The sequence below is a fragment of the Burkholderia sp. MSMB1589WGS genome (assembly GCF_001636105.1).
Taxonomy (GTDB): Bacteria; Pseudomonadota; Gammaproteobacteria; order Burkholderiales; family Burkholderiaceae; genus Burkholderia; species Burkholderia humptydooensis.
Genome location: NZ_LNJT01000007.1, coordinates 1130971 through 1187283, shown reverse-complemented (window position 1 = coordinate 1187283; position 56313 = coordinate 1130971). Strand labels below are relative to the sequence as shown.

52 protein-coding genes (2 of these 52 cut by a window edge) are annotated in these 56313 nt (G+C 68.3%); 29 read left to right on the top strand and 23 right to left on the bottom strand.

Annotation, left to right across the window (positions count from 1 at the left end; genetic code table 11):
- The 5 genes from WT16_RS13450 to WT16_RS13430 form a co-directional block, all read left to right on the top strand.
- Window positions 1-277: the 3' portion of a GspH/FimT family protein gene (locus WT16_RS13450; protein WP_063533503.1), read on the top strand. Its footprint begins 284 nt before the window's first position; the window shows 277 of its 561 coding nt (coding positions 285-561); its start codon lies off the left edge, out of view; its stop codon occupies window positions 275-277.
- On the top strand, window positions 274-684 hold the full coding sequence (locus WT16_RS13445; protein ID WP_082874886.1) for a hypothetical protein: 411 nt from the start codon (window positions 274-276) through the stop codon (window positions 682-684). Before WT16_RS13450 ends, WT16_RS13445 begins: the two co-directional genes overlap by 4 nt.
- Complete coding sequence (locus WT16_RS13440) at window positions 681-1466, top strand: type IV pilus assembly protein (protein WP_063533502.1); 786 nt, start codon at window positions 681-683, stop codon at window positions 1464-1466. The genes WT16_RS13445 and WT16_RS13440 overlap by 4 nt, the downstream gene beginning before the upstream one ends.
- A gap of 92 nt (window positions 1467-1558) precedes the next feature.
- Window positions 1559-2062 (top strand): hypothetical protein, encoded by a 504-nt coding sequence (locus WT16_RS13435; RefSeq protein ID WP_171845241.1) that lies wholly within the window; start codon window positions 1559-1561, stop codon window positions 2060-2062.
- A gap of 18 nt (window positions 2063-2080) precedes the next feature.
- Window positions 2081-2533, top strand: coding sequence for a type IV pilin protein (locus tag WT16_RS13430; RefSeq protein WP_059930890.1), 453 nt, complete (start codon window positions 2081-2083; stop codon window positions 2531-2533).
- Between the two features lie 84 nt (window positions 2534-2617).
- Here the strand turns inward: WT16_RS13430 and WT16_RS13425 are convergent, their stop codons facing one another.
- The 3 genes from WT16_RS13425 to WT16_RS13415 all read right to left on the bottom strand — a co-directional run bounded on the left by WT16_RS13425 (window position 2618) and on the right by WT16_RS13415 (window position 3938).
- Complete coding sequence (locus WT16_RS13425; protein WP_006025442.1) at window positions 2618-3025, bottom strand: DUF3318 domain-containing protein; 408 nt, start codon at window positions 3023-3025, stop codon at window positions 2618-2620.
- Window positions 3026-3128: 103 nt separating this feature from the next.
- Window positions 3129-3518 (bottom strand): phage holin family protein, encoded by a 390-nt coding sequence (locus tag WT16_RS13420; RefSeq protein ID WP_059930888.1) that lies wholly within the window; start codon window positions 3516-3518, stop codon window positions 3129-3131.
- A gap of 117 nt (window positions 3519-3635) precedes the next feature.
- Window positions 3636-3938 carry a YqjD family protein gene (locus WT16_RS13415; protein ID WP_006025444.1) on the bottom strand — a complete coding sequence of 101 codons (303 nt, stop codon included), beginning with the start codon at window positions 3936-3938 and terminating at the stop codon, window positions 3636-3638.
- Window positions 3939-4265: 327 nt separating this feature from the next.
- Here WT16_RS13415 and WT16_RS13410 point away from each other — a divergent pair, with 327 nt between their 5' ends.
- Window positions 4266-4904, top strand: a complete 639-nt coding sequence (locus WT16_RS13410) for a peroxiredoxin (protein ID WP_006025445.1) — start codon at window positions 4266-4268, stop codon at window positions 4902-4904.
- Between the two features lie 133 nt (window positions 4905-5037).
- Here WT16_RS13410 and WT16_RS13405 read toward each other — a convergent pair whose 3' ends face one another.
- Window positions 5038-6225, bottom strand: a complete 1188-nt coding sequence (locus tag WT16_RS13405; RefSeq protein WP_009913435.1) for an acyl-CoA dehydrogenase — start codon at window positions 6223-6225, stop codon at window positions 5038-5040.
- 76 nt (window positions 6226-6301) lie between these two features.
- On the opposite strand from WT16_RS13405, the gene WT16_RS13400 reads away from it, so the two are divergent.
- Window positions 6302-7093 (top strand): IclR family transcriptional regulator, encoded by a 792-nt coding sequence (locus WT16_RS13400; RefSeq protein WP_009913434.1) that lies wholly within the window; start codon window positions 6302-6304, stop codon window positions 7091-7093.
- A gap of 145 nt (window positions 7094-7238) precedes the next feature.
- Window positions 7239-7646 (top strand): GFA family protein, encoded by a 408-nt coding sequence (locus tag WT16_RS13395; protein WP_015600669.1) that lies wholly within the window; start codon window positions 7239-7241, stop codon window positions 7644-7646.
- Window positions 7647-7728: 82 nt separating this feature from the next.
- On the opposite strand, the gene WT16_RS13390 is transcribed toward WT16_RS13395, so the two are convergent.
- Window positions 7729-8535, bottom strand: a complete 807-nt coding sequence (locus WT16_RS13390) for an EAL domain-containing protein (protein ID WP_015600803.1) — start codon at window positions 8533-8535, stop codon at window positions 7729-7731.
- A gap of 265 nt (window positions 8536-8800) precedes the next feature.
- Here WT16_RS13390 and WT16_RS13385 point away from each other — a divergent pair, with 265 nt between their 5' ends.
- From WT16_RS13385 to fahA, 6 genes are read left to right on the top strand one after another with little or no spacing between them, the layout of a single operon-like run.
- Window positions 8801-9757 (top strand): MBL fold metallo-hydrolase, encoded by a 957-nt coding sequence (locus WT16_RS13385; RefSeq protein ID WP_006025450.1) that lies wholly within the window; start codon window positions 8801-8803, stop codon window positions 9755-9757.
- A 17-nt stretch (window positions 9758-9774) separates the two neighbouring features.
- Window positions 9775-11436 (top strand): FAD-dependent oxidoreductase, encoded by a 1662-nt coding sequence (locus tag WT16_RS13380; protein ID WP_063533501.1) that lies wholly within the window; start codon window positions 9775-9777, stop codon window positions 11434-11436.
- 37 nt (window positions 11437-11473) lie between these two features.
- Window positions 11474-11704, top strand: a complete 231-nt coding sequence (locus WT16_RS13375; RefSeq protein ID WP_015600091.1) for a DUF2783 domain-containing protein — start codon at window positions 11474-11476, stop codon at window positions 11702-11704.
- Window positions 11701-13056, top strand: coding sequence for an aromatic acid/H+ symport family MFS transporter (locus WT16_RS13370; protein WP_063533500.1), 1356 nt, complete (start codon window positions 11701-11703; stop codon window positions 13054-13056). The genes WT16_RS13375 and WT16_RS13370 overlap by 4 nt, the downstream gene beginning before the upstream one ends.
- A gap of 18 nt (window positions 13057-13074) precedes the next feature.
- Entirely contained in the window at window positions 13075-14409 is a 1335-nt protein-coding gene (hmgA, locus tag WT16_RS13365; protein WP_015601085.1) for a homogentisate 1,2-dioxygenase, read from the top strand.
- A complete protein-coding gene (fahA, locus tag WT16_RS13360; RefSeq protein ID WP_059930880.1) occupies window positions 14406-15713 on the top strand; it encodes a fumarylacetoacetase in 1308 nt (435 codons plus the stop codon). The genes hmgA and fahA overlap by 4 nt, the downstream gene beginning before the upstream one ends.
- 54 nt (window positions 15714-15767) lie before the next feature.
- Here fahA and WT16_RS13355 read toward each other — a convergent pair whose 3' ends face one another.
- The 5 genes from WT16_RS13355 to WT16_RS13335 form a co-directional block, all read right to left on the bottom strand.
- The gene (locus WT16_RS13355) at window positions 15768-16937 is read right to left on the bottom strand and encodes an MFS transporter (RefSeq protein WP_006025456.1); all 1170 of its coding nucleotides are present in this window, start codon (window positions 16935-16937) and stop codon (window positions 15768-15770) included.
- Window positions 16938-17015: 78 nt separating this feature from the next.
- On the bottom strand, window positions 17016-18185 hold the full coding sequence (locus tag WT16_RS13350) for an MFS transporter (protein ID WP_006025457.1): 1170 nt from the start codon (window positions 18183-18185) through the stop codon (window positions 17016-17018).
- A gap of 115 nt (window positions 18186-18300) precedes the next feature.
- Window positions 18301-18960 (bottom strand): 5,6-dimethylbenzimidazole synthase, encoded by a 660-nt coding sequence (bluB, locus tag WT16_RS13345; protein ID WP_059930876.1) that lies wholly within the window; start codon window positions 18958-18960, stop codon window positions 18301-18303.
- A gap of 155 nt (window positions 18961-19115) precedes the next feature.
- Window positions 19116-20120: a 2-hydroxyacid dehydrogenase gene (locus WT16_RS13340; protein WP_015601657.1), complete on the bottom strand. Its 1005-nt coding sequence runs from the start codon at window positions 20118-20120 to the stop codon at window positions 19116-19118.
- Between the two features lie 46 nt (window positions 20121-20166).
- Window positions 20167-21147: a LysR family transcriptional regulator gene (locus tag WT16_RS13335; RefSeq protein ID WP_015601929.1), complete on the bottom strand. Its 981-nt coding sequence runs from the start codon at window positions 21145-21147 to the stop codon at window positions 20167-20169.
- Window positions 21148-21954: 807 nt separating this feature from the next.
- Between WT16_RS13335 and WT16_RS13330 the strand changes: the two genes are divergently transcribed.
- Window positions 21955-23169 (top strand): alanine--glyoxylate aminotransferase family protein, encoded by a 1215-nt coding sequence (locus WT16_RS13330; RefSeq protein ID WP_006025461.1) that lies wholly within the window; start codon window positions 21955-21957, stop codon window positions 23167-23169.
- Between the two features lie 24 nt (window positions 23170-23193).
- Here WT16_RS13330 and WT16_RS13325 read toward each other — a convergent pair whose 3' ends face one another.
- Complete coding sequence (locus WT16_RS13325; protein ID WP_059931128.1) at window positions 23194-24141, bottom strand: AraC family transcriptional regulator; 948 nt, start codon at window positions 24139-24141, stop codon at window positions 23194-23196.
- A gap of 151 nt (window positions 24142-24292) precedes the next feature.
- On the opposite strand from WT16_RS13325, the gene WT16_RS13320 reads away from it, so the two are divergent.
- Window positions 24293-25183, top strand: a complete 891-nt coding sequence (locus WT16_RS13320) for an EamA family transporter (RefSeq protein ID WP_059930874.1) — start codon at window positions 24293-24295, stop codon at window positions 25181-25183.
- 118 nt (window positions 25184-25301) lie between these two features.
- Here WT16_RS13320 and WT16_RS13315 read toward each other — a convergent pair whose 3' ends face one another.
- Window positions 25302-26516: an MFS transporter gene (locus WT16_RS13315; protein ID WP_015602092.1), complete on the bottom strand. Its 1215-nt coding sequence runs from the start codon at window positions 26514-26516 to the stop codon at window positions 25302-25304.
- A 306-nt stretch (window positions 26517-26822) separates the two neighbouring features.
- Between WT16_RS13315 and xdhA the strand changes: the two genes are divergently transcribed.
- The 4 genes from xdhA (at window position 26823) to WT16_RS13295 (ending at window position 32190) form a co-directional block, all read left to right on the top strand.
- Window positions 26823-28340 carry a xanthine dehydrogenase small subunit gene (xdhA, locus tag WT16_RS13310; RefSeq protein ID WP_063533499.1) on the top strand — a complete coding sequence of 506 codons (1518 nt, stop codon included), beginning with the start codon at window positions 26823-26825 and terminating at the stop codon, window positions 28338-28340.
- Between the two features lie 30 nt (window positions 28341-28370).
- Window positions 28371-30794 carry a xanthine dehydrogenase molybdopterin binding subunit gene (gene xdhB, locus WT16_RS13305; RefSeq protein WP_006025466.1) on the top strand — a complete coding sequence of 808 codons (2424 nt, stop codon included), beginning with the start codon at window positions 28371-28373 and terminating at the stop codon, window positions 30792-30794.
- A gap of 87 nt (window positions 30795-30881) precedes the next feature.
- The gene (locus WT16_RS13300) at window positions 30882-31664 is read left to right on the top strand and encodes a substrate-binding domain-containing protein (protein WP_059930870.1); all 783 of its coding nucleotides are present in this window, start codon (window positions 30882-30884) and stop codon (window positions 31662-31664) included.
- Between the two features lie 121 nt (window positions 31665-31785).
- Window positions 31786-32190, top strand: coding sequence for a nuclear transport factor 2 family protein (locus tag WT16_RS13295; RefSeq protein WP_063533498.1), 405 nt, complete (start codon window positions 31786-31788; stop codon window positions 32188-32190).
- A gap of 106 nt (window positions 32191-32296) precedes the next feature.
- On the opposite strand, the gene WT16_RS13290 is transcribed toward WT16_RS13295, so the two are convergent.
- The 3 genes from WT16_RS13290 to WT16_RS13280 all read right to left on the bottom strand — a co-directional run bounded on the left by WT16_RS13290 (window position 32297) and on the right by WT16_RS13280 (window position 35481).
- On the bottom strand, window positions 32297-33244 hold the full coding sequence (locus WT16_RS13290) for a LysR family transcriptional regulator (RefSeq protein ID WP_015600195.1): 948 nt from the start codon (window positions 33242-33244) through the stop codon (window positions 32297-32299).
- Window positions 33245-33317: 73 nt separating this feature from the next.
- Window positions 33318-33956 (bottom strand): 2-hydroxychromene-2-carboxylate isomerase, encoded by a 639-nt coding sequence (locus tag WT16_RS13285; protein ID WP_006025470.1) that lies wholly within the window; start codon window positions 33954-33956, stop codon window positions 33318-33320.
- Between the two features lie 97 nt (window positions 33957-34053).
- On the bottom strand, window positions 34054-35481 hold the full coding sequence (locus tag WT16_RS13280) for a TAXI family TRAP transporter solute-binding subunit (protein WP_063533497.1): 1428 nt from the start codon (window positions 35479-35481) through the stop codon (window positions 34054-34056).
- Window positions 35482-35826: 345 nt separating this feature from the next.
- Between WT16_RS13280 and WT16_RS13270 the strand changes: the two genes are divergently transcribed.
- The 3 genes from WT16_RS13270 (at window position 35827) to WT16_RS13260 (ending at window position 40870) form a co-directional block, all read left to right on the top strand.
- Window positions 35827-36195 (top strand): BON domain-containing protein, encoded by a 369-nt coding sequence (locus tag WT16_RS13270; RefSeq protein ID WP_009913409.1) that lies wholly within the window; start codon window positions 35827-35829, stop codon window positions 36193-36195.
- 119 nt (window positions 36196-36314) lie between these two features.
- Entirely contained in the window at window positions 36315-38414 is a 2100-nt protein-coding gene (locus WT16_RS13265) for a D-(-)-3-hydroxybutyrate oligomer hydrolase (RefSeq protein ID WP_063533495.1), read from the top strand.
- Window positions 38415-39016: 602 nt separating this feature from the next.
- Window positions 39017-40870 (top strand): peptidase S1, encoded by a 1854-nt coding sequence (locus WT16_RS13260; protein WP_063533494.1) that lies wholly within the window; start codon window positions 39017-39019, stop codon window positions 40868-40870.
- Between the two features lie 282 nt (window positions 40871-41152).
- Here the strand turns inward: WT16_RS13260 and WT16_RS13255 are convergent, their stop codons facing one another.
- The 7 genes from WT16_RS13255 to WT16_RS13220 form a co-directional block, all read right to left on the bottom strand.
- On the bottom strand, window positions 41153-41947 hold the full coding sequence (locus WT16_RS13255; RefSeq protein WP_009913406.1) for a sulfite exporter TauE/SafE family protein: 795 nt from the start codon (window positions 41945-41947) through the stop codon (window positions 41153-41155).
- Between the two features lie 141 nt (window positions 41948-42088).
- Window positions 42089-43531, bottom strand: coding sequence for a DHA2 family efflux MFS transporter permease subunit (locus WT16_RS13250; RefSeq protein WP_063533493.1), 1443 nt, complete (start codon window positions 43529-43531; stop codon window positions 42089-42091).
- A 129-nt stretch (window positions 43532-43660) separates the two neighbouring features.
- Window positions 43661-44797: a glycerophosphodiester phosphodiesterase gene (locus tag WT16_RS13245; protein WP_063533492.1), complete on the bottom strand. Its 1137-nt coding sequence runs from the start codon at window positions 44795-44797 to the stop codon at window positions 43661-43663.
- 172 nt (window positions 44798-44969) lie between these two features.
- Window positions 44970-45587 carry a LysE family translocator gene (locus WT16_RS13240; RefSeq protein WP_063533491.1) on the bottom strand — a complete coding sequence of 206 codons (618 nt, stop codon included), beginning with the start codon at window positions 45585-45587 and terminating at the stop codon, window positions 44970-44972.
- Between the two features lie 275 nt (window positions 45588-45862).
- Window positions 45863-46390, bottom strand: coding sequence for a GNAT family N-acetyltransferase (locus tag WT16_RS13230; protein ID WP_006025479.1), 528 nt, complete (start codon window positions 46388-46390; stop codon window positions 45863-45865).
- Window positions 46387-46974 (bottom strand): XRE family transcriptional regulator, encoded by a 588-nt coding sequence (locus tag WT16_RS13225; RefSeq protein ID WP_059930856.1) that lies wholly within the window; start codon window positions 46972-46974, stop codon window positions 46387-46389. The genes WT16_RS13230 and WT16_RS13225 overlap by 4 nt, the downstream gene beginning before the upstream one ends.
- 96 nt (window positions 46975-47070) lie before the next feature.
- On the bottom strand, window positions 47071-48306 hold the full coding sequence (locus tag WT16_RS13220) for an MBL fold metallo-hydrolase (RefSeq protein ID WP_015600571.1): 1236 nt from the start codon (window positions 48304-48306) through the stop codon (window positions 47071-47073).
- Window positions 48307-48590: 284 nt separating this feature from the next.
- On the opposite strand from WT16_RS13220, the gene WT16_RS13215 reads away from it, so the two are divergent.
- The 6 genes from WT16_RS13215 to WT16_RS13190 all read left to right on the top strand — a co-directional run bounded on the left by WT16_RS13215 (window position 48591) and on the right by WT16_RS13190 (window position 55718).
- Window positions 48591-49037 (top strand): helix-turn-helix domain-containing protein, encoded by a 447-nt coding sequence (locus WT16_RS13215; protein ID WP_063533490.1) that lies wholly within the window; start codon window positions 48591-48593, stop codon window positions 49035-49037.
- Between the two features lie 733 nt (window positions 49038-49770).
- Window positions 49771-51369 (top strand): DUF2957 domain-containing protein, encoded by a 1599-nt coding sequence (locus WT16_RS13210; protein WP_009913401.1) that lies wholly within the window; start codon window positions 49771-49773, stop codon window positions 51367-51369.
- 58 nt (window positions 51370-51427) lie between these two features.
- Entirely contained in the window at window positions 51428-52681 is a 1254-nt protein-coding gene (locus tag WT16_RS13205) for a DUF2957 domain-containing protein (protein ID WP_059930849.1), read from the top strand.
- 79 nt (window positions 52682-52760) lie between these two features.
- Window positions 52761-53585, top strand: a complete 825-nt coding sequence (locus tag WT16_RS13200; protein ID WP_006025485.1) for an OmpW family outer membrane protein — start codon at window positions 52761-52763, stop codon at window positions 53583-53585.
- A 117-nt stretch (window positions 53586-53702) separates the two neighbouring features.
- Complete coding sequence (locus WT16_RS13195) at window positions 53703-54218, top strand: hypothetical protein (protein ID WP_063533489.1); 516 nt, start codon at window positions 53703-53705, stop codon at window positions 54216-54218.
- Between the two features lie 471 nt (window positions 54219-54689).
- The gene (locus WT16_RS13190) at window positions 54690-55718 is read left to right on the top strand and encodes a hypothetical protein (RefSeq protein WP_063533488.1); all 1029 of its coding nucleotides are present in this window, start codon (window positions 54690-54692) and stop codon (window positions 55716-55718) included.
- 42 nt (window positions 55719-55760) lie between these two features.
- Here the strand turns inward: WT16_RS13190 and WT16_RS13185 are convergent, their stop codons facing one another.
- Window positions 55761-56313, bottom strand: the 3' portion of a protein-coding gene (locus WT16_RS13185; protein WP_063533859.1) for an NAD(P)-dependent alcohol dehydrogenase. Its footprint extends 455 nt past the window's final position; 553 of the gene's 1008 nt are visible here — the last part of the coding sequence; the start codon falls outside the window, past its right edge; it ends in the stop codon at window positions 55761-55763.

The following is a 56313-nucleotide window of genomic DNA, read 5'->3' as shown; positions in this document are numbered from 1 at the left end:
GTCATGCGGCTGGACCGTCGCCGTCGCGGACGGCGAGCGCGGGACGCGCGTGTTGCGCCGTATCGCGCGTGATGTCCGAGTCGCCGTGACGGGCGCGACCGTCGACGTCATATTCACGCCGCCCGCGGGCCAGGTGATTGGCGGCTTCCGAAGTTTCGAATTTGCGCCGAGCGACGCATCGGGCGCGTGGCATGGCGAGCGCTGGCGCCGTTGCCTGCGGATCGCGGCGGGCGGTCGCGTGCGATTTGCCGAAGGCGGTTGCGGGGGGCCGGCATGACGTGTCCTCGGTCGATGCGCGGGAGCACGCTGCTCGAAGCGGCGATTGCGTGTGCGCTGCTCGCAGTCGCGGCGCTTGGCGTGGTTGCGGCATTGCTCGCGGCGATACGAGGCGAGCGCGACGCCTTGGCACGCGAGCAGGCGATGCTCGTCGCCGATTCGTGGGCGGAGATGGCGCGAGCCGGTGGGCCGTCGGGCATCGATTGGGACGCGTCGATGTCCGGATTGCGCCACGGGAAGCTCGTAGCGACAGCCTCAGGTGCGGGCATTTCGAGCGTACGGGTCGAATGGGAACGGCCGGGGGCGGTCGCCGCGGGGCCGTTGCGTTGCGACGGCGATGTCGCGGCGGCACGCGCTGCCGCCAAGCCATGCACGACACTCGCTTATGCATCGGCGGATCGCCTATGACGCGAGCGACACGCTGGCGCGCACACACGCTGATCGAGGTGATGATCGCGATGGCGCTCGGCTTGATGATCCTGCTTGCCGCGATGTCCCTCTATCGCGTGCAGCGGGCCGCCTATTCGGCTGCGGCCGATGCCGCGCGCTTGCGCGACGCGGCGCAGGCAGCGCTCGCGCTGATCGCGCAGCAGATCCAGATGGCGGGCTTCGTTCCGATCGACGCGCACGATGCGCGGCCGGTATCGGGGCTGTTCGGCTGCGCGGCGGGACGACCCGTCAACGCCGACGGGCACGCTGCATGCGATTCGCTGGCGAGCGGTTCGGACGGCCTCGTCGTCCGCTACGTAGGAGATGGCGTCTCCACGTGGCCGACGGCGGGCGGACAGGCGACGGACTGTCTTGGCCAGGGTGTCGGCGCGGCCGACACGCAGCCGCTGGTCGTCAACCGCTTTTACGCGCGCATCAGCGCGTCGACGGGCGAACCGGAGCTGTACTGCGAAGGCAGCGGCAGACCCGGCATCGCGCAGCCGCTCGTCGAAGGCGTCGAGCGCTTGCGTCTGCGCTACCGGCTGCACGGCACCGCGCGATGGGCCGATGCATCGGCCTTGTCTGCCGACGACTGGGCCAATGTGACCGCTGTTTCCGTTTGCGTGCAAGTACGAGGCATGCGCACGGGGCGCCCGGTGCGTTACGTCGACTGCGAGGGGCGAATGGCGAGCGCGCCGGACACGCGCGCGAGACTTTCGTTGCGACGATATGTTGCGGTCCGTAATCGAGCCGGCACATGACGCGTTCCATAGTCGGGCTGCATGCGGAGCGACCACGGGTGGTCCGGAAACGTTCGACGCCGCGTGATGCGCCGCGGCGGCGCGAGTCGCCGATGCGCGGTTCGCGGGGCGTCGCGCTGCCGGGCGTACTCGCCTTGACGGCTTCGCTCATCGTGATGTCGTTCGCGTGGTTCGAGATCGCGAAGACGGAGGTCCAGCGCATGACGAGCGTCGCGAGCCGATCCATTGCATTTCGCGCAGCGGATGCCGCACTCGAAGCATGCGCGGACGCGCTGGAGAGTAGCGCGGCGCCATTCCCGTCGGCAAGCGGCGGTGGGACGCCGACGCGCGAGCCGAGCGGGTGGCGACAACCGGGCGTATTCGACGGCATCGGCGCATTCAGTCCGTACGCCGGATGGCCGGGCGCGGCGCAGGCGCCAAGCTGCTTGATCGAAGCGTGGAAGTTGCCGGCGCGCCCCGACGTGCGCGCCTACCTCGTGACCGCCCGCGGCGTGGGCGCGACGCACGATACGGTCGAGTGGCTGCAATTGCAGATTGCGATCGAGAGCGGGCGCGTCGAACGCAGGTGGCGCCGGGTCGTGGGAAGACCAGCATAGAAAGAAGAGGAAATAGCGATGTCGTGTACTGAACGCAGCGCGCGCTTGCGAGGCTTTACATTGATCGAAGTGGTCGTTGCGCTCGCGATCGTGGCCGTGCTCGCGGCGTTTGCCGTGCCGTCGTATCGCAGCCATGTCGAACGAGGGAACCGGCTGACCGCGATTGCCGCGCTGTATCGCGCCGCACAGTACGCGGACGCGTTCGGTGAAGCGCCGCCCACCGCATTACCGGAAGGGATGAACCGGGCGCCCGATTCCGGCAAGGTTCTCTACGTGCTGCGGATCACGTTCGACGACGCGCGCGGCGGATACGCACTGGAGGCGAGTCCAGCCGCCGATGGAGCGATGCGCGACGACAAATGCGGCGTCTACGTGCTGCATGCAGACGGCACGCGCGAGAATCGCGTTGCCGAGGGAGGCACGTTCGATGGAGGCGCGCCGGGAACCGATGCGTGCTGGCGAGCCGGCTAGATGTGACGCGTCGAGAGCCGATTGCCCGACGCCGGAAACGGGGCAGCCGGTGCGATCGGATTCGCGGTCCGCGGCTGACGAGCGCTATGGGCGTGTGCTGCGCGGTGCCTCGGCGTCGGATGCGTCGTCGCCGTTCTTTGCCTGCTTCCAGATCTGGTAGGCCTCCCAAACCGCGAAGCCGACGGCGCCCCACTTGAGCGCGGGGCGCGCGCTCGCGCGCAGCAGCGCGCGCACGGGCTTTGCGAGCACGACGGACGCCAGCGAGCTCAACAGCGGATACTGGCTGACGAGCGCGCCGAGCATCGCGTTCACGTTCCTCGCCGACTTGCCGAGCGACCCGCCCGACACCCCGGGCACGAGAAGCTTCAGCCATTTGAAATGCGTGACGGACTGGCGCAGCTCGGCGCCCGCCTGCGCGAGCTCCAGGCGCTCGACGTCGGAGCGCAGGATCAGCAGTTCCTTGCGCAGCGCGCGGTACTGGGCCGCGCTCATGTGCCGCTTCTGCGAAGCGGCGTGGAATCGTTGTTCCGGGGCGGAGTGACTCATGGCGCGTCGACGTGGAGTGGGCGAGAAGAGGGGGAGCGCGGCCGCGCGTTCACGGCTTGCCGCGGAACAGCTCGCGGTCCTTTTCGAGTTCGTTCAGCGTCGCTTCGAACACGACGGGCGCGTTGCGCAGTCCCGAGCGCGCCCTCAGCCAGCAGGCGAACGCGCCGAGCGCGTAGAGCGCGGTGATGGCGGCGAGCGATTGCCAGCGGTAGGTATCCCAGAACGCGATCGCGACGAGCACCGTCAGGCTGATGAGCGCCATCGTCGCGAGCATCATCGCGGCGAGTCCGAGAAAGAGCACGCCCATCAGGCGTTCCTTCTCCTCGGCGAGCTCGATGCCGACGAGTTCGAGCCGGGTCTGCAGCAGAGCGAACACCGAGCCGAGCAGGCGGCGCAGCGGTCCGTGCCCGGACTGGTGCGATGAGGTTTCTGTCGTCATGGAAGAGGCGCTTGCGCGCGGAGAACGGCCGGCGCCGCAACGGGCCGGAGCGCATGGCCCCGGCCGTCGCGCGGAGGCGGGCGGGCCGGGGGCTGTCTCTCGCGGTGGCGTGCCGCGTTACTTGCGATTGATCAGAAGGCCGATCAGCACGCCGACGCCGGCCGCGACGCCGATCGACGTCCACGGATGCTCGTGCACGTAGTCGTCGGTGGCGCGCGCCGCCTTCTTGCCTTTCTCGACCACGACCACCTGAACGTCGGTCGCTTTCTCCTTCGCCTGTTTCAGGCGTGCAAGCGCCTTCTCGCGCAGCTCGGTCGCACGGTCGCCCGTGCTGCTCGCGGCCTGCTTCAGCAGGTCTTCCGCGTCCGCGAGAACAGTTTTGATATCCGACATCAGTTTCTCCTTGTTGACTTCAGACATTGCGACTCCCTTCTTGCCGAGGCGGGTTGTCCTACGGGCATCGTAGCGAAACCCGTGCCTGCGGGCGAGCGCGGCGGCCCGGCGCGCAGGCGGCGCAAGATCGCGCTTGAGTAGCATGGTAAACGACTTGCCGTGACAATAGAGAGCCGATCCGGAACGAAAAAGTTTCCGGGATTGTCAAATCGCGCCCGGCAAAAATGATAAAAAGGCATGAATATCTGACGGAATAATCGTTCGCTCCGGCCGCGGGATCACTTAAGCTAAAAAACTGTCCGGATGCATCGTGTGTCCGGGCACCCAACCCATGCAAGTTCAAGGAGCTGCAACATGAGTCTACGTCTTGGCGACATCGCGCCGGATTTCGAGCAGGATTCGAGCCTTGGCCGCATCAAATTCCATGAATGGCTCGGCAATAGTTGGGGCGTCCTGTTCTCGCATCCGGCTGACTACACGCCCGTCTGCACGACGGAGCTCGGCCTGACCGCGAAGCTCAAGGGCGAATTCGAGAAGCGCAACGTGAAGGTGATCGCGCTGTCGGTCGACAGCGTGGAGTCGCACAAGGGCTGGATCGACGACATCAACGACACGCAGGCGACGAGCGTCGGCTTCCCGATCATCGCCGACGGCGACCGCAAGGTCTCGGAACTCTACGACATGATCCATCCGAACGCGAACGAGACGCTGACCGTGCGCTCGCTGTTCGTGATCGATCCGAACAAGAAGGTGCGCCTCATCATCACCTACCCGGCGAGCACCGGCCGCAACTTCGACGAAGTGCTGCGCGTCATCGATTCGCTGCAGTTGACCGACAATTACAAGGTCGCGACGCCCGGCAACTGGAAGGATGGCGACGACGTCGTGATCGTGCCGTCGCTGCAGGACCCGGAAGAGCTGAAGCAGCGCTTCCCGAAGGGCTTCAAGGCGGTGCGCCCGTACCTGCGCCTGACGCCGCAGCCGAACAAGTAAGCGGCTTGCGCGCCGCGCGTTGACGCGGCTTGAAGGTCATGCAATGACGAAAGCCCCGGCACGGTCGCCGGGGCTTTTTCGTTTGCCGCGCCGCCTGGGCGATGCGGCCGCATCCGCGCGACGTTCGTCAAACTCAGAAGAACGCCTGAATCCCGGTCTGCGCGCGGCCGAGGATCAGCGCGTGAATGTCGTGCGTGCCTTCGTACGTGTTCACCACTTCGAGGTTCACGAGGTGGCGCGCGACGCCGAATTCGTCCGAGATGCCGTTGCCGCCCAGCATGTCGCGGGCGAGGCGGGCGATGTCGAGCGCCTTGCCGCACGAATTGCGCTTCATGATCGACGTGATCTCGACGGCGGCGGTGCCTTCGTCCTTCATCCGGCCGAGCCGCAGCACGCCCTGCAGGCCGAGCGTGATCTCGGTCTGCATGTCCGCGAGCTTCTTCTGGATCAACTGGTTCGCGGCGAGCGGGCGGCCGAACTGCTTGCGGTCGAGCACGTACTGGCGCGCGATGTGCCAGCACGACTCGGCCGCGCCGAGCGCGCCCCACGCGATGCCGTAGCGTGCCGAATTCAGGCACGTGAACGGCCCGCGCAGGCCCTTCACGCCCGGCAGGATGTTTTCGTCGGGGACGAACACTTCGTCGAGCACGATCTCGCCCGTGATCGACGCGCGCAGGCCCACCTTGCCGTGGATCGCCGGCGCCGACAGGCCCTTCCAGCCCTTCTCGAGGATGAAGCCGCGGATCTCGTCGCGGCCGTCCTCGTCGAGCTTCGCCCAGACGACGAATACGTCGGCGATCGGCGAATTCGTGATCCACATCTTCGAGCCGGACAGCGAGTAGCCGCCCGGCACCTTCTGCGCGCGCGTGACCATGCTGCCCGGGTCGGAGCCGTGGTTCGGCTCGGTCAGGCCGAAGCAGCCGATCCATTCGCCCGTTGCGAGCTTCGGCAGGTACTTTTCCTTCTGCGCGTCGGAGCCGAATTCGAAGATGGGCACCATCACGAGCGACGACTGCACCGACATCATCGACCGATAGCCCGAATCGACGCGCTCGACCTCGCGCGCGATGAGCCCGTAGCTCACGTAGTTGAGGCCGGGGCCGCCGTACTGCTCGGGAATCGTCGGCCCGAGCAGGCCGACCTCGCCCATTTCGCGGAAGATCGCCGCATCGGTGGTCTCATGGCGGAACGCCTGCGTCACGCGCGGCGCGAGCTTGCCCTGCGCGTAAGCGTTCGCGGCGTCGCGCACCATGCGCTCGTCGTCGGTGAGCTGCTGGTCGAGCAGCAACGGATCGTCCCAATGGAAGGTTGCGGCAGCCATCTCGTCATCTCCTCACTTGACTGTAGTTCCGCTATGCGGAACAATGTTTTGCAAATTGAACCCAGTGTATCACCGCATGAATTTTCCGACCATCGATGCCGACACGCTCGACGAACGCAAGTTCGTCGTCGCTCTCGCGCGGGGGCTCGATCTGCTGCGCGCGTTCAGGCCCGGCGAGACGATGCTCGGCAACCGCGACTTCGTCGAGCGCACCGGCTTGCCGAAGGCGACCGTCAACCGGCTCGCGTACACGCTTACCGTGCTCGGCTGTCTGCGCTACGACGACGCGCTCGGCAAGTACGCGCTCGATGCGGGCGTGCTATCACTCGGCTACGCGCTGCTCGCGGGCTCGGACACGCTCGCGCTCGCGCGGCCGCACATGCAGGCGCTCGCGCGCGAGATCGGCGCGGCGGTGTCGCTCGGTTGCCGCGACGGGCTCGACATGATCTACCTGGAGACGATCCGCAGCGAGACGGCGCTGACGCTCGGGCTCGCGTCGGGGTCGCGGCTGTCGATGCTGACGAGCTCGATGGGGCGTGCGTATCTTGCGGTGCAGCCGCCCGACGCGCGCGCGGCGCTCTTTGCCGAGCTGCGCAAGACGGCGGGGAAGGGGCGGGCGGGGGCGGCGCTCGTCGACGCGGCGGAGCATGCGGTCGACGCATTCGCCGTCGATGGCTGCTGTTACTCGTTTCGCGACTGGCACGAGGACGTGAACGCTGCCGCCGTGCCGTTTCGCGAGCCGCGCGAAGGGCGCTGGCTGATTCTCAGTTGCAGCGGGCCGGCGTCGTCGATGGGCGAGGACGTGTTCCGCAGCCGGATCGGCCCGAAGCTGAAGGCGCTCGCCCGGCGGCTCGGGGAGCTGGGCTGAGCCGGCGCGGGACCGTCGCCGTTCGATTTGCCGCCGCGCGCGTCGAGGCGAGGCGGCATGCGGCTGCAATCGGCTGCAATCGGTTGTATCGTAGATGCCGATTTTCATCGCTGTATCCCGGTGCCGCGTGAACAGGAGGTTTGTGATGTCGAGCTCGGAATCGCTGGAAGGCGGGTGCGCGTGCGGCGCAATTCGTTACCGGATCGCCGGCACGCCTGCGGACGCCGGCTTCTGTCATTGCCGGCTGTGTCAGCGGACGACGGGCGCCGCCGTGCTCGCCTGGGCGACGGTGCCGCTCGGCGCGTTCGAGTACGTGAAGGGCGAGCCGCGCGTGTTCGCGTCGAGCGCGTGGGGCGAGCGGCGCTTCTGCGCGCAGTGCGGCGCGCAGCTCGAATACCGGCGGTCGGATGCGCCTTCGACGGTCGAAGTCAATTACGCGACGCTCGACGATCCGTCGGCGATCACGCCGAAAGCGCATACGTGGTACGCGAGCCGCATCCCCGGCCTGGAAGTGGCGGGCGGTTTGCCGGTGCGCGACGACGGCGACCACTGAGCCGAGCCGGCGTCGCGCGAGCGCGGCCGCCCATCGCGCGCATCCCGCCCGGCGCGCCGGGCGCTGCATCGCCCGCGTCCCGTCAGACCGCGGCCGGCTGCGAGAACACCGGCCCCTGCACGAGCCGCACGTCGTACTGACGCAGCACCTCGAACTGCGCCTCGTCGACGACGTGATCGAAGATGAGCGGAATGCGCACGCGCTGCGCATAGCCGACGAGCGCCTTCACCATCCCTTCCCGCAGCGCGATCGCGGCGTCCATCTTGATGTAGTCGGGCCGCGCCATGTCCGATTCGACGGCGAGGATGCGCCCCGGATCGGGCAGCTTGTCGGCGACCTTGAAGCCGTAGTGCTGATAACTCTTCGTCAGATAGCCGAGGAACGTCTTGTGCGCGACGGCCGCCGCCGGCAGCTCGATCACGACGCGCTCGGGCGGTAGCCCGAAGCTCTTGAGCACGGTCGAGAAGTGCTTGCCGTGGTCGTACTTGACGCTCTTCAGCAGCCGTTCGTGCACGCGCAGGAACAGCAGGCCGTGCCGCTGCGCGCCGAAGAAGTTGATCGCGTGCAGGCTGCGCGCGAGCCGGTCGAGCGCGACGAGCTCCTGATCGTCGGCGACGGCGCCGATCGGATCGAACGGTGCGCCGCCCGCGTGCGTGACCGCCTGGAAGCCGAGTTCGTCGCCGTAGCGCTCGATCGCGTCGGAGAGCGACGTCGATTGCGGCGCGCCCGGCATCGACACGTCGTAGATCGGCTCGTAGACGCTCTCCAGCTTGAGATCGCGCAGGTGCGCGTATGCGCCCTGCGCGCCGTCTTCGAGCGCAAGGTGGTCGCACAGGAACGGGAGCTTGCCCGCGCGGGCGACGAGCTCGGGAATGGTGGGCGGAACCATGGACTCCGGAAGGAAGAAAGGCGGCCGAAACGGCCGCCGTATATGAACGATAGTAGCAGCGCCGCGCACGATTGGCTGCGTGAGTTGCTCATATCGATATCGGTTCCGCGCCGACGCCTAGGGTATACGATGATTTCACTAATCGTAATTGGTTTTACTATTCGTAAATCGTGATGTTGACGTAGATCAAGCAATCCGGTCAATCAGACGCGCGGCTTGCCCGACGAAAGCGGCGCATCCCTCAATACGAAGCAAGGAGCGACAAATGGCGGGTGACAAGAAATTTGCATCGCAGGCGGATCTGGCCGAGAAGAAGGTGACGTTCGAGCGGCTGTCCGAGCACGCCTACGCCTATACGGCGGAAGGCGATCCGAACACGGGGATCGTCGTCGGCGACGACGCGGTGCTCGTCGCCGACACGCAGGCGACGCCCGTGATGGCCGAGGACGTGATCCGCCGGATCCGCGAAGTCACCGACAAGCCGATCAAGTACGTGCTGCTCACGCACTACCACGCGGTGCGCGTGCTGGGCGCGTCCGCGTACGGCGCCGACCACGTGATCGCGAGCCAGGACACATACGACCTGATCGCCGAGCGCGGCGCGGCCGACATGAAGAGCGAGATCGAGCGCTTCCCGCGCCTGTTCCGCTCGGTCGAGTCGGTGCCGGGCCTCACGTGGCCGACGCTCACGTTCAAGGGCGAGATGACGCTGCGGCTCGGCAGGCTCGAAGTGAAGATCATGCAGCTCGGCCGCGGCCACACGAAGGGCGACACGGTCGTGTGGCTGCCGCAGGACAAGGTGCTGCTGTCGGGCGACCTCGTCGAATACGGCGCGACGCCGTATGCGGGCGACGCGTACTTCCAGGACTGGCCGGCGACGCTCGACGCGATCGCGGCGCTCGGGCCCGAGAAGCTCGTGCCGGGGCGCGGCGCCGCGCTGAAGACGCCGCGGGAAGTCGCCGACGGCCTAGCGGGCACGCGCGCATTCGTGAGCGAGCTGTACGCGAAGGTGAAATCGGGCGCGGCGGCGGGCCGGGACCTGAACGCGATCTACAAGGAGACCTACGCGCAACTGAAGCCGAAGTTCGGCGACTGGGTGATCTTCGACCACTGCATGCCGTTCGACGTGACGCGCGCGTTCGACGAGGCCACGCAATACCCGGACCCGCGGATCTGGACGGCCGAGCGCGACAAGGACATGTGGCACACCCTCGAAGGCTGAGCGCGGCGGGCGACATCATGACCATCGATTATCAGACGCTGAAGTTCGACTATCGCCCGCGCGCGGCCGGTGCGGACGAAGGCGAACCGCATCCGGCCGTCGTCGTCGGCGCGGGGCCCGTCGGGCTCGCGGCGGCGATCGATCTCGCGCAGCAGGGCGTGCCCGTCGTGCTGCTCGACGACGATGACACGCTGTCGGCCGGCTCGCGCGCGATCTGCTTCGCGAAGCGCACGCTCGAGATCTTCGATCGACTCGGCTGCGGCGAGCGGGTCGCGCAAAAGGGCGTGAGCTGGCACGTCGGCAAGGTGTTCCTGCAGGACGAGCTGATCTATGCGTTCGACCTGCTGCCGGAAGTCGGGCACGCGCGGCCCGCGTTCGTCAATCTGCAGCAGTACTACGTCGAAGGCTATCTGGCCGAGCGCGCGCTCGAGCTGCCGAACCTCGATCTGCGCTGGAAGAGCCGCGTGACGGGCATCCGGCAGACGCCCGAGCATGCGGAGCTCGACGTCGACACGCCGGAGGGGCCGTACACGCTGCGCGCGCGCTACGTGATCGCGGCGGACGGCTCGAAGAGCCCGCTGCGCGCGATGATGGGGCTCGACAGCCGCGGCCGCACGTTCAAGGACCGCTTCCTGATCGCCGACGTGAAGGTGAAGGCGCCGTTCCCGGCCGAGCGCTGGTTCTGGTTCGATCCGCCGTTTCATCGCAATCAGTCGGTGCTGCTGCACCGGCAGCCGGACGACGTGTGGCGCATCGATTTCCAGCTCGGCTGGGACACCGATCCCGTCGCCGAGAAGGCGCCGGAGCGCGTGATTGCGCGCGTGCGCGCGCTGCTCGGGCCGAACGTCGAGTTCGAGCTCGAATGGGTGAGCGTCTACACGTTCCGCTGCCAGCGGATGGATAGCTTCCGCCACGGCCGCGTGCTGTTCGCGGGCGATTCCGCGCACGGCGTGTCGCCGTTCGGCGCGCGCGGCGCGAACAGCGGCGTGCAGGACGCGGACAACCTCGCGTGGAAACTGAAGCTCGTGCTCGACGGCCGCGCGCCCGATCGCCTGCTCGACACGTATGCGCGCGAGCGCGAATTCGCGGCCGACGAGAACATCCGCAATTCGACGCGCTCGACCGACTTCATCACGCCGAAGAGTCCGATCTCGCGCGTGTTTCGCGACGCGACGCTCAAGCTCGCGCGCGACTGCGAGTTCGCGCGCAGGCTCGTGAACAGCGGCCGGCTGTCGGTGCCCGCCGTGCTCGCCGTTTCGCCGCTCAACACGCCCGATCGCGCGGGCGAGACGTTCGAGCGCGCGCCGGCGCCGGGCGCGGTCGCGCTCGATGCGCCCGTGCTCGCGAACGGCGCGCCCGGCTGGCTGCTGCCGCATCTGACGGGGGGCTTCGTCGGCATCCTGTTCGGCTCGATCGACGATGCGGGCGCGCTCGTCGACGCGACGCGCGGCCACGCGCTGCCCATCGCGCCCGTGCTCGTCGTGCCGAAGGGCGACGCGCGCGCGGTCGCGGGCGTCGACGTGATCGAGGACAGCGAAGGGCTCGCCGCGCAGCGCTACGACGCGCGCCCCGGCACGTTCTATCTGCTGCGCCCGGACCAGCACGTGTGTGCGCGCTTTCGCATGGCGGATGCAAACGCGGTGCGCGCGGCGCTCGCCCGCGCGATCTGCAACGCGTGAGCGAAAAAAAACATCGACCAAGACCAGGAGACACCCGATGCACCTCGACACCCGCTTGCGTCTGCCCGATCCGGACGCGTTCTACGAGGCGCTGATCGACATGCACCGCGATCTGCCCGACAGCGAGAGCCAGCTCGTCAACGCGAAGCTGATCCTGCTGCTCGCGAACCAGATCGGCGACATCGACGTGCTGCGCGAAGCGATGGCGCTCGCGCGCAGCGGCGCGGCCACGCTCGAAGGCGCGCCCGGCGCGCCCGCGCTGCGATGAGCGCGGGCGGGAGCGCGGCGCGCGTGCTCGAAGTCGAGCGCGTGATCGACGACACGCACCGGCCCGCGTTTCACGCGATGCTGCTCGCGCTGTGCGGGCTGTGCCTCGTGATCGACGGCTTCGACGCGCAGGCGATGGGCTACGTCGCGCCGAGCGTGATCGCCGAATGGGGCGTGAAGAAGCAGGCGCTCGGGCCCGTCTTCAGCGCGAGCCTGTTCGGGATGCTGCTCGGCGCGCTCGGCCTGTCGGTGCTCGCCGACCGGATCGGCCGGCGCCCCGTGCTGATCGGCGCGACGCTGTTTTTTGCGCTGACGATGCTCGCGACGCCGTTCGCGACGTCGATTCCGACGCTGATCGCGCTGCGCTTCGTCACGGGCCTGGGGCTCGGCTGCATCATGCCGAACGCGATGGCGCTCGTCGGCGAATGCAGCCCGAGCGCGCGTCGCGTGAAGCGGATGATGATCGTGTCGTGCGGCTTCACGGCCGGCGCGGCGCTGGGCGGCTTCGTCAGCGCCGCGCTGATTCCGGCGTTCGGCTGGCGCGCGGTGTTCTTCGTCGGCGGCGCGGTGCCGCTCGCGCTCGCGGCCGCGATGGCCGCGCGCCTGCCCGAATCGCCGCAACTGCTCGTGCTGCGCGGCCGGCACGACGCGGCGCGCGCGTGGCTCGCGAAGTTCGCGCAGCAGCTTGCGGTCTCGCCCGATACGCGGCTCGTCGTGCGCGAAGCGGGGCCGCAGGGCGCGCCCGTCGCCGAGCTGTTCCGCGCGGGGCGCGCGAGCGTCACGCTGCTCTTGTGGGCGATCAACTTCATGAACCTGATCGACCTGTACTTCCTGTCGAACTGGCTGCCGACCGTGATGCGCGACGCGGGCTATGCGAGCGGCACGGCCGTCATCGTCGGCACCGTGCTGCAGACGGGCGGCGTGATCGGCACGCTGTCGCTCGGCTGGTTCATCGAGCGGCACGGCTTCGTGCGCGTGCTGTTCGCGTGCTTCGCGTGCGCGACGGTCGCGGTCGGCCTGATCGGCTCGGCCGCGCACGCGTTCGTCTGGCTGCTCGCAGCCGTGTTCGTCGGCGGCTTTTGCATCGTCGGCGGACAGCCCGCGGTCAACGCGCTCGCGGGCCACTATTACCCGACGTCGCTGCGCTCGACGGGCATCGGCTGGGGCCTCGGCGTGGGCCGTGTCGGCTCCGTGCTCGGGCCGCTCGTCGGCGGGCAACTGATCGCGCTCGGCTGGTCGAACGACGCGCTGTTTCACGCAGCGGCCGTGCCGGTGCTGTGCTCGGCCGTCTTCGTGCTCGGCCTCGCGGGCGTGACGCGGCGGCGCGGCGCGCCCGCATCGAACGTCGCTTGAATGGAGAGAACGACAATTATGGCACTGAATTTTTCGAAACCGGGCGAAGCCGGCTACCAGAGCGGCTTCGCGAACGAATTCGCGACCGAGGCGCTGCCGGGCGCGCTGCCGCACGCGCGCAACTCGCCGCAGCGCGCGCCGTACGGGCTCTACGCGGAGCAACTGTCCGGCACCGCGTTCACCGCGCCGCGCGGCCATAACCGCCGGTCGTGGCTGTACCGGATCCGGCCCGCCGCCATGCACCGGCCGTTCGAGCTCGTGTCCGGCGAGCGCCGGATCGTCGCCGATTTCGGCGATTCGGACGACGTGCCGCCGACGCCGCCGAACCAGTTGCGCTGGGACCCGCTGCCGATGCCCGCGCAGCCGACCGATTTCGTCGACGGCTGGGTGACGATGGCGGGCAACGGTTCGGCCGCCGCGATGAGCGGCTGCGCGATCCACCTGTACGCGGCGAACCGCTCGATGCGCGAGCGCTTCTTCTACAGCGCGGACGGCGAACTGCTGATCGTGCCGCAGGAAGGGCGGCTCTTCATCATGACGGAGCTCGGCCGGCTCGACGTCGAGCCGTTCGAGATCGCAGTGATTCCGCGCGGCGTGCGCTTTGCGGTCGCGCTGCCGGACGGGCACGCGCGCGGCTATGTCTGCGAGAACTTCGGCGCGCTGCTCCGGTTGCCGGACCTCGGGCCGATCGGCTCGAACGGCCTCGCGAATCCGCGCGATTTCCTGACGCCGAACGCGTCGTACGAGGATCGCGAAGGCGCGTTCGAGCTCGTCGCGAAGCTCAACGGCCGGCTCTGGCGCGCGGACATCGATCATTCGCCGTTCGACGTCGTCGCATGGCACGGCAACTACGCGCCGTACAAGTACGATCTGCGTCACTTCAACACGATCGGCTCGATCAGCTACGACCATCCGGACCCGTCGATCTTCCTCGTGCTGCAGTCGCAATGCGACACGCCGGGCGTCGACGCGATCGACTTCGTGATCTTCCCGCCGCGCTGGCTCGCGGCCGAGGATACGTTCCGCCCGCCGTGGTTCCACCGCAACGTCGCGAGCGAGTTCATGGGGCTCGTGCACGGCGTCTACGACGCGAAGGCCGAGGGCTTCATGCCGGGCGGCGCGAGCCTGCACAACTGCATGTCGGGCCACGGGCCGGACGCGGAGACGTTCGAGAAGGCTTCCTCGATCGACACGTCGACGCCGAACAAGGTCGGCGACACGATGGCGTTCATGTTCGAGACCCGCACGCTGATCCGGCCGACGCGCTTTGCGCTCGACACCGCGCAGCTCCAGGCGAACTACTTCGAATGCTGGCAGGGCCTCAAGAAACATTTCAATCCGGAGCAACGATGAGCGCCATTCCCGACGCGCTGCGCGCGAGCCTCGATCCTTCCCGCAAGAGCTGGCTCGACGCGGCGAACGACGCCGCGTGCGACTTCCCGATCCAGAACCTGCCGTTCGGCGTCTTCAGCGATGCGCGCAACCCGTCGCGCCGCGCGGGCGTCGCGCTCGGCGACCGGATCGTCGACTTGGCCGAGCTCGCGCGCGCGGGCCTGTTGACGGTCGAGGGCGGGGCGGCCGTGTTCGAGCGGCCGGCGCTGAACGATTTCATCTCGCTCGGCCGCGACGCGTGGCGCAGCGTGCGCATCCAGTTGAGCGCGCTGTTCGAGCGCGGCTGCGCGCGGCTGCGCGACGACGCGGCGCTGCGCGCGCGCGTGCTCGTCGAGCAGCGCGACGCGACGCTGCATCTGCCCGTCGACATTCCCGGCTACACCGATTTCTATTCGTCGAAGGAACACGCGACGAACGTCGGCTCGATGTTTCGCGATCCGAAGAACGCGCTGCTGCCGAACTGGTCGGAGATGCCGATCGGCTACAACGGCCGAGCGTCGTCGGTCGTCGTGAGCGGTACGCCGGTGCGCCGGCCGAACGGTCAACTGAAGCTGGCTGACCGCGACCGTCCGGTGTTCGGCGCGTGCCGCAAGCTCGACATCGAGCTGGAGACGGGCTTCATCGTCGGCCGCGGCAACGCGCTCGGCGAGCCGATCGCGTGCGAGGACGCGGAGTCGCACATCTTCGGAATGGTGCTGCTCAACGATTGGAGCGCGCGCGACATCCAGCAATGGGAATACGTGCCGCTCGGGCCGTTCAACGCGAAGACGTTCGCGACGTCGATCTCGCCGTGGATCGTCACGCTCGACGCGCTCGAACCGTTCCGCACCGCGCAGCCGAAGCAGGCGCCGGAGCCGCTCGCGTATCTGCGCCACGGCGGCGAGCATGCGTTCGACGTCACGCTCGAAGTGCGGTTGAAGCCGGACGGCGCGGCCGGCGCGACGACGATCGCGCGCACGAACTTCAAGCACATGTACTGGACGATGGCGCAGCAGCTCGCGCATCACACGGTGTCGGGCTGCAACACGCGGGTCGGCGACCTGATGGGCTCGGGCACGATCAGCGGGCCGGCGAAGGATGCGTTCGGCAGCCTGCTCGAGCTGACGTGGAACGGCAAGGAGCCCGTCGCGCTCGCGGACGGCGGCACGCGCGCGTTCATCGAGGACGGCGACGAGCTGACGCTCGCCGGCTGGTGTCAAGGCGACGGGTATCGCGTCGGCTTCGGCACGTGCGTCGGGAAGATTCTGCCGGCGTTGAACCGATGATGCGGTAGGGCGCGCAGAGCGCCGCGACGCGACGGCGGCGATCACCGCATTGCGTCAACGTCCCTGCCGCGTGGCGCGCATCGGCAACGCGCGCCGCTCCCACAGCGCCGCGCCGACGAACGCGAGCGCCGACACGATCAGCACGCCGATCAGCGCGTCGCCGCCGAACTGCTCCATCAGCGCGCCCGCGACGAGCGGCCCGCCGAAGCTCGCCGCGCTCCACGACGCCGACACGAGCGAGCTCGCGGTCACGAGCGCCGAGCCGCGGAAGCGCTCGCCGCACGCGACGAGCGACAGCGTATAGACGCTGCCCGCCGCCGCGCCGAGCACGAAGAGGAGCGGCCAGCAGAGCCACGGCGTCGCGATGACGAAGGGCACGAGCGGCAGCAGCGCGAGCACGACGCCCCCCGCGCCGATGTGCACGCGCTCGCGGCCGAGCTTGTCGGCGAGCCAGCCGATCGGGAATTGCATCGCGGTGTCGCCGAACAGCAGGATCGCCGCGAACAGCACGGCCGCCTCGCTCGCGACGCCGCGCGCCATCGCGAAGAGCGGCAGCAGCGAGAGGGCAAGCGTGTCGAACAGCGCGAAGAACGCGGTGCCTGCGACGAGCGCGGGCATCTTAGGCATCACGCGCGTCCAGCGATCGTGCGCGTCGTGGTGCGGCTCGTCGGCGATGGGCGTCTTGCGGATCGACGCGAGCGACGGCAGCGCGAGCAGAAAGAGCGCGCCGCTCAACGCGAAGCGCACGTGCGTCATGCCGGCGATCTGGCTCACGAGCACGGGCCCGGCCATCTGGAACAGCGTGAAGTTCGTCGCGTAGATCGCGACGACGCGGCCGCGCGTCGCATCGTCGGCGAGCTGGTTGACCCAGGCCTCGCCGATCGTGAAGAGCAGCATCAGCGCGGCGCCGCAGACGACGCGCAGCACGCCCCAGACGGCGAGGCTCGACGTGAACTGCATCAGCGCGGTTGCCGCGGCGAGCACGATCACCGATGCGACGATCACCTGCCGCCCGCCGAGCCGCTTCGTGATCGCCGCGACGAACGGCACGACGGCGAGGCCGCCGCCCGCCTGCGCGGCGGTCAGCATGCCGACGATGCGGGTGCCGTGGCCCGCTTCGGTGAGCGCGAGCGCGGTGAGGGGGAGCGTCGCGCCCGTGCCCAGGCCGACGACGGCAACGCTGAGAATGAGCGCGAGAAAATCGCGGGTGAGGATCGTTTTCATGACGGCCGTGATGCTACCACCGGCGGATGGCCTGGCGTCACGCCATTCCGAGCGATTCAAGCCGGCGCGCGACGCATGTCACGCGCATTCGGCCGGCCCCGGAACCGCGCGCCGCTCGAGCGACGCGGACCACAGCGTGAGCGCGAGCGCCGCCATCGCGAGCGCGGCGCCCGCCCACGGCAGTTTCGCGAGCGGCACGCCCGCATGGATCGCGGTGCCGCCGAGCCACGCGCCGAGCGCGTTGCCGAGGTTGAACGCGCCCTGGTTGAGCGTCGATGCGAGATTCGGCGCGTGGCTCGCGCGATCGACGATCAGGATCTGCAGCGGCGGCACGATCGCGAACGCGAGCACGCCCCACACGAAGATCGTCGCGAGCGCGGGCAGCGGCGCGCGCATCGTGCCCGCGAACGCGGCGAGCACGACGCCGATCGACGCGAGCGTCGCGACGAGCGACGGCATCCGCCGCCAGTCGGCGAGCTTGCCGCCGACGGTGCCGCCGACCGTCAGGCCGAGGCCGAACAGCAGCAGCACGAGCGTGACCTCGTGCGGCGTGAAGCCCGTCACGTCCTCGAGGATCGGCGTGATGTACGTGAACACGGTGAAGAGGCTCGCCGACGCGAGCACGCTGATGCCGAGCACCATCAGCACCTGCGGATTGCGCAATACGCTGAACTCGCGCGCGATGCCGGCCGCGGGCATCTCGAGGCGCTTCGGCACGCAAAAGGCGAGCGCCGCCGCCGCGAGCGCGCCGATGCCGGTGACGGCCCAGAACGTCGCGCGCCAGCCGAACGCCTGGCCGAGCGCGGTGCCGAGCGGCACGCCAAGCACGTTCGCGAGCGTCAGGCCCGTGAACATCAGCGCGATCGCCTGCGCGCGCTTGTTCGGCGCGACGAGGCTGCTCGCGACCACCGAGCCGATGCCGAAGAACGCGCCGTGGCAGAACGCGGTGACGACGCGCGCGACCATCAGCGTCGCGTAGCCGGGCGCGATCGCGCAAAACAGATTGCCGACGATGAACACGCCGATGAGCGCGAGGAGCGCCGCCTTGCGCGGCATCTTCGCGGTGACGACGGCGAGGATCGGCGCGCCGATCGTCACGCCGAGCGCATAGCCGGACACGAGCATGCCCGCCGCCGGAATCGACACGCCGAGGTCGCGCGCGACGTTCGGCAGGAGTCCCATGATGACGAACTCGGTGGTACCGATGCCGAACGCGGCAACGGCAAGGGCGAAGAGAGGCAGCGGCATGGACGACTCGCGGGAGGACCGCCGCGTCCGGCGCCGCGGGATGCGGCGCGCCGATGGAAGCGGGCAGAACAGCCGCGATTTTATCTCAGGGAAAACCCCTGTGTTTGGGGCCTGATCAGGTGTTGCGCGCAGGCGTCGGCGCGACGTCCCAGCCGTTTTCGTACAGGCACGCTTCGAGCGGCATCCGCGTGGCCCAGCGCTCCTCCTCGAGCATCGGCTTGGCGTAGAACGCGTCGACGTGGCCGAGGCACAGCACGGCGATCGGCTTGGCGCCGTCGGGCATCGCGAGCAGCCGGCGCAGCGCGTCGACGTCGAAGAGCGATACCCAGCCCATCCCGAGCCCTTCGGCGCGCGCGGCGAGCCACATGTTCTGGATCGCGCACGCGGCCGACGCGAGATCCATTTCCGGCAGCGTGCGGCGGCCGAACACGTGCCGCTCGCGCCCGTCGGCGAGCGCGACGACGAGCAGCTCGCCGCATTCGCGCACGCCTTCCACCTTCAGCCGCATGAACTCGTCGTGCCGCTCGCCGAGCGCGTCGGCGGTCGCGCGGCGCTCGGCTTCGACGAGCGCGTGGATCTGCTCGCGAAGCGCCGGCTCGGTCACGCGGATGAAGCGCCACGGCTGCATGAAGCCGACGCTCGGCGCGTGGTGCGCGGCGCGCAGCAGGCGCGCGAGCACGGCGGAATCGACCGGGGCGGACGTGAAATGGCGCATGTCGCGCCGTTCGAAGATCGCGCGGTAGACGGCGGCGATCGCGGGTTCGTCGAAACGCATGGTGGACTGGCAAGGCGGGTGAAGGCGAATCGCCGCAACGATAGCAGAGTCGCGCGGCGCGCCAATCAGGGTTCAGCCGATTCGTGGCGGCGCGGCGTCGTTCACGTCGAGGCGCGCGGCGCGCCGCGCCGCGTCCGCCTTCGCCCGCCGCGCCGTCAGCCCTGCCGCCCGGCGTCGACGACGTTCCGCGGCGCGCCGTCCTGCCATGCGCGGATGTTCGCCAGCGTCGTGTGCGCGATCTCCGCGAGTGCCTCGCGCGTGAAGAACGCCTGGTGCGACGTGACGATCACGTTCGGGAACGTGAGCAGCCGCGCGAGCACGTCGTCCTGCAGCGGGCGGTCGGAGTGGTCCTCGAAGAAGAGCCCGCTTTCCTCCTCGTAGACGTCGAGCCCGAGATGGCCGAGCTGGCCCGTCTTCAGCGCGTCGATCAGCGCCTGCGTGTCGACGAGGCCGCCGCGGCTCGTGTTGATCAGCATCGCGCCCGGCTTCATCCGCGCGAGCGCATCGGCGCCGATCATGTGATGGGTCGCGGGCATCAGCGGGCAGTGCAGGCTCACGATGTCCGATTCGGCGAGCAGCGCGTCGAGCGGCACGTAGCGCACGCCGAGCGCGAGCAGCGCGTCGTCGTGCGGCGGCAGCGAATGCGCGAGCACGCGCATCCCGAAGCCCGCCATGATCCGCGCGAACACGCTGCCGATGAGCCCCGTGCCGATCACGCCGACCGTCTTGCCGAAGAGATCGAAGCCGAGCAGCCCGTTGAGCGAGAAGTCGCCTTCGCGGGTGCGCGCGACGGCGCGCGGCAGGCGGCGGTTGAGCGCGAGGATCAGCGCGACCGCGTGCTCGGCGACCGCATGCGGCGAGTAGGCGGGCACGCGCACGACGACGAGCCCGAGCCGGGCGGCCGCCGCGAGATCGACGTGGTTGAAGCCGGCCGAGCGCAGCGCGATGACGCGCGTGCCGCCCGCGGCGAGCGCTTCGAGCACGGGGGCGTCGAGCGTGTCGTTGACGAACGGGCACACGACTTCATAGCCGCGCGCGAGGATCGCCGTCTCCGCGTCGAGATGGGAAGGCTGGAAGTGCAGCCGGTAGCCGAACGACTGGTTGGCGGCATCGAACGAATCGTGGTCGTACTGCCGGCTGCTGAAAAGAATCACGCGCACGCTTTGCCTCCGGTAAAGGTGCGCATCAGTTTACTTCAGTCGGGCGTCACTGGAGCCCTGCGACGACGTCCGGGCGTTTCGCCGTGCCGGCTTCGCGCATGAAGTAGTGGCCGTTCGTCTCCGTCTTCTGCCCGCCGAGGTGGTACAGCGCGTGCTCGACGAAGCTGCGGGTGCGCGCCGGCAGGAACTGGCGGTTCGGATAGACGATCGACAACTGCGTGTCGGGATCGTCGATCCGGTAGTCGCCGAGGATCCGCACCAGCTCGCCGCTTTCGAGCGCATCGGCGATGTAGCTTTCCGGCAGCACCGAAATGCCGGTGCCGGCGAGCGTCGCCGCGCGCACCATCGATGCGCTGTTGACCGTGTAGACGGGCTGCAGCGACACGACGTGCGTGAAGTGGTCCGGATCGACGAAGCGCCAGGTCGACGAGTGCTGGCCGGCCGGCAGCGCGATGCACGCGTGGCGCACGAGATCGTCGGGGCGGTGCGGCGCGCCGTGCCGCTCGATGTACGAAGGCGCCGCGCAGAGCGCGAGCGTGTTCGGCATCAGCGGATGGCCGATCAGCGCCGGATTGCCGTCGAGGCGGCCGCCCGTGACGAGGCCCGCGTCGTAGCCGGCTTCGATCACGTCGAGCGGCCCCTCGGTCAGCGTCAACTGCACGCGCACCTTCGGGTACTGGCGACGGTAGCTGTCGACGAGAGGGGTGATTCGGCCGGGCGACAGCAACCCGGACACGGCGACGCGCAGCGTGCCGACGGGCTCGTGCACCGCCCGTTCGACCGACGCCTCGAGTTGATCGAACTCCTCGAGGAGCGCCCGGCAGCCGTCGAGATAGCGGATGCCCGCTTCCGTCAGCGACAGGTTGCGTGTCGTGCGATGGATGAGACGCGTGTTCAGATGTGTTTCGAGCATCGCGATCGAACGCGTGACGAGCGCATTCGATACGCCGAGCTTGCGCGCCGCCCGGCGGAAGCTCTGCAGTTCGGCAACACATACGAAAACACGCATGGTCTGGATTTGGTTCATAGCTTTCGTTGGCCCATTAAATGATTATGTTGTGTTTTTCACCTTCGATCATGGCAAGCCGCCGGCTGTCGGATCAGCACAGGACTTGTCTTAAATAACGAATCATCGAAGGCTGGGCAAATTGTTCAATAAGCTGACAGCATCAGTCAACTAAATAATTATTTCATCCCGAATGTAATAAATCGGCCGCCGGTCCCGGCGATCCCCTATTTATGGGGCGTGAACCGATTCCGCGATTCGCGCGCGCGATATTCGGCGATTGGGCCGGTTTTAATCCCGGCAAGGCGGGCCGGGCGGTGCGCCGGCGCGGGACCGTTTCCATTTCGGGACTCCGCTGGTTCGGAGTGCGGCGCGCCGCGCGCAGGATGCCGTTCGCGTATTTTTTTGAGGATTTTTGTGTGCGAATTGCAATGAGGTGTACGGTTCTTTTCCTGCGCGGAACAAATAGTTTGCTGCGCCGCACAGAATGGTTAATGCAAGCTTTTACGGAAAGCTTGACGACTCGGCTTGCAAAAAATGATTTTTCGATTTAACGGGGAGTCGATTTGATGCCGGTTTGGCCTATTCGGGCGGGGCGGGCCGGAATTTTCCGGTGCGAGGCGCGAGAAAGAGTGCGGCGCCGGCATGTGCCGGGATGCGCGCGGCGGACGTCAACCCCCGATATGTCGCAGGGCGGCCCGGCCAGCGCGACCCGACGCCGCGCAAGCATCCGAAGCGCGCGTCGATCAAAACACTTGCGCATTGCATCGGTTCGCGGAATGATCGACCGATCACCGCTTTTTCCAACCCGTTGTCCTCCGCCAGCCCATGTCCACGACCGATCATTCGCCGATTCCCTGTCCCGTCGTCGTCCCGCTCGACGCGATCCTGCCCGAAGAACCGCTCCTCATGATGGGCGCCGGCCCGGTGCCGATCCCCGCCGCGGTCGCGAAGGCGAACACGATCGTGATCAACCACCTGGGCGCGACGATGGCGAAGATCATCGAGCAGGTGAAGGAAATGGCCCGCTACGTGTTCCAGACGCGCACGAAGTGGGTGCTGGGCGTCGCGGGGCCGGGCTCCGCCGCGATGGAGATGGCCGTCTCGAATCTCGCGTGGCCCGGCACGAAGGTGCTGTCGATCAAGAACGGCTTCTTCAGCGCGCGGATGGCCGAGATGGCGACGCGCGTCGGCGCGAGCGTCGCGACGATCGACGTGCCCGACCGCTCGGTCGCGAGCCTCGACGAAGTCGCCGGCGCGATCGCGCGCGAGCGCCCCGAGATCGTCACGATCGTCCATGGCGAGACGTCGAACACCGTGTGGAACCGCCATCTGAAGGAGATCGCGGCGATCGCGAAGGCGGCGGGCGCGCTCGTCGTCGTCGACGCGGTCTGCACGCTGTCGACGATGCCGCTCGACATGGACGCGTGGGGCATCGACGCGGTGATCACGGGCGGGCAGAAGGGGCTGTCGTCGATTCCGGGCGTGTCGCTGATCGCGTTCTCCGACGCCGCGTGGGAGCGGATGAAGAGCCGCCCGGAGCCGAACACGCACTGGTGCCTCGACATGGCGCTCGCCGAGAACTTCTGGCACAACGCCGGCTATCACTACACGGCGCCCGTGTCCGGCGTGCTCGCGCTGCACGAGGCGCTGCGGCTCGTCTGCGCGGAGACGCTCGAGAACCGCTACGCGCGGCATCTGCGCTGCTCGCTCGCGCTGCAGGCGGGGATCACCGGAATGGGGCTCGAGCTCTATGCCCCCGAATCGTGCCGGCTGAACTCGGTCGTCGGCATCGCGGCGCCGGAAGGGCTCACGCCGGGGCTCATCTGCGGTCACATCTCGAAGCAGTATCAGGTCGAGATCTCGGGCTCGTTCGGCCTGCCGATCGTGCGGATCGGCCAGATGGGCGAGCAGTGCCGCGAGCACAATCTGTTCCGCACGCTGCACGCGTTCGGCCGCACGATGGTCGACCTGAAGGTGGACGTCGATCTGCCGTCGGGCGTCGCGGCGCTCGAGCAGGCGCTGTCGGGGCGCGCCGCGTGACGCGACGCGCGTTGCCCGGGCCGCCTACGTGGCCTGCATCGCGCGGCGGTACTCGCCGGGCGTCGCGCCATGCGTGTCGCGAAAGCGATGGCTGAGATGGGCGGCGTTCGCGTAGCCGCACTGCGCGGCGACCTGCGCGAGCGGCAGCGACGTCGTGCGCAGCAGCGTGCGCGCGCGGGCGAGGCGCTGCTCGGCGATCCACGCATGCGGCGCGCGGCCGAACGACACGCGGAACATTCGCGAGAAATGGTATTCGGACAGCGACGCGAGCCCGGCCAGTTCGCCGAGCGTCATCGGCTGTGTCAGGTACGTGTCGATGTAGTCGCGCACGCGTCGGCGCACGGCGGGCGCGAGCCCGCCCTTGAACGGCGCGTCGGCGTTCGTCATGCTCTGCCCGCGCAGCAGGAGGCTCAGCACCTCGTGCGCGGTTTCGTTCACGCGCAGCCGGCCGTCGGCGTCGTCCCAGCGCTCGAGCGCGAGCGAGCGGCATAGCGCGGCGACGCGCGCATCCTCGAAATACGTGCGATCGGCGAGCGTCAGCTCGCGCGGCTCGCGGTCGAGCTCGCGCACCGCGCGCTGCGCGAAGTGCTCGGGCAGGAAGTACAGGTGGACGAAGTGCATCTCGCCGCGCACCCACCAGCGCGATTCGTGGTCGCCCGGCAGCGCGCACAGCAGGCTCGGCGCGCCGTAGCGCGCGATCTTCTGCCGCTCGGTGCGGTAGCCGCCGTCCAGGTAGCACGACAGCGTGTGATGCCCGGGCTGCGCGTACACCGTCTCGCTTTCGTCGGTGACGCGCGTCCACTCGGCGATCGCGAGGTGATCGCCGAGCCACGCGAAGCGCTCGAGCCTCGCGTTCTCCTCGGAGAGCGTCCGGCAGACGGATTGCAGGCCGAACGGCACCTCGCCGCCGACGAAATCGGCGACGGGCACGGACAGGCGGGCGTCGAGCGGAGGCGAGGAGGGCGCGTGCATGATGGAGCGAGTATAAGCGCGCACGCGCGGGCGCAGCCCGGCCGCCGGCAAAAGACCGCAATTCCAGACAATCGGCGCCCGAAGCGAGGCGGCATAGTCGGAGTCCTCCTCTCGTCGTCGTGTTCGTCTTCGCACCGCTTTCGCTTTCGCCATGAATCTGTCGCTTTACGTCGTCACCGTGCTGATCTGGGGCACCACTTGGATCGCGATCAAATGGCAGTTGGGCGGCGTGCCGCCGCCCGTGTCGATCGCGTGGCGCTTCTGGCTCGCGGCCGCGGCGATGTTCGTGCTGCTGCGCGCGATGCGCAGGCCGATCCGGCCGCCGCGCGACGCATGGCGCTTTCTCGTCGCGCAGGGCGTCGCGCTCTTCTGCCTCAATTTCCTGTGCTTCTACTACGCGGAGCAGGTCGTGCCGAGCGGCCTCGTCGCGGTGGTGTTCTCGACCGCGCCGCTCCTGAACTCGATCAACGGGCGGCTGTTCATGGGGCGGCCGCTGCGGCAGTCCGCGATCGCGGGCGCGCTGCTCGGACTGACCGGCATCGGGTGCCTGTTCTGGCAGCAGATGGCGGGGCACGTCGACGATCGCGCGACCTGGATCGGCCTGGCAATCGCGTTGGCGGGCACGATGTGCTTCTCGGCGGGCAATCTGCTGTCGAGCCGGATGCAGGCGATGGGGCTGCATCCGCTCGCGACCAACGGATGGGCGATGCTGATCGGCGCGGCGATCCTGACCGCCGGCAGCATCGCGGCCGGACTGCCGCTCGCGCCCGATACGAGCCCGCGCTATCTCGCCGCGCTCGTCTATCTCGCGGTGCCCGGCTCGGTGATCGGGTTCACTGCATACCTGACCCTCGTCGGCCGGCTCGGGCCAGAGCGCGCCGCTTATTGCACGGTGCTGTTCCCGATCGTCGCGCTCGCCGTGTCGACCGTGTTCGAGGGCTACCGGTGGTCGCCGGTCGCGGTCGTCGGGTTGATGCTCGTCGTTGCCGGCAATCTGGTCGCGTTCGATCTGACGCGCCGGCTCTTCGTGCGGACCGCCTGAGCGGAGGGGCGCGGCGGGCCGTCGTGCGCGGGCGGCCTTTTCGTGTGCGTCGTCCGTTTCGTTCCGCAACCGGCGCGGCGCGCGGCCGCCGTCGGATGCGGTGTCGCCGGCCGGCCGCTCAGGCGGGCGCGCCGCTGCCGGACAGACGCGCCTGCCGCTGATACAGCGCCGTCGACAGCGCGACGCCCGCCGCCGCTGCGACGGCCGCGCACAGGAACACCTGCGGATAGCCGAACGCGCCCGCGACGTAGCCGGCGAGCGGCCCCGTGATCCCGAGCGACAGATCGAGAAACACCGAATACGCGGACAGCGCCGCGCCGCGGCTCGCGGGCGGCACGAGCGCGACCGCCTCGACGCCGAGCGCGGGAAAGATCAGCGCGAAGCCGAAGCCCGTCAGCGCGGCGCCGACGAGCGCGACGTGCGGCACGGGCGCGAGCCACAGCATCAAGAGGCCCGCGCATTCGAAGGCGAACGACACGATCGCCACGCGGAACCCGCCGTGCGTCTTGATCGTGTTCGCGAACAGCAGCCGCGCGCCGATGAACAGCGTGCCGAACACGGTCAGCGACAGCGCGGCATTCGGCCAGTGCCGCGCCGCGTAGTAGAGCGTGATGAACGTCGCGATCGAGCCGAAGCCGGCCGAGCCGAGCGCGAGGCCGAGGCCGTGCGGCAGCACGCGGGTGAACACGCTTGCATACGACATCCGCTCGCCGTGCACGAGCGGCACGGGCGCGATCCGCCGCGCGAGGCAGTAGCCGAGCGCCGCGAGCGCGATCACGAGCACGCCGAGCACCGCGGGAATCAGCGCATGTGAGATCGCGACGCCGACGGGCGCGCCGATCGCGAGCGCGCCGTACGTCGCGATGCCGTTCCACGAGATCACGCGCGCGTTGTGCGCGGGGCCGACGCGGCCGATCCCCCACAGGATCGCGCCCGTGCCGACGAGGCTTTCGCCGACGCCGAGCACGAGCCGGCTCGCGACGAGCAGCGCGATGCTCGCGGCCGGCCAGCGCGCGAACGCGAATGCGCAGAGCAAGAGCGCGCCGCTCGCGCCGCTCGCGGCGAGCCCGCGCAGCACGGTGCGCTTCGGGCCGAGCGTATCCGCGTAGCGGCCGGCGAGCGGCCGAGACGCGAGCGTCGCGAAATACTGCACGCTGATCGCCGCGCCCGCGACGACCGCCGAAAAGCCGAGTTCGTCATGAACGAAGCCCGGCAGCACGGCGAGCGGCAGGCCGATCGTCAGATAGCAGACGAACGTGAACGAGACGACGGAGACGATCTGCAGCGTCGTCGCGAACGCGCTGCGGGGGGAAGAGGCGGAATCGGCTGACATTGCGGGGACGGAACGAAGGCGAGCATCCGGTTGATGCGAAAGCCGAATTTTTACATGGAACCGGTTTTCCTGCAGGTACCGCTTAGTTAAACCACTGTGCAACGCGGCATATCGCCGCAGCGATATAAACCGCATGCGCGGCCGGCTATGGGTTCCGGAATTTGACGGTGATAGCGTGCGAAATATGACGACGACGGCCGCGGCGGCGGTCCGCGCGCCGCTTGGGCACCGCTCGGGTGCCGCGCGCCGCCGCCGCGTCGGGCCGTGTCCCCATTTTCGAGAACGACGCAGCGAGAACGATGCAACATGAGTGAGCCGATTCGTTTCTATCATCGCCGGGCGATCCGCGAAGTCAGCGGCGCGGACGTGACCCGCACGGTGCTCCAGTATCTGCGCGAGGACGCGCATTGCACCGGCACGAAGGAAGGCTGCGCGGAAGGCGATTGCGGCGCGTGCACGGTCGTCGTCGGCGAGCTTACCGACGCGGGCGGCGTCGAGTTCAAGGCGGTCAACGCGTGCATCCAGTTCCTGCCGACGCTCGACGGCCGCGCGCTTTTCACGGTCGAGGACCTGCGCCAGCCGGACGGCGCGCTGCATCCGGTGCAGGACGCGCTCGTCGAATGCCACGGCTCGCAGTGCGGCTTTTGCACGCCGGGCTTCGCGATGTCGATGTGGGCGCTCTACGCGCGGCACGGGCACGACGCGCAGCGCGCCGATCGCACGACGCCGTCGCGCGCTCAGATCGCCGACGCGCTCACCGGCAATCTGTGCCGCTGCACCGGCTACCGGCCGATCGTCGACGCGGCGGTGCGGATGTTCGACGCGCCGCCGCCGAAGGTTCACGTCGACGTCGCCGCGCTCGCGCGCACGCTGGAAGCGCTGCGCCGCGAGGGCACGTTCCACTACGAGCACGCGGGCCGATCGTTCGACGCGCCGCGCACGCTCGACGCGCTCGCGCGGCTGAAGGCCGAGAAGCCCGCCGCGCGCGTGCTCGCGGGCAGCACCGACGTCGGCCTATGGGTGACGAAACAGTTGCGCGATCTGGGCGACGTGCTCTATGTCGGCCAGGTGCCCGAACTGCGCCGGATCGCCGAGCGCGACGACTGGATCGAGATCGGCGCGGCCGCGACGCTCGAGGCCGCGTATGCGGCGCTCGCCGCGCATTATCCGGAGCTCGCCGAGATGTGGAAGCGCTTCGCGTCGCTGCCGATCCGCAACGCGGGGACGATCGGCGGCAACGTCGCGAACGGCTCGCCGATCGGCGATGCGATGCCGGGCCTGATCGCGCTCGGCGCGCGGGTCGTGCTGCGCGGCGGCGACGCAACGCGCGAGCTGCCGCTCGAGGCGCTGTATGTCGGCTATCAGAAGAAGGACATGGCCGAGCACGAGCTCGTCGTCGCGCTGAAGGTGCCCAAGCGCACCGGCGCGCGCGCGAACCTGCGCTTTCGCACGTACAAGTTGTCCAAGCGCTTCGATTCCGACATCTCGGCCGTCTGCGCGGCGTTCGCATTCATCGCCGACGGCGACGCGATCCGTGCACCGCGCATCGCGTTCGGCGGCATGGCCGCGACGCCGAAGCGCGCATCGCACGCGGAAGCCGCGCTTGCCGACGCCGTATGGGACGAGGCCGCCGCGCTCGCCGCGATGCGCGCGCTCGGTGACGACTACGCGCCGCTCACCGACATGCGCGCGACGAGCGCGTATCGGCTCGAGACCGCGAAGAACCTGCTGTACCGCTTCTGGCTGGAGACCCGCCCGCACGATCCGCTGCCCGCGTCGGCCGTGAACGTGCGCGAAGTCGCCGCCGAGCCGGCCGCCTCCTGACCGATCGACGCCAAGCGGAGCCATCGCATCATGAATCAGCAAGCCGAACCTTTCCTGAGCTTCACCGCCGACGCCGGGCGCGACGCGTTCAAGCAGGTCCACGTGTCGCGGCCGCACGAATCCGCGCATCTGCACGTGAGCGGGCGCGCGACCTACACCGACGACATCCCGCTCGTCGCGGGCACGCTGCACGCGGCGCTCGGCCTGTCCGCGAAGCCGCATGCGAGGATCGTGTCGATGCGGCTCGACGCGGTGCGCGCGGCGGCGGGCGTCGTCGCGGTGCTGACCGCGGCCGACATTCCGGGCGCGAACGATTGCGGGCCGATCGTCCACGACGATCCGGTGCTCGCCGACGGCGTCGTCCAGTACGTCGGGCAGCCGATGTTCGTCGTCGTCGCGGCGTCGCACGATGCCGCGCGCCGCGCCGCGCGTCTCGCGCAGATCGAATACGACGAGCTGCCGGCGATCCTGACCGCGCAGGCCGCGCGCGCGGCCGACTCGTACGTGCTGCCGCCGATGAAGCTCGCGCGCGGCGACGCGCCCGCACGGATCGCGCGCGCCGCGCATCGCGACGCGGGCGAACTCACGTTGGGCGGCCAGGAGCAGTTCTATCTCGAAGGGCAGATCGCGTATGCGGTGCCGAAGGAAGACGGCGCGATGCACGTGTACAGCTCGACGCAGCATCCGAGCGAGATGCAGCATCTCGTCGCGCACGTGCTGGGCCTCGCGTCGCACGACGTGCTCGTCGAATGCCGGCGCATGGGCGGCGGCTTCGGCGGCAAGGAATCGCAATCGGGCCTGTTCGCGTGCTGCGCCGCGCTCGCCGCCTGGAAGCTGCAGCGCCCGGTGAAGCTGCGCCCCGATCGCGACGACGACATGATGATCACCGGCAAGCGGCACGACTTCCATTACCGCTACGACGTCGGCTACGACGACGCGGGCGTGATCGAGGGCGTCTCGGTCGACATGACGTCGCGCTGCGGCTTCTCCGCCGATCTGTCGGGGCCCGTGATGACGCGCGCCGTGTGCCACTTCGACAACGCGTACTGGCTGCCCGACGTGTCGATCGTCGGGCGCTGCGGGAAGACGAACACGCAGTCGAACACCGCGTTTCGCGGCTTCGGCGGCCCGCAGGGCGCGTTCGCGATCGAGTACATCGTCGACAGCGTCGCGCGCGCGCTCGGCCGCGATCCGCTCGACGTGCGCCGCGCGAACCTGTACGGCAAGACCGAGCGCAACGTGACGCCGTACGGGCAGACGATCGAGGACAACGTGCTGCCCGAGCTGATCGCCGAGATCGAGGCGACGAGCGCGTATCGCGCGCGCCGCGCGGCGACGCGCGCGTTCAACGCGGCGAGCCCGGTGCTGAAGAAGGGCATCGCCCTCACGCCGGTGAAGTTCGGCATCGCGTTCAACGTCACGCATTTCAACCAGGCGGGCGCGCTCGTCCACATCTACACCGACGGCTCGATCCTCGTGAACCACGGCGGCACCGAGATGGGCCAGGGGCTCAACACGAAGGTCGCGCAGGTCGTCGCGCACGAGCTGGGCGTCGGCTTCGCGCGGATTCGCGTGACGGCGACCGATACGAGCAAGGTCGCGAACACGTCGGCGACCGCGGCGTCGACAGGCTCCGACCTGAACGGCAAGGCCGCGCAGGACGCCGCGCGCCAGTTGCGCGAGCGGCTCGCCGCGTTCGCGGCCGAGCATGTCGGCGGCGGCAACGCGTGCGCGGCCGACGTGCGCTTCGCGCACGACGAGGTGCGCGTCGGCGAGACGGCGGTGCCGTTCGAGGAGCTTGTCGCGCATGCGTATCGCGCGCGCGTGCAGCTCTGGTCGGACGGCTTCTATGCGACGCCGAAGCTGCACTGGGATCAGGCGGCGCTGCGCGGGCGGCCGTTCTTCTATTACGCGTACGGCGCGGCGGTGTCGGAAGTCGTCGTCGACACGCTGACGGGCGAGATGCGCGTGCTGCGCGCGGACGTGCTGCACGACGTCGGCGCGTCGCTGAATCCGGCGCTCGACATCGGGCAGGTGGAGGGCGCGTTCATCCAGGGGATGGGGTGGCTCACGACCGAGGAGCTGTGGTGGAACGACGGCGGCAAGCTGATGACGCACGCGCCGTCGACATACAAGATCCCGACCGTCAACGACTGTCCGCCGGACTTCCGCGTGAAGCTGTTCGACAACCGCAACGGGGAGGACAGCATTCACCGCTCGAAGGCGGTCGGCGAGCCGCCGTTGCTGCTGCCGTTCTCGGTGTTCTTCGCGATCCGCGACGCGATTGCGGCGCTCGGCGATTACGCGATCAATCCGCCGCTCGCCGCGCCCGCGACGGGCGAGTCGATCCTGCGCGCGGTGCAGGCGGTGCGCGCCGCGCGATGCGACGATTGCCGCGACGCGCGAATGCGCAACGCAGAGACGCTGCGAAGCGAATTGAACCGATCCGTATAAACCTGCGCTTTTCAGCGGAACCGGTTTCCGCGAAGATGATCGTCGCTTTCTCCCCGACACCGATCGACACCGACGACGACGAAAACGATGAGACATCCCCTGACGAAGCCCATCGGCGCCGCGCTGCTGGCCGCGGCCGCCGCGCTCGCGCAAGCGCACGCGGCCGAGCTGCACGTGATGAATTCCGGCGGCTTCACGGCCGCGTACAAGTTGCTCGCGCCGAAGTTCGAGGCGGCGACGGGCAATACGCTCGACATCGCGTACGGCCCGTCGATGGGCGCGACGCCGGAGGCGATCCCGAACCGGCTCGCGCGCGGCGAGCCGGCCGACGTCGTGATCATGGTCGGCTATGCGCTCGACAAGCTGATCAGCGAAGGCAAGGTCGATCCGGGCTCGCGCGTCGAGCTCGCGGATTCGCGGATCGGCGCGGTCGTGCGCGCGGGCGAGCCCGTGCCCGACATCGGCACGCCCGGCGCGCTGAAGGCCGCGCTGCTGCAGGCGAAGTCGGTTGCGTACTCGGACAGCGCGAGCGGCGTCTACGTCCAGAACGAGCTTTTCAAGCGGCTCGGCGTCGAGGCCGAGGTCAGGCCGAAGGCGACGATGGTGCCGCGCATTCCGGTTGCGTCGAAGGTCGCCGACGGCGCCTATGCGCTCGGCTTCCAGCAGGTGAGCGAACTGCTGCCGGTGCGGGGTGTGACGTTCGTCGGCAAGATCCCGGAGTCGCTGCAATCGGTGACGCGCTTCGCGGGCGGGATTCCTGTCGGTGCGAAACATCCGCGCGAGGCGCGCGCGCTGCTCGACTATCTGGCGTCCCCCGCGTCGGCCGACGACGTGCGCAAGACGGGCCTCGACCCGGTGCCGGCGCGCTGATTCGTTGCGCCACCGGGGGCGACGCCGCGCATTGCGCCGACCATGCGCCGCGGGAGCCGGTACACTCGTCATCTCGCGCGCCACACGCGCCACACGCCGCTCGCGTCAACGAGGCAGACCCATGCAAGCGCATCAACCATATTTCGACGAAGTCGTCGCCGGCTGCGACGCGATCGGCGGCTGGCTCTCGGGCGACGTGTCCGGGCCCGGGGCGCTCGACGCGCTGATGGCGCGCTTCGCGCCGTCTTTCACGATGGTCGGCACCGACGGCGACGTCTACGATCACGCGGCCACGCGCGCGCTGTTCGCGCGGCTCGCCGGCCGCAAGCCCGGCTTGAGGATCACTTTTTCGGAGATGCGCGCGCTCGTCGCGGACGCGGCGCGCGGCGTCGTCAGCTACTGCGAGTTCCAGTCCGACGCGACAGGCGAGCTGCCGACGCGCCGCTCGACCGCTGTGTTCGAGCGCGACCCGCGCACGGGCGCGGTGCGCTGGACGCATCTGCAGGAAACGTTCTGCGCGAAGTGAGCCGTTCGCGATTCAGCGATGCGTGCACCGGCGAACGGGCGGCGCGCGGCGCAGCCAGCGACGGCCCGATGCTGATCGCATCGGCCATCACGCCGACCACCGGCAGCTACCGCCGCTTCCCCCGCGCCGTCAATTCCGCCGACACATCGGCCATCAGCGCGCCCAGCCAGTCGACGTCGGTCGGCCGATCGGGCGCCGGGTGCCGGAGCTGATAGCACCGGATGCGCGGAAACGGCACGGGTGGCGCGACGACGACGAGCGGCAGCAGTTGCGCGTAATGGAGCGCGAAGCGGCGCGTCGTCGTGAAGATCAGGTCCGATTGCAGCAGCACCTGCGGTACGAGCCCGAAGTACGGCAGCGTCGCGGCGACGCGCCGCGCGATGCCTGCCCGCGCGAGGCCGAGCTCGATCGCGTTGTGCCGCGCGCCGATGTACGGCGCGGGCGCGAGATGCACGGCGCTCGCATACGCGTCGCGCGTGAGCGGCGCGCGCGCGAGCGGATGGTCGTGCCGCATCAGGCAGACAACGGTGTCCGAGAACAGGTCGGTGCGCACGAAGCGCGGATCGGGCTTCGGCCAGTTGCCGATCACGAGATCGAGCGCGCCCGAATCGAGCGCGGCCGCGTGATCGAGCGACGGATTCAGCGAATCGATCTCGATGCGCGCGTGCGGCGCGGCCGCGCGAAAGCGCGCGACGAGCGTCGGCATGAAGAAGTCGTTCAGATAGTCGGGCGCGGCGATCCGGAACGTGCGGCGCGCGGTATCGGGATCGAACGGGCCGTGCGGCGTCGAGACGAAGTCGACGTCGCGCAGCGCGCGCTCGGCCGCGTCGAGAAGCGACGCGCCGTACTCGGTCGGCACCATGCCCGTCTTGCCGCGCACGAGGAGCGGGTCGCCGAGCGCGTCGCGCAGCTTGCGCAGCGCGGCGCTGATCGCGGGCTGGGTCTGGTTCAGGCGCAGCGCGGCCTGCGTCACGCTGCGCTCGACGAGCAGCGTGCGCAACACGCGCACGAGCCAGATGTCGAGCGACGCGGCGCGCTCCTGATCCGGTCGCATCGGCGGCGGGGAGGGCAACATCAGGCGCGCTCGCCGCGCGTCGCGCGAGCGCGGGGCGGCGAGGCGGGCAGCGTCATGCGAGCCCGGACGGCAGCGTGCTGATGCGCCTGACTTCACTCGATTCGAGCCAGCTCGGCGTGCGCGCGCAATAGAGCAGCATCGGCAGCGCGTCCTCGCCCCAGAACAGTTGGCGGTTCAGCCAGAACGTCGGCACGCCGAATACGCCGAGGGAGATCGCGTCGTCGGTGTTGCGGCGCAGTTGCGCGCGCGTTTCGTCCGACGTGAGCCGGTCGTCGTCGTGCGCGATGCCGACGCGGCCGCACAGCTCGGCGAAGTTGTCGGGCGTGGACGGATCGCGCCCCTCGCGCCAGATGAAGCGGAAGATCTCGCGGATCGCCTGGACGTCCGAATCGAGCGCGATCGCGAGCAGCAGCGCGCGCGTCGAATCGAACGGATGCGCGGGCGGCATCCTGAACGGGATGCCGAGCTGCTCGGCGCGAAAGAGCGCGTGCCGGTAGATGAAGACGCGCTTCGCGGGCACGCCGGACGCGGGGCGCTGGCCCCAGTGGCGATGCAGTTCGGCGAGTGCCACCGGCGTGAGCGCGAACGCGATGCCGGGCCATTTGTCGTGTTGCTCCAGCAGCAGATACGAGAACGGCGACAGGAAGTCGTAGAACCATATCGGCTGGGAGGCGTCGAGGCCGACGGTCATGGAGAGTCTCCTGAGGAATAGGACGCAACGCGCGGCCTCTTTGTTGAATGTTACGCGGCGGCGTGGGCAAATGCAGCCGTCGCGACGGATTTTCGGCTCAAGCGTCGCCCGATGGGCGCGTGCCGGCGGGCGGCGCGCCGGCGGCTTTCGGCGCGGCCGCGGCGGGCTGCGGCGTCTCGTGCTCGCGCGCGAGCAGCCGCTCGCGGACGAAGCCGATGTGCTCGCGCAGCACGTAGAACTGGCCGGCGTACGCAAGCGGCATCTTCATCCGGTTGACCGATTCCTCGACGTCGTCGAGCTTGTCGAGCAGCACGATGCGCTCTTGCGCGGTGTGCTCGCCGAGCGCGCTGCGCTCGAGCGCGATGAGCGCGCCGTACCACCGGTAGATCCGCGAGCGCACGCGCCAGCCGTACAGCGCCGGCACGAGCCGCAGCCCCGGAATCAGCACGACGATGAGCGGCACGACGATGAAGAGCAGCCGGTCGACGAGGCTCGCCACCCAGAACGGCAGCTTCCGGTACAGGAACGTCTTGCCCGACTTGTAGTAGCGCGCGGCGTCGTCGGACAACAGGAAGCTGCTGTGCGTGACGGGCGATGGAAATTCGCCCGCGCGCTGCAGGATCGTCGCGCGGCCGTGCACTTCGCGCGCGGCCTCGATGAGCAGGTCCGACAGCGCGGGATGCAGCGTGTCGCGCGCGATCAGCTCGACGGTCGGCGACAGCGTGTGGATGTCCGACGGCGGCAGGTTCGTGCCCGGATCGTAGACGCCCATCGGCAGCGTGATGTCGGTGAGGTACGGGAAGCGCCGCGTGTACGCCTCGGCCTGCGCAAACGAATAGAAATGCACGCCGGGCGTGCGGAACAGCTTCGCCATCACGGGAATCTGCGTCGAGTCGCCGGACAGGAACGCCGCGTCGATGCGGCCTTCCGTCAGCGCGCGCGCGGCGTCCTCGCCGGACAGCGGCAGCAGCGCGGTCGGGCCGCCCGGCGCGATGCCGTTCATCTTCAGGAGCGCGAGGCCGAGCTCGTGCGCGCCCGCGCCCTCGGCCCCGAGCGCGAGCCGCTTGCCCTTGAACTGCGACAGCCGCTCGATCACGGGCCCGCGATAGAGGATCGCGAGCGGCACGTAGCCGACGCTGCCGAGCGACACGAGATCCTCGTGCTTTTCCTTCTGCTCGATGCCGCTCTGCACGAAGCCGACGTCGACCTTGCGCGCCGGGTCCGACAGCCGCGCGAGATTCTCGGCCGAGCCCTCGGATTCGAGCACGTCGAGCATCACGCCGTTCTTCGCGAGGATCTGCTTGTAGCGCTGCGCCGCGCGCCAGTTCGTGCTGCCGGGCGGGCCCGCGGAGATCGTGAGCGACGTCGGCGGCGCGGGCTGGATCAGCGCGATCGCGAGCCAGATCGCGGCGATCGACAGCACGACGGTCGGCCCGATCGACATCGCGAGATCGCGCCACGACACCGCGACGAAGCGGGCGACGATGCGATGCGGCCGGTGGCGGCGGGTGGGTTCTGGCTTCATGAGGCTGACGGCGGGCGATCTGTTCGCGGCGATGGTACCCGAGTTCGGCGCCGCTGCGGCAGCGCCGCGCCGCAGCACGAGAACTTGGCGCGCATGCGCACTGTGGATTACATTGTGCAGGGCGCGCCGCGCGTTCGCGTTCAGCTATCGAACGCGGCCGCGCGGGCGCCCTTTTTGCGCGGCCACGCCCGGCGCGACGCGGCCCGGTTCCGGGCCGGCGCTTTTCCCGCAACATCTCGCGCAGCCGTCGTGCGGCGTCGCGCGACGCCGCATCGCGGTCCGTTCATGACCGAGCATCGCCTGCTGTCGCGGTTCCCGTCGAAACAACCAGAACCAGGAGAACGCATGAAACCGATCGTATCGAAGGCTGTCGCAGGCATGATCGTCGCGGCGCTCGCATGCGGCAACGCACTCGCTCAGGGGAGCGACGCCGCGCCCGAGGCGAGCGCGCCCGCCGCCGCGCAGAACGCGTCGAAGGCCGCCGCGAAGACCGCGCGCAAGTCGAACCGCAAGCTCGGCTACGCGGTGCGCAAGGCGATCTCGAAGGCGAACGGCGTGAATGTGTCGAACATCACGGTACGCACGAAAGGCGGAATCGTGACGCTCGAGGGCTCGGTGCCGGACGCGTCGCAGATCGACAAGGCGGTCGAGGCGGCGAAGGGCGTCGCGGGCGTCGTGTCGGTCGACAACAAGCTGTCCGTGCAGCCGCAGTGACGGCGAGGCGCGGGCGGCGCAGCGACGCCGCCCGCCGCGCGCGCCGGCCGTGCCTGGGCGCGGCGCGCGCCGCCCGGCGAGCGGGCGATTCGACCCAATCAGGCAGACTGGGGGCAACAATGACGACGATCAGGGGCGGATCGAGGCGCGCGCCGATGCTGGCGCTCGCGCTTCTCGGCGGCGTGCTGCTCGGCGCGTGCCACAGCGACGACAACGCGCAGGTGAACGCGCTGCCCGGCTTCGTTTCGGGCAGCGTGCGCAAGACGACCTACGACGGCGCGAGCGATGATCTGCTGACGGCGGGGCTCGGCAAGACGGGCCTCGGCAGCGATACGCGGCCGGGCTTCGCGAATCCGGCGCAACCGAGCGCGGCGGAACTGCGGCGCCTTGCGATCTACTCGAACTACCGGGCGCTCGTCGACATCACGCCGAACGGCGGCTACGGGCGCTTCTGGGGGCCGAACGTCGACCTCGCGGGCAACGACACGCTCGGCGAAGGCAAGATTCCCGGCACCGAATATCTCGCGTACTCCGACGACGGCAGCGGCCGCAAGAACGTCACGCTGCTCGTGCAGGTGCCGGCGAGCTTCGATCCGGCGAATCCGTGCATCGTGACGGCGACGGCGTCGGGCTCGCGCGGCGTCTACGGCGCGATCGCCGCGGCGGGCGAGTGGGGCCTGAAGCGGGGCTGCGCGGTTGCGTACAACGACAAGGGCGGCGGCAACGGCGCGCACGAGATCGGCACGGGGCTCGTCACGCTGATCGACGGCACGCTTGCGAACGCGTCGAGCGCGGGCAGCGCGAGCCTCTTCACCGCGAGCGAATCGAGCAGCACGCTCGCCGCGTTCAACAGCGCGTTTCCGAACCGCTACGCATACAAGCACGCGCATTCGCAGCAGAATCCCGAGCAGGACTGGGGGCGCGTGACGCTGCAGGCGGTCGAGTTCGCGTACTGGGCGCTGAACGAGCAGTTCGGCCCCGTCGTCGACATCACGCAGCACGGCATCCGCTATCGGCCGGGCGATATCACGACGATCGCCGCATCGGTCAGCAACGGCGGCGGGTCGGCGCTCGCGGCGGCCGAGCAGGACACGCGCGGCTGGATCACCGCGGTCGTCGTCGGCGAGCCGCAGATCAACGTGCGCCTTACGCCCGGCGTGACGGTCGAGCAGGGCGGCGCGAGAGTGCCGTCGTTCGGCCGGCCGCTTGCCGATTACGCGACGCTCGCGAACCTGCTGCAACCGTGCGCGGCGGCGGCCGTCGCCGCGACGGGCGCGCCTTACCTCAGCGCGCTGCCCGTCGGCGTCACGCAGGCGATCCGCACGCAGCGCTGCGCGACGCTCGCTGCGGCCGGGCTCGTGTCGGGCGCCGATACGGCGACCCAGGCGAGCGACGCGCTCGCGCAACTGCATGCGGCCGGCTACCTCGCGGACTCCGACCTGCTTCAGGCGCCGATGTGGGATTCGCAGGCGATTCCGGCGATCGCGGTTACGTATGCGAACGCTTACACGCGCTCGCGCGTCACCGATAACCTCTGCAACTTCAGCTTCGCGACGACGAACCCGGCGACGGGCGCCGTTGCCCCGCCCGTCGCGTCGCCGATGACGAGCCTGTTCGGCGCGGGCAACGGCGTGCCGCCGACGAACGGGATCAATCTCGTGTTCAACGGCGCGTCGGGCGGCGTCGACCACCGGCTCGCGACGCCGGACGCGAGCTTCGCGGGCGCGTTTTGCCTGCGCCAGCTATGGACCGCGAGCCAGCTCGGCATCGGCGCGAACGTCGATGCGGTGCGTGTGGCCGCGAATCTGCAGCACAAGCCGGCTATCATCGTGCATGGCCGCAGCGACGCGCTCGTGCCCGTCAATCACGCGTCGCGCGCGTATGTCGCGCAAAACAGCGCGACCGAGGGCAGCGCGAGCCAGCTTGCGTTCTACGAAGTGACGAACGGCCAGCACTTCGACGCGTTCCTGGCGGTGCCCGGCTTCGACACGCGCTTCGTGCCGGTTCACTATTACGACGAGCAGGCGCTCAACCTGATGTGGAATCACCTGAAGAACGGCACGCCGCTGCCACCGTCGCAGGTGATTCGCACGGTGCCGCGCGGCGGCGTGCCGGGCGCCGCGCCCGCGCTGTCGACGGCGAATCTGCCGCCGATCGTCCAGTCGCCGGGCGCGAACGCGATCATCGTGAACGCGGGCGTGATCGACGTGCCGCTCTGACGCGCCGCGCACACTCGCTGGCCGCGACGGCCGGCCTGCACGCACGTGCGGCCGGCCGTTTTTCATTGGCCGGCGAGCATCCGCCGCATCGGCGCGATTCGCCGGTTCCGCTGTAACAAATTCTTACTTTACGTTGCGGGCGGGCGCTTCTAATATGCGCCGGTATTTGATCGCATTTTTAAAAATTACAGGCGACTCATGCATTTCATTTTTATTAAATAATACTTTCGAAAACATTTTTTGGTCTTCGAAAAATCGAACTGAATTTCCGTTATTCGATTAATTGAAAATCGAAGGGGAGATTATTTTCCTGAAAACAATGTGCGCGGCCGCCCGCGCTGCGCGCAGGGGCGGGCTTGTCTACTCGGAACGCAGGGGGCGTCCCGCACGATCGGTATTGCGCTTGCCGATTTTATTCTGGAATTGATTCCAGTGCGTCGAGCCGGAAATACGGGCGGGTAAATAATTCCGTGCGCTGATGCCGCGCATGGAGAAAATGCTCGGGGTGCGCGTCGCATAACGGTCGCATTCCTGGCGAAGCGCGTCGATGAAATCATCCGTTTCAATCGGCGGAATTTATCGTTCTATTCGAGAGGGCAATAATGAAGATACAGAAGTCCTTGAAAGACGGTTTCGCGCTCGGATTGTTCAGGGCGGCACGGCCGGTCGCCGCTGCCGCGCTGGCCGCGCTGCTCGTCGCCGCATGCGGCGGCGATGACGGCGGCGGTGCCAGCCCGTCGCTCGCGGCCGCGAACGTCGCGAACACGAACACGTCGGCGAACGCGACGACGGCCGCCGACGCGACGACCAACGCCGCGCTGCCGCCGGATCAGCCGTATATCGACAACGACGTCTACGGCACCGGACCGAACGATTCAGTCACCGACGCGACGGAAGGCACGGCGGTCGTGCACCGGCAGGTGAAGATCGGCGACCAGATCCTCACCTACACGGCGACGGCCGGCCACCTCGTGACGATCGATCCGATCACGTCGAAGCCGAACGCGAAGATGTTCTACGTCGCGTACACGCTCGACAATCCGAATCCGGGCAAGCCGCGCCCCGTCACGTTCTTCTACAACGGCGGCCCGGGCTCGTCGTCGGTGTACCTGCTGCTCGGCTCGTTCGGGCCGAAGCGTCTGCAGTCGTCGTTCCCGAACTTCACGCCGCCCGCGCCGTACCGGTTGCGCGACAACCCCGAGAGCCTGCTCGACCGCTCGGACCTCGTGTTCATCAACCCGGTCGGCACCGGCTACTCGGCCGCGATCGCACCGGCGAAGAACAAGGACTTCTGGGGCGTCGACCAGGACGCGCACTCGATCGACCGCTTCATCCAGCGCTACCTGACGAAGTACGCGCGCTGGAACTCGCCGAAATTCCTGTTCGGCGAATCGTATGGCACGGCGCGCAGCGCGGTGACGTCGTGGGTGCTGCATGAGGACGGCATCGAGCTGAACGGGATCACGCTGCAGTCGTCGATCCTCGACTACTCGAACGCGGTGAGCGCGATCGGCATCTTCCCGACGCTCGCGGCCGATGCGTTCTACTGGAACAAGACGACCGTCAGCCCGAAACCGGCCGATCTGGACGCGTACATGGCGCAGGCGCGCAACTACGCGGACAACGTGCTCACGCCGCTCGCGCAGGCGCCGAATCCGCAGGACGGCGGCTTCGTCAACGTGCGGCTGAACCTGAACCTCGCGGCCGCGCAGCAGATGGGCGCGTACATCGGCACCGATCCGGTCTCGCTGATCCAGACGTTCGGCAATCCGGCCGCGCTCGGCAACGTGCCTTCGTCCGACGACAACCCGCCGTACACGTTCTTCCTGACGCTCGTGCCGGGCATCCAGATCGGCCAGTACGACGGACGCGCGAACTACACGGGCAAGGGCATCGCGCCGTACATCCTGCCGAACTCGGGCAGCAACGATCCGTCGATCAGCAACGTCGGCGGCGCGTACACGGTGCTGTGGAACGACTACATCAACAACGACCTGAAGTACGTGTCGACATCGTCGTTCGTCGATCTGAACGACCAGGTGTTCAACAACTGGGACTTCAGCCACACGGACCCGACGGGCGCGAACCGCGGCGGCGGCAACACGCTGTATACGGCGGGCGATCTCGCCGCGACGATGAGCCTGAACCCGGACCTGAAGGTGCTGTCGGCGAACGGCTATTTCGACGCGGTGACGCCGTTCCACCAGACCGAGCTCACGCTCGCGCAGATGCCGCTCGATCCGGCGATCAAGTCGGCGAACCTGACGATGAAATACTATCCGTCGGGTCACATGATCTATCTGAACGATCACTCGCGGATCGCGATGAAGGCGGATCTCGCGACGTTCTACGACGGCATCCTCACGGACCGCAAGGCGCTGCAACGCGTGCTGCTGCGTCAGCAGAAGGCGCTGCAGTTGAAGCAGCAGAAGCAACAGCAAGAGCAAGAGCAGTGATGCGAGGCTAGCCGTTTTCGGCCGCGCCGCCCGCCGCCCGCCCGCCGCCGTCACGCGGCAGCGAGCGGCAGCAAGCGGCGCGGTTCACACAAACGGCGGCTTCGCGGCGATCTTCGCCTCGCGCGCGCATGGCGCTCGCGAGGCGTTTTTTTGCGATGGTGCGGCGGTTCGCCGGCGGCGTCGAGCGGGGTGAACGACGCGAAGGGGCGAAGGGGCGAAGGACGGCGGCGAGGCGTGCACGCGCCGCACGCCGGCGAACGCTGCTTGGCGCGCCGCCGTGCGTCAGGACAGCACGAGCTTCGCGCCGACTGCGACGAGTGTCGTCGCGAGAAGCCGGCGCAGCAGCCCTTCGGGCGCGCGCGCCGACAGATGGCTGCCGACGACGATGCCGGGCACCGATCCGATCAGCAGCGAAACCAGCATCGACCAGTCGACCGAGCCGAGCATCCAGTGCCCGACGCCCGCGACGAGCGTGAGCGGGACCGCGTGCGCGATGTCGGAGCCGACGATGCGCGTCGTCGACAGCGCCGGGTACAACAGCAGCAGGACCGTCACGCCGATCGCGCCCGCGCCGACCGAGGTCAGCGACACGAGCACGCCGAGCACGGCGCCCGTGAGCACGGTCGCGGCGAGCGTGCGCGCCGGGCTGGGCGGCAGCGCGCGCGTGCGCTTCGCGGCGAACGCGGCGAGCTGCGGGCGGAACAGCAGCGACAGCGACGTGAGCAGCAGCGCGGCGCCGAGCACGAACTGGATCATCCGGCTGGTTTCCTGCGAGTGCATGCCGTGCGAATGCAGGAACCATAGCGTGATCGCGGCGGCGGGCACGCTGCCCGCCGCGAGGCGCCCGGTGATCCGCCATTCGACCGTGCCCTTGAGCCCGTGCACGAAGGTGCCCGTCGCCTTCGTGATCGCCGCGTAGAGCAGGTCCGTGCCGACCGCCGTCGCCGGGTGGACGTTGAACAGCAGCACGAGGATCGGCGTCATCAGCGAGCCGCCGCCGACGCCCGTCAAGCCGACGAGAAAACCGACGAAGAGGCCGGACAGGGAGTACAGCAGATCGATATGGGGCAACGACATCGGCGGAGAACGTTAGGCGTTTGAAAGCGACGGCGCGAAGTGAATCTGCCATTGTCGCAAAACTCGCGGATCGATGCGGGAAAGTGCAAAAAGATCGGGGCGAGCGCCGCGGATGCGGCGGGCGGCGGCGCTTTTCCCCGTTTAGTGAACAGCGCCTTGCAGTTCGGCCGCGGCATCCGACTGCGCGCGGATGCGCAGCGCGAACGCGAAGCTGGCGGCCAGCGCGGCGAACGCCGCGCCGCATGCGAACGCGGCGTGATAGCCGCCGTTGAGCGCGACGGGCAGCGCCGCGTGCGCGGCGACGAGCGCGTCGGTGCGCGCGGACGCGACGCTCGCGAGCACCGCGAGGCCGAGCGCGCCGCCCATCATGAACGACGTGTTGACGATGCCCGACGCGAGCCCCGAATCGCTCGGCGCGACGTCGCTCATCGCGGCGAGCAGCACCGGATTGAACGCGACGCCCGCGCCGACGCCGACGAGCATCATGCCCGGCAGCACGTGCGCGGCGAAGCCGCCGTCGGCGGGCGCGCGCGCGAAGAGGGCCAGGCCGACGGCCGCGACGACGAGGCCGGCGCCGATCGCGCGGCGGATGCCGAAGCGCATCACGATCTTCGCGGACAGGCCGAGCGAGAACGCGGCCATGATCAGGTTCGTGGGCAGAAACGCGAGGCCGACCTGGAGCGGGCCGTAGCCGAGCACGCGCTGCATGTAGAGCGCGGAGAGGAAGAACCATGCGAACATCGCGGCCGCCCACAGCACGCCGATCGTGTTCGCAACCGCGACGTTGCGCTGCGTGGCGAGCGCGAGCGGCATCAGCGGATGCGCGACGCGCGTCTCGATCGCGATGAACGCGGCGAGCAGCGCGGCCGCGCCCGCGAGCGTCGCGACCGTCTGCGTCGACAGCCAGCCGGCTTCATTGCCGTTGACGATGCCGTAGACGGCGAGCATCAGCGAAGCGGTCACGACGATCGCGCCCGCGACGTCGAGCCGCGCGTCGGCCGCCTGCGCGCGCACCTTCGGCAGCAGCGCGGCGGACAGCGCATAGGCGGCGACGCCGATCGGCAGATTGACGAGGAAGATCCAGTGCCAACTGAGCATGCTCGTGAGGACGCCGCCGAGCAGCACGCCGAGGCTGCCGCCGCCCGCGCAGACGAAGCTGTAGACGCCCATCGCCTTCGCGCGTTCGCCCGGCTCGGTGAAGAGATTCATGATGAGCGACAGCGCGACGGCCGACACGACCGCGCCGCCGAGCCCCTGCACCGCGCGCGCGGCGATCAGCACGAACTGCGTCTGCGCGAGCCCGCAGGCGAGCGACGCGAGCGTGAAGAGCGTGAGACCGGCGAGGAACATCCGGCGCTGGCCGTACAGGTCGCCGAGCCGGCCGCCCAGCAGCAGGCAGCCGCCGAACGTCAGCATGTAGGCGTTCACGATCCAGACGAGCGCGGTTTCGGTGAAGTGCAGATCCGCGCCGATCGACGGCAGCGCGACGTTGACGATCGTCGAGTCGAGCACGATCATCAGCACGCCGAGACAGAGAACGACAAGCGCATACCAGCGCTTCGGGCCGTACAGGCCGTGGGTCATCGGGAATGCCTCCGAAGGGTGGGAGGCTGCATTGTAAGCGTGTTGTGAGCCGTCTTCCTGCCGGTTGCTGACAGGCGCCTCGTTCGTGCGCGGGCCGCGGCGGCGCGCGGCCCGCAAGCGGCGCGGCGCTTACCGCCGGAACGTGTCGACGGCGGTGCGGCCGACCGCGGGATCGTCGGTGAAGAAGCCGTCGATGCCCGCGCGCAGATACGCCTGGATCTCGCGCACCGATCCCGCCGTGTTGCGCGCGCCCGGCGCGCCGCCGTCCTTCAGCGACGCTGGCAGGAAGTTGTTCTCCGGCCGGAACGTATACGGATGCACGACGAGCCCCGCCTCGTGCGCGAAGCGCACGTAATGCGTCGGCTGCTGCAGCGCGCCGTCCGGGCTGGCCGGGATGATCGACGTCTTGTACGGCCCGACGCCGTTCGCATACGTCGCGATCTCGCGCATCCCGCTTTGCGTCGACAGGTCGCCGTAGGTGCGCGCGTCGCCCGCTTTCACGAAGTCGTACGGCCGCTGCTTCGGCTCGTCCATCAGTTGCACGAGCTTCCAGTTCGGCTGGCTCGCGCCGATTCGCGCACGAATCGCCTTCAGGTTCGCGACTTCGAACGACTGGATGTAGACAGTCGCGTCGCGCGCGGTGTACGGGTTCTTGCGCAGCGCGTCGACGAGGCGGTCCTCGAGCGGCAGGCCGATCGACTGGAAGTAGGTCGGGTGCTTCGTCTCCGGATAGAGGTGGATCGTGCGGCCGACCTGCGCGGACATCTGCTTCGCGAGCGCGACGATCTCGTCGAACGTCGGGATCTCGAACTGATCGTCGTACGCGGTGTTCGCCGGGCGGATCTGCGGGATGCGCTCTCGCGCGCGCAGCGTCTTCAGCTCGGCGAGCGTGAAGTCCTCGGTGAACCAGCCGGTGAGCTGCGCGCCGTCGATCGTCTTCGTCGTCTTGCGGCTCGCGAACTGCGGCAGCGCCGACACGTTCGTCGTGCCCGAGATCTCGTTCTCGTGGCGCGCGACGAGCACGCCGTCGCGCGTTGCGACGAGGTCCGGCTCGATCACGTCCGCGCCGTCCTCGATTGCCTTGCGGTAGGACGCGAGCGTATGCTCGGGGCGCAGCGCGCTCGCGCCGCGATGGCCGACCACCTGCACCTTCGCGGAGATCGGCTGCGTGTAGTCGGGGTCGTCGCCGCCGCAGGCAGCGAGCGCGAGCGCAGCCGCGCACGCGAGCGCGACCGGGGAGAAAGCGAACGAGCGCTTGAAGAACATGTCGTCGATCCTGTGAAACGAAAACGAGCCAGGGAAAAAGGGGGGCGTCGGCGCGGACGGAATGCGATCGTCGCAGTGGATGATTACATATGTATTACTTGTTGCTGTCTATTTTTGTACGCCGCGCTGACGGCGTCGTGTCGGGTGCCGCAAGCCCGTCGCCGGCCGTGCGTCAGCGCTCGACGATCGCGACGATACCGAGCGCGATGAAGAGCGCGCCCGCGAGATAGCGCCCGACCGTCATCGCCGCGCCGCCCGGCGCCGCGCGCTTGCACAGCGGATGCGCGAGCGCGATGCAGGTCAGATCGGCGAGCGAGAACAGCAGGTTCGCGCCCGCGCCGAGCAGGAAGAGCTGCCAGCCGACGTCGAGCGAAGCGGACGGGTCGACGAACTGCAACAGGAACGACAGATAGAACAGCGCCGATTTCGGATTCGACGCCTCGATGAGCGCGCTCGACGAGATCACGTTCTTCGGCGCTGCGGACGGCGCGCCGTCGTCGCCGGCGGCGCGCGTGCGGATGCGCTGGATGCCGAGCCAGATCAGATAGCCGCCGCCCGCGATGCGCAGCGCGTGATAGAGCCACGGCGACGTGTCGAGCACGACGACCGCGCCGATCGCGACCGCGCAAATCTGCAAGAGCGCGCCGAGATGGATGCCGAGCGCCGAGAGCACGCCCGCGCGACGGCCGTGCTGCAACGTCAGCGAGACGGTTTGCAGCAGCGCCGGGCCCGGAATGAAGCCGAAGCCGACGCACGTCGCGATGAAGGCGAGAGTGGGGTTGACCGTCATGGGGAATCGCTCGTCGAGTAAACGCGGGGCCGGCCGTCGCCGATGCGCGCCGGGCCGAAGCGGCCGACGCGCGTTCCGGCGGCGCGCGGACGTTTGCGGAAACGGACAGGCGTCACGCGGCATGCATGGCGCGCGGCGCAATCCGCAGACGAAACGGCCGTCCGGATGAGCTTAAAGCACGGCCGCGGTGTCGGGCAATCGAAAGATGGCGGCGGGGGCGCGTGCGGCGCGAAGAAGCGCGCACAAGAAGGCACGAAGAAGGCGCGAGCCGTCGCTCAGATCTTCTTGTAGAAGAACGTCGTCGCACACGGCGCGCCGTCAGGCATCAGCGCGTAATCCGGCACGACGCCGACGCGCTGCCATCCCGCGCGTTCGTAGAGCCGCTCGGCGTCGCCGCCCGTCACGGTGTCGAGCACGAGGACGGTCTTGCCGGCCGCGCGCGCGGCGTCGTCGAGCGCGGCAAGCAGCCGCTGCGCGACGCCGCGCCGCCGCGCGTCGCGATGCACGAGCATCTTCGCGACGTCGGCGCGATGCGGCTGGTTTTCGGGCAGGCGCGTGATCATCTGGACGGTGCCGACGATGCGGCCGTCGGCGTGTTCGGCGACGAACAGCGTGCGCTCGCCGCGCGCGACGCCATTGGCGACGTCGCGCCAGAACGCGCGCGCCTTGTCTCGCGCGAGCGGCGCCATGAAGCTCACCGACGCGCCGCCGTCGACACAATCGATCAGCACGTCGGACAGCGCGTCGACGCATGCGGCCGCTTCGTTCGGGCCGATGCATCGCACGTCGATTGCATCGCTCAATCGATTCTCCCGGTACGGACGGCGTTTGCCGCGGCGAGCGCGACGATGTAGCGCGCGGCCTTGCGGCCCGGATTGAAAAAGATGGCCGGGCGATCGAGACGCATCGCGAGACAGTCGCCGGCCGCGACATGCCACGTCTCGTCGCCGCTCGCGATGTCCATCTCGCCCTCGAGCATCCAGATCTGCTGATGGAAGTCGGCGTTGCGCTCGCCGCTGTCGTACGCGACGCGCTCGCCCGGCGGAAACCTCACTTCGACGAGTTGCAGCGGCGAGGGCGCCGCGGGCGACAGGCTGCGACGCACGTAGCCCGACGCCGGATCTTTCCAGACCGGCTGCTCGGCCGCGCGACTGAGCGGCGACGCGGCGTGCGCGGCGCGATCGTCCTCGAACAGCGACGCGAGCGACACGCCGAGCGCGTTCGCGAGCCGCTCGAGCACGACGGCCGTCGGGCTGCTCTGCGCGCGTTCGATGAGCGAGATGTTCGAGCGGCTCACCTTGCTGCGCTCGGCGAGCGCGTCGAGCGAGTAGCCGCGAAGATCCCGAAGGGCGCGCACACGGCGCGCGATCAGTTGGTTGACGTCCATGCGCTCCAGTATATTGGAATAAAATCCAGAATACTAGAATATGGTCGGGAAGACGAACGCGAGGCCTGTGCGGTGGTTCGATGCGCTGACGCTGGCTTACTTCGCGTCCTCGATGCGAATCGTTCCCTTCAGATGCTGGAACTCGCCGTTGCGGTGCGCGATGTTCGTGTAGACGACGCCGTTCTCGAAATCTTCGACGTGCACGACGTTGTCGCCGCTCTTCGGCTCGTGCCAATGGACCATGAACACTTGCGGTCGGATCTGCGTCGCCTCGTATTCGACTGTGTCGGTTGCGCCCTGGTACTGGCCGGACGTGCCGACGAACGTCATCGTGTGGTCGTCCTTGAAGTCGAGGCGAAAGCCGATGTCGCCGAACTGCACGAGCGCCTTCTTGCCCGCGGCGGGGAACGCGGACGCCGCGCCGACGCCGACGGGCCACTGCATCTCGCCCTTGATGACCTTCGCGCTCATTTCGAGCGACGCCACGTCGGCGAGATTCGGATAGCGCGCCTTCATCGCGGCAATCAGTTCTCCGGAATTTTTTGCCTTCGCGGCTTCTGTTTCGAATGCGGCCAGGTAGTCGCGCGTGAACTTCACGGACGCGAGCGTGTACGGCTCGCTGCCGTCCGGATTCGCGAGGTAGTGGCCGGGCACGACGCGCAACGGACGCAGCGCCGCGATCCGGTCGAGCGTTCTGATCCAGTTGCGGCGCGACTCCGGCGTCTGCGTATCGGCAATCCACACATGGATGTTCGCCGCGACTGGGATGCCGCCGACGACCGCATGCGCGGACGGGATCGACACGAAGGTGCGGTCGGGCGACGGACCGCCGAGGCCGACGACGCGCAGTTCGTGGCCGTCGAGCGTGAGCCTGTCGCCGCCAAGCGGCTGCGGCACGACGAGCGCGCGCGGCGCGTTGTCCTTCAGGATCGGCCCCCAGTACGCGAGCTTGTCGTCCTTGGTCGCCTTGATCGCGGCGACCGTCTGCGGCGTCGCGACGATCTTCGCGTCCGGGAACGCGGCCTTGATCGTGTCGAGGCCGAAGTAGTAGTCCGGATCGCTGTGGCTGACATAGACGAGCTTGAGCGGCTTGCCGGTCGCCTTGATCCTGTTGACGAGCGCTTCGGCGTCGTTGCGCTGGAACTGTGCGTCGATGAGGATCGTGCCGGTCCTGCCCGTGACGATCTCGGACGAGACGGGAAAGAGGCTCTTTTCGCCGGGGTTGTAGACGTCGATCTGAAGCGGCGCGCCGGTGCCGGCCGCGTGCGCGGGGATCGCGCCGAGCATCGGGGCGGCTGCGGCGGCGAGCGCCACGAGAGAGCGTAAGAACATGAAGGATTCCCTGAGAAGTCTTGGTGTCGTATGGGCGACGCAAGCAGGCGATGCAGCGGCGTCGAGGCAGGCCGGTGTCGTCGGAACGGTTTCTGGGCGCTCACCTCGCTGTAAGAAAGTTAGTAAAACGAATCGATGGATCGACGCGAAACCGATGATGTCGTCGATCACCGCGAAAGCCTTGCAGCGTGCGTCGATATGCGTTGCGGCGCGGAAACGGGCCGTCGTGCAAACGGTGCTAGTATCTACGCCGCGGGTAGTTACCGGAAGAAACTATAGACTGGATGGCAACGATGCGAAAGAACGCACCCGATGGTGAGCAGATTACCGAGAGGAAACCCTCGCTGCTCGACGCGCTGAGCAAGGGCAACGTGTACGCGTCGGAATGCCCGACGCGGCTCGTGCTCGATCGCATTGCGGATAAATGGACCGTCCTGATTCTCGCACTGCTGTCGCACGAGCCGCTGCGCTTCAACACGCTGCTGCGGCATATCGAAGGCCTGTCGCAGAAGGTGCTGTCGCAAACGCTCAAGCGGCTCGAGCGAGATGGGCTCGTCACGCGCACCGTATACGCGACGGTGCCGGTGTCTGTCGAATATGCGTTGACGCCGCTCGGCCACACGCTCGCGCGCTCGATCTCGCCGATCATCGTGTGGGCGGAAACGCACATCGACGCCGTGCTCGATGCGCGCACGGCCTACGACGCTCAGCAGGATCACGCGAGCGCCTGAGCGATCGCAGGCGTTCGGCGCATCGGCATCAGCGTTGCGGAAAATCGAGAAAAATAAATATCGCGGCGATGTGATTTTCATTTCCGCCGGACGCTTTTCAAACGAATCGAATCATCGCCATTGTTTCCTCTGTCGTGCGAAACGAGAGAAAAGTGCGGAAAGGGTTGCCTTGGTGCGCTGCGTCATTCATCATGCTGACGAGAAAGCGATGCGAAAGCTGTTCGATCGGAATTTGACATGATCTGGTACGATGTTTGAAAAAACGTTGAGAGCATTGAACGGTCGAGGTTTGTCGTGGCCCGAATGTTTGGAACCATGTGTCGGTTTACATGGCCGATTCATCGGATCATAGTCATGGCAAATAAAGCAGCACGATAACTACGAGCGTACTTACGGAGACTGAGGATGATACGCACATACGAGGGGGCGGCGGAGCCGCTGTATTTTCAAATTCCCGTTCGGGAAGTCGTCGCACGCATTGCTTTCCTGCGCAATCGCATCGCCAATTAGCCGTCGATTTTCATTCAATTTTCCGCTTGAGGGCGCCGCATTGCCATGCCGCGCCGCGAATCGGCGCGCGCATTGAATTCCGCGTGCCGGATCAGCACTGTTCGCGCTTGCGACCAGGCGTCGCGAATTGCCGCGTCGCCGACGGCGACACCGAAATACCAACCAGCCGGCGGGTGATCACGCTACGCCGGACGAGACCGGATTCGATCAAAAAGGAGGGGTGATGCTTTGCATTCCTAATCTTCGCGCAGCCGTGCTGTCCTGTGTGGTTGCCGCGATGCCGTTCGTCGCCGGCTGCGGCGGCGGGGACGATCCCGGCCCGATTCAAGTCGGGCAGTGCTCGGGAGGCTCGTGTCCGCCGAGCGGGCCGAGCACGACGCCGCCGACGGTGACGAAGCTGTGTCCCGACGCGCTTGATTACTCGACGACGTACACGGGCGGCTCGGGTAGCGGCGAATACGTGAAGGTCAAGTTCGATACGGCGAAGAAGACTTACCAGATGCAGTTCGTCGCATCGTCGGTGCCGACGTCGGCGGGGCAGATCAACAACACGCGCGCCGGCCTCGCGATCAGCGGCACGTTCCACAACGCGACCGGGCTGCCGACCGCCGAGCAGAATCGCTGTGCGTTCGTGCTCGACAACGGCGCGACGAGCGATGGCGCGTACTCGGTGACGATCAACCGCGCCGATCCGCCGATGCTGTTCGTCGGCATGGGCGTCGTGGGCGGCGGGATTCCGGGCGCGACGGTCGCGTTCCCGGGCCTCGAACTGTTCCCGGGGTTCACGATCGGCGCGGTGCCGTCGCGCACGTTCGATTTCTATCCGTTCATCGGCTTTACGGACACCGAAACGGACTTCACGAAAGTGGCGGGCGTGTACAACGAAGTCGGCGTGCATCTTCAGCCGACGGGCACGTCGTTCCAGACAGTGGCGCCGCAAGGCTGGCAGCCGGACGTCGTGAACTGGACGCAGACGCTCAACGCGGACGGCTCGTGTACGATCACGCCGGGCAGCGACTATTCGTGCCGCACGACGGGCACCCCGTGGACGCTGCGCAAGAACGCGGACGGCACGTCCGACAACGTGTTCGTGAGCCATCCGCAGCCGAACCAGCCGTATCCGTCCGCCGGGCAAGGGCAACCGCTCGTGATCGTGACGCCGAGCCAGGCGCAGGGCGTGATGATCGTCGGCAGGCTCAATGGCCAGCTCGTGCCCGTCGTCATTCGCGTCGGCTACGCGAACGTCGACTCGGGCAATCCGCTCGGATCGGTCGCGGACGCGGAGATCGGCATCTCGGTGCTCGCGCCCGCCACGCCGGTCGCGGCGAATTCGCTGCAAGGCGGCTACATCGGCGCGACGAGCGCGGTCGCGTGCGGCGTCGTGAGCTTCGGCGGCACCTCGACAGCCCCCGCCAACAGCGGTTCCGCGTTCGACAACACGGTGCCTCATCCCGAATTGCCCGGCACGTATCGAGACGGCTTCTTCTATCCGTCCGCCGGCAATTGCACGGATGGCTCGGCCGTGTCGACGCTCGCGGCGAACTATACGTCGACGCTGTTCCAGGGCGCGACCGCCGCGTTCCTGGACCCGATGACGTCGTCGGTGAGCGCGCAGTTCTCGGTGGACTACACACAGACGACGCCCGGCAAGATCAAGGTGACGGCGACGCGCGACTTCGACGCGCAAGGCAGCGCGGGCACGGTCGCGATCTTCAGGAAGGGAGATTACGGCTGGCTCATCAAGGTCGGCAACGTCTACGGGATGGTCGTCAACAACAGCCAGTACAACCCGTTCTTCACGGTCGGCGCTTTCGTTCAGTAACGCATGACTTCGCGGCGGCCGGCGCGCCGCCGCGGACTTCAAAATATCGAGGATTCCTATGTATTGGAGAAAATCGCTGGCTGCCGCCGTATTGGCTTCCGTCCTGAGCGCCTGCGGCGGCGGTGACGATCCGCCGCCCGCGCCCGTCGTCCGGCTGTGCCCGAAGACGATCGACTACAACACCGTGTTTACGGGCGGCTCCGGCTCGGGCGAGCTGGTTCGCGTGCAGCTCGACACGACGAAGATGACGTTCCAGATCACGTATCTCGCGTCGCCGGTGCCGGCGACGACGGGCACCGTGCAGCCGACCCGAGATACGCCGCCGAACAACATCGTGACGGGAACGCTGACGGACGAGACGGGCCTGCCGACCGAGAAGCTCAACCAGTGCACGTTCCGGCTGAACAACGCGAGCCTCGATCCGAACCGCCCGGCGCGCGTGTTCCTCGGCGAGGGCGTGCTGGGCGGCGCGATTCCCGGCGCGACGATTCAATTCGGCGGCGTGATCGGCGTCGGGCAGATTCCGAAGACGACGTTCCCGTACTATCCGTTCATCAGCTTCTCCGATCAGGAGACCGATCTTTCGAAGATCGCGGGCAACTACAACCAGCTCGGCTATCACCAGGTGCCGTCGCAGAACTTCGCGCAGGCGGCCGTCGACGCGAAGGTCACGATCAATGCGGACGGCACGTACGTCGAGACCGACAACTTCGGCAAGAAGAACGGCGGCCAGCCGCTCGCGTCGAGCGCGATCGTCAATCAGAAGCTGACGCTGCGCGCCGACGCGCCCGTGTTCCAGTCGCTCAACTATCAGCCGCAGATTCCGCCGACGCTCGCTTCGCTCGATCCTTCGAAGGCGGGCAAGGGCATCCTGATCGTCGGCAAGCTGCGCGATCAACTGGTGCCGGTCTTCATTCGCACCGGCGCGGCGAATGGTGATCTGACGCAAGGCGCGCCCGTCGCGGACGACGAATCGGGGATCTCGATTCTGAGCCCGCAGAAGACGCTCGCATTGGGCTCGCAAGACGGCGAGTACACGGGCGTCGACAGCCTGCTCGATTACCGCGCCACCGCGCTCGTCGGCGCGCAGGCGACGCTGCTCGATCCGTTCCATGCGTCGCAGGTCGCGCTCACGCGCTCGCTCAATCTCGACTACACGCAGGCCGTGCCGGGCGTCGTGACGACAGTCCAGACCAGTGCGGCGTCGGGGCCGCCCACCGGCAAGTTCGTCTTCACGGGCGGCGTATTCGGCTTTCTCGACATGAGCGATGTCAACAACCCGTACTTTACGGTGGGCGCGTTCGTGCAATAAGCCTAGCGCAAGACAGGAGACACACGGCGATGCGCGGCCCGCGGGCGCGCATCGCGCGATCGAAGTATCAGGAGACCTTATGAAGAAGCTGATTGCCGCGTGCGTCGTTGCCGGTGCATCGACGGGCGCTTTCGCACAGCAGGCGGGCGACTTGGTCGCGACGCTCGGCTGGCTCCACGTGATGCCGCAGGATTCGACCAACGGCCTCACCACCAACGTCGTGAACTCGCCGATCAACGGGCCGCTGCGGCTGCCCGGCTCGTTCACGTCGCCGGGCACGAGTCTCACGGTCAACAATGCGGACACGGTGGGCCTCACGTTCACGTATTTCTTCACCGATCACATCGCGGTGACGTCCGTGCTCGGGATTCCGCCGGAATTCGCGTTGACGGGGCACGGCGTGATCAGGCCGCCCGGTCCGTCGGGCTCGCTCGGCAACGTCGATCTCGGCAATCCGGCGAATCAGCCCGCCGTGAAGAATGCGCGGCAATGGAGCCCGACGGTCATCCTGAACTACTACTTCAATTCGCCGACCGCGAAGTTCCGGCCGTTCGTCGGCATCGGCGTCGCGTATAGCTGGTTCTCGAACATCGAGCTCAACGGAAATTTTGCCAAGGACATCAACGACAACCTCGGCAGCGTGCTCGCCGCGGGCGCCGGCAAGCCGGGGCCGACGTCGGTCGAGGGGAAGGCCTCGTCGTCGTTCACGCCGGTCTACAACATCGGCGCGAGCTACGCGTTCGCGAAAAGCTGGGCGCTGACGGCGACGCTGTCGTACATGCCGCTCAAGACGTACTCGTCGCTCGTCATCAAGGCCGCCGACGGCACGACGCTCGCAACGACGCGCACGAAACTGAAGGCCGATCCGCTCATCACGTTCGTGGGGATTTCCTACAAGTTCTGAGCCGCGGGCGCGCGGCGCCGGCGCCCGGGCTTCCTTGTGACCGAGCGGACCGAGGTTCGTCAGCCGCAACGTCACGCCACTGGCGGCAAGCCGCCATTCGTCAAGTGAGGCAGACCCATGCGTAACCGTAAATTTGTTCCGTTCGTTGTCGCGCTGGCATTCGCAGCGGCCGCAGCTACGCCCGCACTCGCCGTCACCGTGTCCCGCGCCGACGGGCAGCCGATGAACCCGAACGGCGAGCCGTTCTCGGCGACGTCGGCGCCCTACGAAACACTGCTGTCGAAGGGATCGATCAGCGCGAACTGTGTCGCGACGTTCAACGGCACAATCACGCCCGCAGGCATCGTCAACATCACGTCGACGACGTTTACCGGCACCAACAGCCTGTGCAGCCTCATCAAGGGCAGCGCAAGCGGCCTGAATCCGTGGACGGGCCAGGCCGACAGCGCAACACAACTGACGATCAACAACGTGCAGGTCAACGTGTCGATGCTCGGCCAGTGCGGCCCGAGCAAGGTCGTGACGGCGTGGAGTGATACGAACTCGTCGCTCACCTTCAGCAATGCGGCGCTGGCGCCGGACTGCAAGGTCACGGGGACGGTCGTGACGTCGCCGAAGTTCCACGTCCAGTAATTCGTCACGGTTTCGGCGCAGGGCGGCTCGTCGATCATGAGCCGCCCGCGTGCATCGCGCGAATGCGGCTGCCAGGAGCCGCCGCGTTCGCAAGACGACGAGTGACGGGAAAGTCGCCTGACGCGAGGGCAGCCGCACATGCCGTTGTGCCGGCATGTGCGGCCTGGCGAGCATCGCGATCGCGCTGGAGGGGCAAGCGCGTCGCGCATGCGTGCACGGGGCGCACGCTGGTATGCGAGACGAGCATGAAGGCGAGGGGACCGTCGTGCCGATGCTTCGGAGCCCGATCGAGTGCAAGGCGGGCGCGAGTCGGCCGTTGTCGAAAAGAATGGGGCGACGCGTTCGAGCATCGACACGCCGCGCAGGACCGAGCCTTCGACGCATGGGCGAGGGCGGCGCGCGCGACGTGCAGCGACAGTTGCCGTCGCCCGAGTGCGGACACGATCCGCATCGCTATTTCTCGGATGACCCATGCCTGACAGTCATAATCATCGCGTCGACGCCGAAGGCCCGTCGCTCGGCAGCTTGCGCACGGCAGCATGGCTTCGGCATCTCCTCGATCATGCGGAGCGTTTCGCATCCGCTGCGGCGGCAAGCCGCGAAGCGCGCGTCGCGACTGCCGCGTGCAACACGCTCGCGAGAGCGGACGCGCATGCGCGGCGCGGGCCGACGGCCGACGCCGATCTCCTGAACGAACTGCTCGCGGCGCTGCGGGGCGACGGCACATCCGCCGACACGGCGCTCGCCGCCGAATATGGCGCATTGGCGCGCACGCCGACGAAACGGCTGCTTGCGGCCGTCGACCGCTACCTGCCGGGTTCGAAGGCCGTGTTCGACGGCGCGTATGGCGTCGCCGACGCACTCGGCTACGACGATCCCGAAGTCGGCTGGGCCGCGCTCGATTCGATCGAGCTTGGCATCGGGCGCGCGTTCGCGGCGGATGGCGAAGCCGCGGACGATGCGATGCGCGGCATCGTCAGCTTCGACGGGCCGGCGGCGGGGCGGGTGATCGACCGGGCGATCGCACGCATGTGGGGCGCGCACGAGAGGCGTGTCGACGCGTTGGCCGCGTTGGCCGCGTTTTCGGCGACGCTCGCGACGAATGCGACGAATGCGACGGTCACCGTCGATGCATACGGCGGCGAGCACAACGGCGTCGCCGCCGCGATTCTTCGCGAGCGCCGGGACCTTGCGTCGACGGAAGGGCTGCTCGCCGCGCTTGCCGTTTGCCGGCTCGAGCGTCTGACGGGCGCGGGCAGCTTCTGGGCGTATTACCTGCTCGCGGGCGTGATGATCGCGGCGCCGCAGGCCGTTGCCTCGATCGCCGCGCGGTTTCATCGCGACGCGCTGAGCGCCTGGCTCGACATGCTGCTCGCGTCGCCCGCGCGCAGCGGGATCGGCGAGGCGGGCGAGGCCGCGCTGGCGCGCTTGGCCGCGTCGATGAGCTTCACGTCGCAGCACAATCCGATCGTTCACACGAGGCGCAGATCGATGCGCTGAACGGCGCGAGCCGCGCGCGCGGCGCGGCTCGCGCCGTTTTGCTCAGATCGACAGGCAGATCTTGCCGAAGTGCTTGCCGGCGGCCTGGTGGCTGAAGGCGTCGGCGATGTCGTCGAGCGCGTACGCGCGATCGATGACCGGCTTGATGCCGGTCGCGTCGATTGCGCGCACCATGTCGATCTGATGCCGGCGGCTGCCGACGATCAGGCCTTGCAGGTTCTGCTGGCGGGCCATCAGCGCGACGGTCGGCACGGGGCCGGCAATGCCGGTCAGCACGCCGATCAGCGCGATATGGCCGCCGATCCGGCATGCCTGGATCGATTGCGGGAGCGTGTCGGGGCCGCCCACTTCGATCACGTGGTCGACGCCGCGCCCGCTCGTTTGTTCGAGCACCTTCGCCGCCCAGTTTGCGTCGCGACGATAGTTGACGACGTGATCCGCGCCGAGCGCACGCGCCCGCTCCAGCTTCTCGTCCGACGACGACGTGGCGATCACGGTCGCGCCCATGCGTTTCGCGAACTGCAGCGCGAAGATCGACACGCCGCCCGTGCCGAGCACGAGCACGCTGTCTCCCGCCTTCAAGCCTCCGTCGACG

What these genes read in the sequence shown, in the direction of transcription:
- WT16_RS13270 (WP_009913409.1), top strand. Translation starts at nt 35,827, where the DNA reads ATGAAACCGATCGTATCGAAGGCTGTCGCAGGCATGATCGTCGCGGCG.
- WT16_RS13210 (WP_009913401.1), top strand. Translation starts at nt 49,771, where the DNA reads ATGCTTTGCATTCCTAATCTTCGCGCAGCCGTGCTGTCCTGTGTGGTT.
- WT16_RS13295 (WP_063533498.1), top strand. Translation starts at nt 31,786, where the DNA reads ATGCAAGCGCATCAACCATATTTCGACGAAGTCGTCGCCGGCTGCGAC.
- WT16_RS13370 (WP_063533500.1), top strand. Translation starts at nt 11,701, where the DNA reads ATGAGCGCGGGCGGGAGCGCGGCGCGCGTGCTCGAAGTCGAGCGCGTG.
- WT16_RS13445 (WP_082874886.1), top strand. Translation starts at nt 274, where the DNA reads ATGACGTGTCCTCGGTCGATGCGCGGGAGCACGCTGCTCGAAGCGGCG.
- WT16_RS13435 (WP_171845241.1), top strand. Translation starts at nt 1,559, where the DNA reads ATGCGCGGTTCGCGGGGCGTCGCGCTGCCGGGCGTACTCGCCTTGACG.
- WT16_RS13395 (WP_015600669.1), top strand. Translation starts at nt 7,239, where the DNA reads ATGTCGAGCTCGGAATCGCTGGAAGGCGGGTGCGCGTGCGGCGCAATT.
- WT16_RS13355 (WP_006025456.1), bottom strand. Translation starts at nt 16,937, where the DNA reads ATGAAAACGATCCTCACCCGCGATTTTCTCGCGCTCATTCTCAGCGTT.
- WT16_RS13390 (WP_015600803.1), bottom strand. Translation starts at nt 8,535, where the DNA reads ATGGTTCCGCCCACCATTCCCGAGCTCGTCGCCCGCGCGGGCAAGCTC.
- WT16_RS13325 (WP_059931128.1), bottom strand. Translation starts at nt 24,141, where the DNA reads ATGCACGCGCCCTCCTCGCCTCCGCTCGACGCCCGCCTGTCCGTGCCC.
- WT16_RS13215 (WP_063533490.1), top strand. Translation starts at nt 48,591, where the DNA reads ATGGCAACGATGCGAAAGAACGCACCCGATGGTGAGCAGATTACCGAG.
- WT16_RS13265 (WP_063533495.1), top strand. Translation starts at nt 36,315, where the DNA reads ATGACGACGATCAGGGGCGGATCGAGGCGCGCGCCGATGCTGGCGCTC.
- WT16_RS13330 (WP_006025461.1), top strand. Translation starts at nt 21,955, where the DNA reads ATGTCCACGACCGATCATTCGCCGATTCCCTGTCCCGTCGTCGTCCCG.
- WT16_RS13430 (WP_059930890.1), top strand. Translation starts at nt 2,081, where the DNA reads ATGTCGTGTACTGAACGCAGCGCGCGCTTGCGAGGCTTTACATTGATC.
- fahA (WP_059930880.1), top strand. Translation starts at nt 14,406, where the DNA reads ATGAGCGCCATTCCCGACGCGCTGCGCGCGAGCCTCGATCCTTCCCGC.
- WT16_RS13385 (WP_006025450.1), top strand. Translation starts at nt 8,801, where the DNA reads ATGGCGGGTGACAAGAAATTTGCATCGCAGGCGGATCTGGCCGAGAAG.
- WT16_RS13200 (WP_006025485.1), top strand. Translation starts at nt 52,761, where the DNA reads ATGAAGAAGCTGATTGCCGCGTGCGTCGTTGCCGGTGCATCGACGGGC.
- WT16_RS13425 (WP_006025442.1), bottom strand. Translation starts at nt 3,025, where the DNA reads ATGAGCGCGGCCCAGTACCGCGCGCTGCGCAAGGAACTGCTGATCCTG.
- WT16_RS13420 (WP_059930888.1), bottom strand. Translation starts at nt 3,518, where the DNA reads ATGACGACAGAAACCTCATCGCACCAGTCCGGGCACGGACCGCTGCGC.
- WT16_RS13380 (WP_063533501.1), top strand. Translation starts at nt 9,775, where the DNA reads ATGACCATCGATTATCAGACGCTGAAGTTCGACTATCGCCCGCGCGCG.
- WT16_RS13245 (WP_063533492.1), bottom strand. Translation starts at nt 44,797, where the DNA reads ATGTTCTTCAAGCGCTCGTTCGCTTTCTCCCCGGTCGCGCTCGCGTGC.
- WT16_RS13225 (WP_059930856.1), bottom strand. Translation starts at nt 46,974, where the DNA reads ATGGACGTCAACCAACTGATCGCGCGCCGTGTGCGCGCCCTTCGGGAT.
- hmgA (WP_015601085.1), top strand. Translation starts at nt 13,075, where the DNA reads ATGGCACTGAATTTTTCGAAACCGGGCGAAGCCGGCTACCAGAGCGGC.
- WT16_RS13190 (WP_063533488.1), top strand. Translation starts at nt 54,690, where the DNA reads ATGCCTGACAGTCATAATCATCGCGTCGACGCCGAAGGCCCGTCGCTC.
- WT16_RS13300 (WP_059930870.1), top strand. Translation starts at nt 30,882, where the DNA reads ATGAGACATCCCCTGACGAAGCCCATCGGCGCCGCGCTGCTGGCCGCG.
- WT16_RS13410 (WP_006025445.1), top strand. Translation starts at nt 4,266, where the DNA reads ATGAGTCTACGTCTTGGCGACATCGCGCCGGATTTCGAGCAGGATTCG.
- WT16_RS13290 (WP_015600195.1), bottom strand. Translation starts at nt 33,244, where the DNA reads ATGCGACCGGATCAGGAGCGCGCCGCGTCGCTCGACATCTGGCTCGTG.
- WT16_RS13280 (WP_063533497.1), bottom strand. Translation starts at nt 35,481, where the DNA reads ATGAAGCCAGAACCCACCCGCCGCCACCGGCCGCATCGCATCGTCGCC.
- xdhA (WP_063533499.1), top strand. Translation starts at nt 26,823, where the DNA reads ATGAGTGAGCCGATTCGTTTCTATCATCGCCGGGCGATCCGCGAAGTC.
- WT16_RS13415 (WP_006025444.1), bottom strand. Translation starts at nt 3,938, where the DNA reads ATGTCTGAAGTCAACAAGGAGAAACTGATGTCGGATATCAAAACTGTT.
- WT16_RS13320 (WP_059930874.1), top strand. Translation starts at nt 24,293, where the DNA reads ATGAATCTGTCGCTTTACGTCGTCACCGTGCTGATCTGGGGCACCACT.
- WT16_RS13240 (WP_063533491.1), bottom strand. Translation starts at nt 45,587, where the DNA reads ATGACGGTCAACCCCACTCTCGCCTTCATCGCGACGTGCGTCGGCTTC.
- WT16_RS13285 (WP_006025470.1), bottom strand. Translation starts at nt 33,956, where the DNA reads ATGACCGTCGGCCTCGACGCCTCCCAGCCGATATGGTTCTACGACTTC.
- WT16_RS13350 (WP_006025457.1), bottom strand. Translation starts at nt 18,185, where the DNA reads ATGCCGCTGCCTCTCTTCGCCCTTGCCGTTGCCGCGTTCGGCATCGGT.
- WT16_RS13255 (WP_009913406.1), bottom strand. Translation starts at nt 41,947, where the DNA reads ATGTCGTTGCCCCATATCGATCTGCTGTACTCCCTGTCCGGCCTCTTC.
- WT16_RS13375 (WP_015600091.1), top strand. Translation starts at nt 11,474, where the DNA reads ATGCACCTCGACACCCGCTTGCGTCTGCCCGATCCGGACGCGTTCTAC.
- WT16_RS13440 (WP_063533502.1), top strand. Translation starts at nt 681, where the DNA reads ATGACGCGAGCGACACGCTGGCGCGCACACACGCTGATCGAGGTGATG.
- WT16_RS13195 (WP_063533489.1), top strand. Translation starts at nt 53,703, where the DNA reads ATGCGTAACCGTAAATTTGTTCCGTTCGTTGTCGCGCTGGCATTCGCA.
- WT16_RS13405 (WP_009913435.1), bottom strand. Translation starts at nt 6,225, where the DNA reads ATGGCTGCCGCAACCTTCCATTGGGACGATCCGTTGCTGCTCGACCAG.
- WT16_RS13205 (WP_059930849.1), top strand. Translation starts at nt 51,428, where the DNA reads ATGTATTGGAGAAAATCGCTGGCTGCCGCCGTATTGGCTTCCGTCCTG.
- WT16_RS13220 (WP_015600571.1), bottom strand. Translation starts at nt 48,306, where the DNA reads ATGTTCTTACGCTCTCTCGTGGCGCTCGCCGCCGCAGCCGCCCCGATG.
- WT16_RS13315 (WP_015602092.1), bottom strand. Translation starts at nt 26,516, where the DNA reads ATGTCAGCCGATTCCGCCTCTTCCCCCCGCAGCGCGTTCGCGACGACG.
- WT16_RS13335 (WP_015601929.1), bottom strand. Translation starts at nt 21,147, where the DNA reads ATGAACCAAATCCAGACCATGCGTGTTTTCGTATGTGTTGCCGAACTG.
- bluB (WP_059930876.1), bottom strand. Translation starts at nt 18,960, where the DNA reads ATGCGTTTCGACGAACCCGCGATCGCCGCCGTCTACCGCGCGATCTTC.
- WT16_RS13260 (WP_063533494.1), top strand. Translation starts at nt 39,017, where the DNA reads ATGAAGATACAGAAGTCCTTGAAAGACGGTTTCGCGCTCGGATTGTTC.
- WT16_RS13400 (WP_009913434.1), top strand. Translation starts at nt 6,302, where the DNA reads ATGAATTTTCCGACCATCGATGCCGACACGCTCGACGAACGCAAGTTC.
- WT16_RS13250 (WP_063533493.1), bottom strand. Translation starts at nt 43,531, where the DNA reads ATGACCCACGGCCTGTACGGCCCGAAGCGCTGGTATGCGCTTGTCGTT.
- xdhB (WP_006025466.1), top strand. Translation starts at nt 28,371, where the DNA reads ATGAATCAGCAAGCCGAACCTTTCCTGAGCTTCACCGCCGACGCCGGG.